This window comes from Microvirga medicaginis (genome assembly GCF_052658925.1).
This window is the reverse complement of the sequence record NZ_JBQWEL010000015.1, coordinates 54,692-109,508: the sequence shown is the minus strand read 5'-3', so window position 1 is coordinate 109,508 and position 54,817 is coordinate 54,692. Positions and strand designations below refer to the sequence as shown.

The 54,817-nt window shown below is 61.9% G+C and carries 56 protein-coding genes and 2 pseudogenes (1 of these 58 only partly in view); 28 read left to right on the top strand and 30 right to left on the bottom strand.

Going from position 1 to position 54,817, the window contains the following annotated elements; translation table 11 throughout:
- Window positions 1–17 precede the first annotated feature (17 nt).
- From ACUXUR_RS18510 to ACUXUR_RS18480, 7 genes and pseudogenes are all read left to right on the top strand, one after another.
- The gene (locus ACUXUR_RS18510) at window positions 18–1,175 is read left to right on the top strand and encodes an acyl-CoA dehydrogenase family protein (protein ID WP_445503815.1); all 1,158 of its coding nucleotides are present in this window, start codon (window positions 18–20) and stop codon (window positions 1,173–1,175) included.
- Window positions 1,176–1,183: 8 nt separating this feature from the next.
- Complete coding sequence (locus ACUXUR_RS18505; protein ID WP_445503846.1) at window positions 1,184–2,098, top strand: SDR family NAD(P)-dependent oxidoreductase; 915 nt, start codon at window positions 1,184–1,186, stop codon at window positions 2,096–2,098.
- A gap of 25 nt (window positions 2,099–2,123) precedes the next feature.
- Window positions 2,124–3,320, top strand: coding sequence for an acetyl-CoA C-acetyltransferase (locus ACUXUR_RS18500; protein WP_445503814.1), 1,197 nt, complete (start codon window positions 2,124–2,126; stop codon window positions 3,318–3,320).
- Between the two features lie 10 nt (window positions 3,321–3,330).
- A complete protein-coding gene (locus ACUXUR_RS18495; RefSeq protein ID WP_445503813.1) occupies window positions 3,331–4,623 on the top strand; it encodes an acetyl-CoA hydrolase/transferase family protein in 1,293 nt (430 codons plus the stop codon).
- Between the two features lie 157 nt (window positions 4,624–4,780).
- Entirely contained in the window at window positions 4,781–5,845 is a 1,065-nt protein-coding gene (locus ACUXUR_RS18490; RefSeq protein WP_445503845.1) for a methyl-accepting chemotaxis protein, read from the top strand.
- A gap of 289 nt (window positions 5,846–6,134) precedes the next feature.
- Window positions 6,135–8,597, top strand: a complete 2,463-nt coding sequence (locus ACUXUR_RS18485; protein ID WP_445503812.1) for a putative bifunctional diguanylate cyclase/phosphodiesterase — start codon at window positions 6,135–6,137, stop codon at window positions 8,595–8,597.
- Window positions 8,598–8,718: 121 nt separating this feature from the next.
- A pseudogene (locus tag ACUXUR_RS18480) lies at window positions 8,719–9,417 on the top strand (IS6 family transposase).
- An 87-nt stretch (window positions 9,418–9,504) separates the two neighbouring features.
- Here ACUXUR_RS18480 and ACUXUR_RS18475 read toward each other — a convergent pair.
- From ACUXUR_RS18475 to ACUXUR_RS18455, 5 genes are all read right to left on the bottom strand, one after another.
- On the bottom strand, window positions 9,505–9,879 hold the full coding sequence (locus ACUXUR_RS18475) for a M67 family metallopeptidase (RefSeq protein ID WP_445503811.1): 375 nt from the start codon (window positions 9,877–9,879) through the stop codon (window positions 9,505–9,507).
- Window positions 9,879–10,865: a hypothetical protein gene (locus ACUXUR_RS18470; protein WP_445503810.1), complete on the bottom strand. Its 987-nt coding sequence runs from the start codon at window positions 10,863–10,865 to the stop codon at window positions 9,879–9,881. The genes ACUXUR_RS18475 and ACUXUR_RS18470 overlap by 1 nt, the downstream gene beginning before the upstream one ends.
- Before the next feature lie 20 nt (window positions 10,866–10,885).
- Window positions 10,886–12,550: a hypothetical protein gene (locus ACUXUR_RS18465; protein WP_445503809.1), complete on the bottom strand. Its 1,665-nt coding sequence runs from the start codon at window positions 12,548–12,550 to the stop codon at window positions 10,886–10,888.
- A 387-nt stretch (window positions 12,551–12,937) separates the two neighbouring features.
- A complete protein-coding gene (locus ACUXUR_RS18460; protein ID WP_445503808.1) occupies window positions 12,938–13,423 on the bottom strand; it encodes a DDE-type integrase/transposase/recombinase in 486 nt (161 codons plus the stop codon).
- A gap of 555 nt (window positions 13,424–13,978) precedes the next feature.
- Window positions 13,979–14,134, bottom strand: coding sequence for a hypothetical protein (locus tag ACUXUR_RS18455; protein ID WP_445503844.1), 156 nt, complete (start codon window positions 14,132–14,134; stop codon window positions 13,979–13,981).
- Between the two features lie 66 nt (window positions 14,135–14,200).
- On the opposite strand from ACUXUR_RS18455, the gene ACUXUR_RS18450 reads away from it, so the two are divergent.
- Window positions 14,201–14,509, top strand: coding sequence for a CBS domain-containing protein (locus tag ACUXUR_RS18450; protein WP_445503848.1), 309 nt, complete (start codon window positions 14,201–14,203; stop codon window positions 14,507–14,509).
- A gap of 196 nt (window positions 14,510–14,705) precedes the next feature.
- Here the strand turns inward: ACUXUR_RS18450 and ACUXUR_RS18445 are convergent, their stop codons facing one another.
- Together ACUXUR_RS18445 and ACUXUR_RS18440 are read right to left on the bottom strand one after the other, a co-directional pair.
- Window positions 14,706–17,270 (bottom strand): cation-translocating P-type ATPase, encoded by a 2,565-nt coding sequence (locus ACUXUR_RS18445; protein WP_445503807.1) that lies wholly within the window; start codon window positions 17,268–17,270, stop codon window positions 14,706–14,708.
- Window positions 17,271–17,303: 33 nt separating this feature from the next.
- On the bottom strand, window positions 17,304–17,462 hold the full coding sequence (locus ACUXUR_RS18440) for a hypothetical protein (RefSeq protein WP_445503806.1): 159 nt from the start codon (window positions 17,460–17,462) through the stop codon (window positions 17,304–17,306).
- Window positions 17,463–17,607: 145 nt separating this feature from the next.
- Between ACUXUR_RS18440 and ACUXUR_RS18435 the strand changes: the two genes are divergently transcribed.
- The 4 genes from ACUXUR_RS18435 to ACUXUR_RS18420 all read left to right on the top strand — a co-directional run bounded on the left by ACUXUR_RS18435 (window position 17,608) and on the right by ACUXUR_RS18420 (window position 21,360).
- Window positions 17,608–19,479, top strand: a complete 1,872-nt coding sequence (locus ACUXUR_RS18435) for a PHA/PHB synthase family protein (RefSeq protein ID WP_445503805.1) — start codon at window positions 17,608–17,610, stop codon at window positions 19,477–19,479.
- A gap of 147 nt (window positions 19,480–19,626) precedes the next feature.
- Window positions 19,627–20,115, top strand: coding sequence for a hypothetical protein (locus ACUXUR_RS18430; protein WP_445503804.1), 489 nt, complete (start codon window positions 19,627–19,629; stop codon window positions 20,113–20,115).
- A 77-nt stretch (window positions 20,116–20,192) separates the two neighbouring features.
- Complete coding sequence (copM, locus tag ACUXUR_RS18425) at window positions 20,193–20,861, top strand: CopM family metallochaperone (protein WP_445503803.1); 669 nt, start codon at window positions 20,193–20,195, stop codon at window positions 20,859–20,861.
- A gap of 10 nt (window positions 20,862–20,871) precedes the next feature.
- Window positions 20,872–21,360, top strand: coding sequence for a DUF411 domain-containing protein (locus ACUXUR_RS18420; protein ID WP_445503802.1), 489 nt, complete (start codon window positions 20,872–20,874; stop codon window positions 21,358–21,360).
- A gap of 369 nt (window positions 21,361–21,729) precedes the next feature.
- Here ACUXUR_RS18420 and ACUXUR_RS18415 read toward each other — a convergent pair whose 3' ends face one another.
- The 3 genes from ACUXUR_RS18415 to ACUXUR_RS18405 all read right to left on the bottom strand — a co-directional run bounded on the left by ACUXUR_RS18415 (window position 21,730) and on the right by ACUXUR_RS18405 (window position 23,014).
- Window positions 21,730–22,050, bottom strand: a complete 321-nt coding sequence (locus ACUXUR_RS18415) for a DUF6455 family protein (RefSeq protein WP_445503801.1) — start codon at window positions 22,048–22,050, stop codon at window positions 21,730–21,732.
- A 166-nt stretch (window positions 22,051–22,216) separates the two neighbouring features.
- Window positions 22,217–22,687, bottom strand: a complete 471-nt coding sequence (locus tag ACUXUR_RS18410) for a hypothetical protein (protein ID WP_445503800.1) — start codon at window positions 22,685–22,687, stop codon at window positions 22,217–22,219.
- 48 nt (window positions 22,688–22,735) lie between these two features.
- Window positions 22,736–23,014 carry a PepSY domain-containing protein gene (locus tag ACUXUR_RS18405; protein ID WP_445503799.1) on the bottom strand — a complete coding sequence of 93 codons (279 nt, stop codon included), beginning with the start codon at window positions 23,012–23,014 and terminating at the stop codon, window positions 22,736–22,738.
- Between the two features lie 129 nt (window positions 23,015–23,143).
- Between ACUXUR_RS18405 and ACUXUR_RS18400 the strand changes: the two genes are divergently transcribed.
- The 3 genes from ACUXUR_RS18400 to ACUXUR_RS18390 are packed head-to-tail and all read left to right on the top strand — an operon-like array spanning window position 23,144 to window position 25,478.
- Window positions 23,144–23,455, top strand: a complete 312-nt coding sequence (locus ACUXUR_RS18400; protein ID WP_445503798.1) for a PepSY domain-containing protein — start codon at window positions 23,144–23,146, stop codon at window positions 23,453–23,455.
- Window positions 23,455–24,123: a response regulator transcription factor gene (locus tag ACUXUR_RS18395; protein WP_445503797.1), complete on the top strand. Its 669-nt coding sequence runs from the start codon at window positions 23,455–23,457 to the stop codon at window positions 24,121–24,123. Before ACUXUR_RS18400 ends, ACUXUR_RS18395 begins: the two co-directional genes overlap by 1 nt.
- Window positions 24,120–25,478 carry a sensor histidine kinase gene (locus ACUXUR_RS18390; protein WP_445503796.1) on the top strand — a complete coding sequence of 453 codons (1,359 nt, stop codon included), beginning with the start codon at window positions 24,120–24,122 and terminating at the stop codon, window positions 25,476–25,478. The genes ACUXUR_RS18395 and ACUXUR_RS18390 overlap by 4 nt, the downstream gene beginning before the upstream one ends.
- An 11-nt stretch (window positions 25,479–25,489) precedes the next feature.
- Here the strand turns inward: ACUXUR_RS18390 and ACUXUR_RS18385 are convergent, their stop codons facing one another.
- Both ACUXUR_RS18385 and ACUXUR_RS18380 read right to left on the bottom strand, forming a co-directional pair.
- On the bottom strand, window positions 25,490–26,056 hold the full coding sequence (locus ACUXUR_RS18385; protein WP_445503843.1) for a cytochrome b/b6 domain-containing protein: 567 nt from the start codon (window positions 26,054–26,056) through the stop codon (window positions 25,490–25,492).
- 22 nt (window positions 26,057–26,078) lie between these two features.
- Window positions 26,079–26,360: a PepSY domain-containing protein gene (locus ACUXUR_RS18380; protein WP_445503795.1), complete on the bottom strand. Its 282-nt coding sequence runs from the start codon at window positions 26,358–26,360 to the stop codon at window positions 26,079–26,081.
- A gap of 277 nt (window positions 26,361–26,637) precedes the next feature.
- On the opposite strand from ACUXUR_RS18380, the gene ACUXUR_RS18375 reads away from it, so the two are divergent.
- Both ACUXUR_RS18375 and ACUXUR_RS18370 read left to right on the top strand, forming a co-directional pair.
- Window positions 26,638–27,144 (top strand): cytochrome b, encoded by a 507-nt coding sequence (locus tag ACUXUR_RS18375; RefSeq protein ID WP_445503794.1) that lies wholly within the window; start codon window positions 26,638–26,640, stop codon window positions 27,142–27,144.
- A 155-nt stretch (window positions 27,145–27,299) separates the two neighbouring features.
- On the top strand, window positions 27,300–27,782 hold the full coding sequence (locus ACUXUR_RS18370; RefSeq protein WP_445503793.1) for an HAD-IC family P-type ATPase: 483 nt from the start codon (window positions 27,300–27,302) through the stop codon (window positions 27,780–27,782).
- Window positions 27,783–27,839: 57 nt separating this feature from the next.
- Here the strand turns inward: ACUXUR_RS18370 and ACUXUR_RS18365 are convergent, their stop codons facing one another.
- A complete protein-coding gene (locus tag ACUXUR_RS18365) occupies window positions 27,840–28,727 on the bottom strand; it encodes an MBL fold metallo-hydrolase (RefSeq protein ID WP_445503792.1) in 888 nt (295 codons plus the stop codon).
- Window positions 28,728–28,851: 124 nt separating this feature from the next.
- On the opposite strand from ACUXUR_RS18365, the gene ACUXUR_RS18360 reads away from it, so the two are divergent.
- The 5 genes from ACUXUR_RS18360 (at window position 28,852) to ACUXUR_RS18340 (ending at window position 32,227) form a co-directional block, all read left to right on the top strand.
- Window positions 28,852–29,397, top strand: coding sequence for a rhodanese family protein (locus ACUXUR_RS18360; RefSeq protein ID WP_445503791.1), 546 nt, complete (start codon window positions 28,852–28,854; stop codon window positions 29,395–29,397).
- Window positions 29,398–29,413: 16 nt separating this feature from the next.
- Window positions 29,414–30,196: a sulfite exporter TauE/SafE family protein gene (locus tag ACUXUR_RS18355; RefSeq protein ID WP_445503790.1), complete on the top strand. Its 783-nt coding sequence runs from the start codon at window positions 29,414–29,416 to the stop codon at window positions 30,194–30,196.
- Between the two features lie 22 nt (window positions 30,197–30,218).
- Window positions 30,219–30,659: a thioredoxin TrxC gene (trxC, locus tag ACUXUR_RS18350; RefSeq protein WP_445503789.1), complete on the top strand. Its 441-nt coding sequence runs from the start codon at window positions 30,219–30,221 to the stop codon at window positions 30,657–30,659.
- 13 nt (window positions 30,660–30,672) lie between these two features.
- Window positions 30,673–31,131 carry a protein tyrosine phosphatase family protein gene (locus tag ACUXUR_RS18345; protein WP_445503788.1) on the top strand — a complete coding sequence of 153 codons (459 nt, stop codon included), beginning with the start codon at window positions 30,673–30,675 and terminating at the stop codon, window positions 31,129–31,131.
- A 529-nt stretch (window positions 31,132–31,660) separates the two neighbouring features.
- Window positions 31,661–32,227 carry a dual specificity protein phosphatase family protein gene (locus ACUXUR_RS18340; protein WP_445503787.1) on the top strand — a complete coding sequence of 189 codons (567 nt, stop codon included), beginning with the start codon at window positions 31,661–31,663 and terminating at the stop codon, window positions 32,225–32,227.
- Between the two features lie 234 nt (window positions 32,228–32,461).
- On the opposite strand, the gene ACUXUR_RS18335 is transcribed toward ACUXUR_RS18340, so the two are convergent.
- From ACUXUR_RS18335 to ACUXUR_RS18325, 3 genes are read right to left on the bottom strand one after another with little or no spacing between them, the layout of a single operon-like run.
- A complete protein-coding gene (locus ACUXUR_RS18335) occupies window positions 32,462–32,920 on the bottom strand; it encodes a DUF6691 family protein (protein WP_445503786.1) in 459 nt (152 codons plus the stop codon).
- 3 nt (window positions 32,921–32,923) lie between these two features.
- Window positions 32,924–33,349: a YeeE/YedE family protein gene (locus ACUXUR_RS18330; RefSeq protein WP_445503785.1), complete on the bottom strand. Its 426-nt coding sequence runs from the start codon at window positions 33,347–33,349 to the stop codon at window positions 32,924–32,926.
- Window positions 33,350–33,361: 12 nt separating this feature from the next.
- The gene (locus ACUXUR_RS18325; protein ID WP_445503784.1) at window positions 33,362–33,697 is read right to left on the bottom strand and encodes an ArsR/SmtB family transcription factor; all 336 of its coding nucleotides are present in this window, start codon (window positions 33,695–33,697) and stop codon (window positions 33,362–33,364) included.
- 138 nt (window positions 33,698–33,835) lie between these two features.
- Here ACUXUR_RS18325 and ACUXUR_RS18320 point away from each other — a divergent pair, with 138 nt between their 5' ends.
- Window positions 33,836–34,294, top strand: a complete 459-nt coding sequence (locus ACUXUR_RS18320) for a hypothetical protein (protein WP_445503783.1) — start codon at window positions 33,836–33,838, stop codon at window positions 34,292–34,294.
- Between the two features lie 13 nt (window positions 34,295–34,307).
- On the opposite strand, the pseudogene ACUXUR_RS18315 reads toward ACUXUR_RS18320, so the two are convergent.
- The 9 genes and pseudogenes from ACUXUR_RS18315 to ACUXUR_RS18275 form a co-directional block, all read right to left on the bottom strand.
- A pseudogene (locus tag ACUXUR_RS18315) lies at window positions 34,308–34,478 on the bottom strand (DUF938 domain-containing protein); the annotation flags it as partial.
- Window positions 34,432–34,749: a DUF938 domain-containing protein gene (locus tag ACUXUR_RS18310; protein WP_445503842.1), complete on the bottom strand. Its 318-nt coding sequence runs from the start codon at window positions 34,747–34,749 to the stop codon at window positions 34,432–34,434. The gene ACUXUR_RS18310 and the pseudogene ACUXUR_RS18315, both read right to left, overlap by 47 nt.
- A 265-nt stretch (window positions 34,750–35,014) precedes the next feature.
- The gene (locus ACUXUR_RS18305; RefSeq protein ID WP_445503782.1) at window positions 35,015–35,845 is read right to left on the bottom strand and encodes an NAD-dependent epimerase/dehydratase family protein; all 831 of its coding nucleotides are present in this window, start codon (window positions 35,843–35,845) and stop codon (window positions 35,015–35,017) included.
- Window positions 35,846–36,025: 180 nt separating this feature from the next.
- Entirely contained in the window at window positions 36,026–37,579 is a 1,554-nt protein-coding gene (gene arfA / locus ACUXUR_RS18300; RefSeq protein ID WP_445503781.1) for an arabinosylfuranosidase ArfA, read from the bottom strand.
- Window positions 37,580–37,644: 65 nt separating this feature from the next.
- On the bottom strand, window positions 37,645–38,493 hold the full coding sequence (locus ACUXUR_RS18295) for an ABC transporter ATP-binding protein (RefSeq protein ID WP_445503780.1): 849 nt from the start codon (window positions 38,491–38,493) through the stop codon (window positions 37,645–37,647).
- 12 nt (window positions 38,494–38,505) lie between these two features.
- Window positions 38,506–39,528 (bottom strand): ABC transporter ATP-binding protein, encoded by a 1,023-nt coding sequence (locus ACUXUR_RS18290; protein ID WP_445503841.1) that lies wholly within the window; start codon window positions 39,526–39,528, stop codon window positions 38,506–38,508.
- A 35-nt stretch (window positions 39,529–39,563) separates the two neighbouring features.
- Window positions 39,564–40,433: an ABC transporter permease gene (locus ACUXUR_RS18285; protein ID WP_445503779.1), complete on the bottom strand. Its 870-nt coding sequence runs from the start codon at window positions 40,431–40,433 to the stop codon at window positions 39,564–39,566.
- On the bottom strand, window positions 40,433–41,437 hold the full coding sequence (locus ACUXUR_RS18280; protein WP_445503778.1) for an ABC transporter permease: 1,005 nt from the start codon (window positions 41,435–41,437) through the stop codon (window positions 40,433–40,435). Before ACUXUR_RS18280 ends, ACUXUR_RS18285 begins: the two co-directional genes overlap by 1 nt.
- Window positions 41,438–41,479: 42 nt before the next feature.
- A complete protein-coding gene (locus ACUXUR_RS18275; RefSeq protein ID WP_445503777.1) occupies window positions 41,480–43,372 on the bottom strand; it encodes an ABC transporter substrate-binding protein in 1,893 nt (630 codons plus the stop codon).
- A gap of 158 nt (window positions 43,373–43,530) precedes the next feature.
- On the opposite strand from ACUXUR_RS18275, the gene ACUXUR_RS18270 reads away from it, so the two are divergent.
- Window positions 43,531–44,481, top strand: coding sequence for an ArsR/SmtB family transcription factor (locus ACUXUR_RS18270; RefSeq protein WP_445503776.1), 951 nt, complete (start codon window positions 43,531–43,533; stop codon window positions 44,479–44,481).
- 60 nt (window positions 44,482–44,541) lie between these two features.
- Here ACUXUR_RS18270 and ACUXUR_RS18265 read toward each other — a convergent pair whose 3' ends face one another.
- Window positions 44,542–44,736, bottom strand: a complete 195-nt coding sequence (locus ACUXUR_RS18265) for a hypothetical protein (protein ID WP_445503847.1) — start codon at window positions 44,734–44,736, stop codon at window positions 44,542–44,544.
- A gap of 562 nt (window positions 44,737–45,298) precedes the next feature.
- Between ACUXUR_RS18265 and ACUXUR_RS18260 the strand changes: the two genes are divergently transcribed.
- The 4 genes from ACUXUR_RS18260 (at window position 45,299) to nadC (ending at window position 49,887) form a co-directional block, all read left to right on the top strand.
- On the top strand, window positions 45,299–46,279 hold the full coding sequence (locus ACUXUR_RS18260) for an NUDIX hydrolase (RefSeq protein WP_445503775.1): 981 nt from the start codon (window positions 45,299–45,301) through the stop codon (window positions 46,277–46,279).
- Window positions 46,280–46,405: 126 nt separating this feature from the next.
- Window positions 46,406–47,404: a quinolinate synthase NadA gene (gene nadA, locus ACUXUR_RS18255; RefSeq protein WP_445503774.1), complete on the top strand. Its 999-nt coding sequence runs from the start codon at window positions 46,406–46,408 to the stop codon at window positions 47,402–47,404.
- 9 nt (window positions 47,405–47,413) lie between these two features.
- Window positions 47,414–49,012: an L-aspartate oxidase gene (locus tag ACUXUR_RS18250; protein WP_445503840.1), complete on the top strand. Its 1,599-nt coding sequence runs from the start codon at window positions 47,414–47,416 to the stop codon at window positions 49,010–49,012.
- A complete protein-coding gene (gene nadC, locus ACUXUR_RS18245; protein WP_445503773.1) occupies window positions 49,009–49,887 on the top strand; it encodes a carboxylating nicotinate-nucleotide diphosphorylase in 879 nt (292 codons plus the stop codon). The genes ACUXUR_RS18250 and nadC overlap by 4 nt, the downstream gene beginning before the upstream one ends.
- Window positions 49,888–50,573: 686 nt before the next feature.
- Here nadC and ACUXUR_RS18240 read toward each other — a convergent pair.
- From ACUXUR_RS18240 to ACUXUR_RS18225, 4 genes are all read right to left on the bottom strand, one after another.
- Window positions 50,574–52,253, bottom strand: a complete 1,680-nt coding sequence (locus tag ACUXUR_RS18240; protein ID WP_445503772.1) for an MFS transporter — start codon at window positions 52,251–52,253, stop codon at window positions 50,574–50,576.
- Between the two features lie 250 nt (window positions 52,254–52,503).
- On the bottom strand, window positions 52,504–52,947 hold the full coding sequence (locus ACUXUR_RS18235; protein ID WP_445503771.1) for a RidA family protein: 444 nt from the start codon (window positions 52,945–52,947) through the stop codon (window positions 52,504–52,506).
- A gap of 93 nt (window positions 52,948–53,040) precedes the next feature.
- Window positions 53,041–54,231, bottom strand: coding sequence for an acyl-CoA dehydrogenase family protein (locus ACUXUR_RS18230; protein ID WP_445503770.1), 1,191 nt, complete (start codon window positions 54,229–54,231; stop codon window positions 53,041–53,043).
- A gap of 1 nt (window position 54,232) precedes the next feature.
- A protein-coding gene (locus ACUXUR_RS18225) for an enoyl-CoA hydratase family protein (RefSeq protein ID WP_445503769.1) crosses the window boundary here: on the bottom strand, window positions 54,233–54,817 show its 3' portion. 252 nt of this gene lie beyond the right edge of the window; the window shows 585 of its 837 coding nt (coding positions 253–837); its start codon lies beyond the right edge, outside the window — the gene reads right to left on this strand; its stop codon occupies window positions 54,233–54,235.

The following is a 54,817-nucleotide window of genomic DNA, read 5'->3' as shown; positions in this document are numbered from 1 at the left end:
AAGGGAGCGAACGCGACATGACTGACCCCGTGGTCGACGACGAAACATTCAGCCAGCTCAAGGACACGGTCCAGCGCTTCGTCACCGAGCGGCTCATACCGAATGAGATGCGTCTTGAGATCGAGGATGAGGTCCCTGAGGAGATCGTTGCCGAGATGCGCGAACTCGGGCTGTTCGGCCTGACGATCCCACCCGAATACGGTGGTATCGGCCTCAATGCGCGGCAGGAGACGCAGTTGGCCATGATTTTTGGCCATACGGCGCTGGCCTTCCGCTCGCTCCTTGCGACCAATATCGGCATCGGCGCGCGCGGGCTGATCTTCGAGGGAACGGAGGAGCAGAAGCAGACCTATCTGCCAAGGCTCGCAAGCGGCGAGCTGATTTCAGCCTTCGCTCTGACTGAACCCGACACCGGTTCCGACCCCGCTAGCCTGACGACACGCGCCGTCCGAGATGGCGACGACTACGTGATCACGGGCACCAAACGCTATATCACAAACGCGCAGCGCGCCGGACTGTTCACGGTCATGGCCCGTACCGAATTCGACAAACCGGGCGCGGACGCCATCACTGCTTTTCTTGTCCCGCGCGATGCACCCGGTCTGACAATCGGTAAGAAGGACCGCAAGATGGGTCAGCGTGGCACGACGACATCCGACGTGATGTTCGACAACGTTCGTGTCCCGGCCAGCGCAATCATCGGCCTCGTGCCGGGGCGCGGCTTCCGTCTCGCCATGCGCGTGCTTGACCGCGGTCGTATCCATATCGCAGCGCTCGCCACCGGCATGTGCGACCGCTTGATCGCCGAAATGGTCGGCTTCGCCCGCGAACGCCGCCAGTTCGGCAAGCCGATTGCCGAGTATCAGCTCATCCAGGCAATGATCGCCGACAGCCACACCGAATACCTCGCCGCCAAGGCACTGGTGGAGCAGACAGCCGCGATTTACGACCGAGAGGGTGCTGCGCGGACCGAGGCCTCCGCCGCGAAGTACTTCGCCACCGAGGCCGTCGGTCGCGTCGCCGACCGTGCTGTCCAGGTGCATGGCGGCGCCGGCTACATGAGCGAATACGCGGTCGAACGCTTTTATCGCGATGTGCGCCTGCTGCGGATCTACGAAGGCACCAGCCAGATTCAGCAACTGCTCATCGCACGCCAGGTTCTGAAGGGGGCATGACGATGACCGTGAAGAAAATGCTCGATGGCAAGGTAATCGTCGTCACAGGCGCTGGCGGGGGCATCGGCCGCGACATCGCTCTGATGGCCGGAGTGAATGGCGCCAAAGTTGTCGTCAACGACATCGGCGCCAGACTTGACGGCCAAGGACACGACGACGGCCCTGCCGAGCGCGTGGTGCAGGAAATCCGCGAGAGCGGCGGGGAGGCCGTCGCCAGCCTCGACAGCGTCGCCGATCCGGTGGGGGCCCAGCGCATCGTACAGGCCGCAATCGATGCGTTTGGCCGCCTCGACGGCGTCGTCAACAACGCCGGCATTCTGCGCGACGCTTTCTTCCATAAGATGACCGAAGAAGAGTGGGACTCCGTCCTCAAGGTGCATCTCTACGGCAGCTTTAACGTCAGTCGGGCCGCTGCCGCAATCTTCAAGGCACAGCAATCGGGTAGCCTGGTCCACATGACCTCGACGTCCGGCCTCATTGGCAATCTGGCCCAGGCGAATTATTCGGCCGCCAAGCTTGGCATCGTCGGATTGTCGAAGTCGATTGCGCTCGACATGCAGCGCTTCGGCGTCCGCTCCAACTGCATCGCGCCCTTTGCGTGGAGCCGGATGATCAGCTCAATCAAAGTGGACTCGCCCGAGCAGGAGGCCCGCGTCACCCGTCTCCAGCAGATGACGCCGGCTAAAGTTGCGCCGCTGGCGGTCTATTTGCTTTCAGACCGAGCGGCGGCGGTCACCGGCCAGATCTTCAGCGTACGCAACAACGAGATCTTCCTGTTCAGCCAGCCGAGACCGATGCGTTCGGTGCAGCGCGAGCAGGGCTGGACCCCGGAGCAGATCGCGGATCACGCAATGCCGGCGCTTTCGGCGAGCTTCCATCGCCTCGACGTGTCGTCGGACGTTTTCACCTGGGATCCGGTTTAAGCCGGTCGCGCAAGGAGTTCTCGCAATGCGTCGCGCAGCGATAGTCAGTCCACTCCGCACCCCCGTCGGCCGCTTCGGCGGAGCCCTGAAGGAGGTGCCGGTCGAGCACCTAGGAGCCACAGTCGTCAAAGCTCTCCTCGACAGGACGGGGCTTGATCCCGATTTGGTCGAAGACGTCGTTTTCGCCCAATCCTACGCCAATTCTGAAACACCCTGTGTCGGGCGCTGGATAGCCCTCGAAGCCGGACTGCCCGTTGGCGTGCCGGGAATGCAGCTCGACCGTCGCTGCGGCGGTGGTCTGCAGTCCATCGCGACGGCGGCGATGATGGTGCAGACTGGGGCCTGCGACGTCGTCATCGCCGGCGGCGTCGAGAGTATGAGCAACATCGAGCATTACACGACTGGCGTCCGCTGGGGAACGCGCTCGGGCTCGCCTGTTCTTTACGATCGTCTGGAGCGGGGCCGTGAGCGCTCTCAGCCCGAACACCGCTTCGGGTACATTTCCGGGATGATCGAGACCGCAGAGAACCTCGCCCGCAAATATGCGATCTCGCGTGAGGCCGCGGATGCCTATGCCGCGCGGAGCCAGCAGCGGGCAGCGGCAGCTTGGGCGGATGGGCGGATGGCCGCTGAAGTCGTGCCCGTCAGCGTACCGCAGAAACGCGGCGATGCCATCGTCGTCGTCCAAGACGAGGGTATTCGCGCCGACACGACCGCGGAGTCGCTTTCCAAGCTGCGCCCCATTCAGCCTGGGGGCACGGTGACGGCAGGCAATGCGGCTCAGCAGAACGATGCCGCGGCTGCCTGCCTCATCGTCGCCGAGGACAAACTGGCTTCGCTCAGACTAACGCCGGACGCATTCTTGGTGGGCTGGGCCGCTGCCGGTTGTGAGCCATCGGAAATGGGAATAGGCCCGGTTCCGGCGACCGAACGACTGATGCGCCGAACTGGCCTGTCGGTGAACGACATGGATCTCATTGAGATCAACGAGGCCTTCGCGTGCCAGGTTCTTTCTGTGCTCCAGTCTTGGCAGGGAATTGATCCAGATCGTGTGAATGTGAACGGTTCGGGCATTTCGCTCGGTCATCCTATTGGTGCGACCGGCGTGCGTATTATGACGACACTGATTCACGAGATGAAGCGCAGCGGCCTTCGCTTCGGGCTTGAGACGATGTGCATTGGCGGCGGTCAGGGCGCCGCAGCGATCTTCGAGCGGGCCTGAGTATTCCCACATGCCGCAGACAATCGCTCTGGATGCGCTTGATTTCACCTCGTTCGTCCGAGCCGGCGATCTGGTTTGTTGGGGGCAGGCATCAGCGGAGCCGCTCGCGCTGACCCGCCGCCTGATGGCCCAACGGGACAGGATCGGCGGGTTCTCGGCATTCATCGGGATCAGCCTCGCCGAAACGAACGATCCAGCTCACGCGGATCGCGTGCGGTTCACTTCCTTCTGCGGGACGGGGACCAACAGACAACTGGCGGCAGCAGGAGCGATCGACATTCTGCCGATCCACTATTCGGACCTGCCGTCAGTGCTGTGTGAAAGGGTCGACGTCTTGCTGCTTCAGGTCGCTGAGCATCCGCAGGGCGGCCGCTTCAGTCTTTCCTGCGCCAGTGACTATGTCGACGCACTTGCCAGTTCGGCGCGGGTGGTCATCGCGGAGGTAAACCGTCAGGCGCCTTTTACATCGGCCGAGATCGAGGGCCACAACATCGACTTCGTCGTTAGGACGGATCGACCCCTTCCAGAAATGACGAAAGGGGCTCCGAGCGCGGTCGAGCGTGCGATCGCCGCTCACGTCGCTTCTCTTGTCGAGGATGGAGCCACATTGCAGCTCGGGCTGGGAGCCTTGCCGGATTGCGTGGCAGACCTGCTAACAGATCGCCGAGATCTCGGACTGCATACGGGCGTTATGGGTGATGGCGCGATGCGGTTGATGCAATCCGGCGCGATCAACAATGCGCGGAAACCCTTCGATGCGGGTCTGTCGGTGACAGGGACACTGCTGGGGAGCAAAGGGTTATTCGATTTTGCCCATTTGAACTCGGCGATCGCATTGCGGCCGATCGCGGTCACGCATGCCCTAAGGACGCTCGCGTCTCTACCCAAATTCACCGCCATTAACTCCGCTCTTGAGGTTGATCTCTCCGGCCAAATGAATACTGAGATCGTCGGCGGCCGATATGTCGGGGCGGTCGGCGGCGCTCTCGATTTCCTGCGAGGAGCCAGGGCGTCGCAGCGCGGCCTACCCATCGTGGCCCTACCTTCGACGGTGGAGGTGAAGGGGCGGCGTTGCAGTCGGATCGTGACAAGGCTGGCAGGCCCGGCAACCATCGGCAGGGCCGATGCGGCGATCATCGTCACCGAACACGGCGTGGCCGATTTACGTGGCCTGTCACTGGCGGAGCGCGCCAGCAGGCTTATTGGGATCGCGGCTCCTGAGTTTCGCGACGAACTACGATTCTGCGTTGACACCGACCTCGACAATCCGCCTGGGGTGCTACCGCCTCGCAGACACAGTTAGAGGGGCACACGCGGAATGCAGCCGAGGATCGCGACCTACATTCCGCACTAGCCGACGGAGCGGAAAGAGGCGGATATCACGGATTTCGACATCACTTAGGCGGTCGAATACTACCGGACCAAATGGACCAGCAGCCGGGCTCGCTTAACAAGTTGCACTGATTGCCACCGTTCAAATCCAGCGTCCGCTCCAATCCCTGCAGCACGTCATGGCGGCACTGGCCGATCACAATCTTGATGTAACGGTTTCTTTCCTGAGGCGCCGGGACGAGATTGGCGCGATGGCCTCATCCATCGCGACTTTCCAGCAAGCCCTGCGCGACAAGCGGTCCAACGATCAGCAGGCCGCAGCCAGTATGGCTGAAAGCGACGAGCGGGGCGCTCGCCTCGAACGCAATGCCGCTGCCTTCGAGCACCGCGTGCGCCAGGTAACCGAGGACCTCGCCCGGGCTGCTGGGCAGATGGACCAGGTTTCCCGCTCCATGAGAGACAATGCGCAGACCACAACGGACCAGGCCATGAGTGTTGCCGTTGGAGCGGAGCATGCTTCGGCCGAGGTCAAGTCAACGGAGCAGGCGACCAAAGCGCTGTCCAATTCAGCCCGCAGCATCGATGAGCAGGTCAAAGGCGCTGTCACGATAGCAACGAGCGCACTTTCCGACCTTTCTAGAACCGACATGACGGCCCGCTCTCTGACCGACGCAACAAACCACATTGGCTCGATCGTCGAACTCATCGCCAACATCGCCGCCCAGACCAATCTCCTGGCCCTCAATGCCACCATCGAAGCCGCCAGGGCCGGTGCCTCAGGCCGCGGATTTGCCGTTGTCGCCCATGAAGTAAAAGAGTTGGCAGGTCAGACAAGCCGAGCGACGGATCAGATCTCTGAGCAGATCCGCACCATTCAGAGCGCAGCGGATGCGACCGTGCAAGCAATTGCCAAAACCGGGCAGACGATCCGGGAAATCAACTCCATCGCGAATGACATTGCAGCCGCAGCGGACGAGCAGCAGAAGGCCGCACAGCAGATCGCCGGGGGCATTGTGGGCGCCGCCTCCGCTACCCATGAGATGGCAAGTGGGATTGCATCGGTGCGAACAGCAGCGGCGTCGAGCAGAGCCACGGCGGAGAAAGTTCTGGAGGTTTCGACCCATCTTGCAGACATCTCGCACAAGCTTGGCAATGAGATAGCCGGGTTCCTGGCCCGTGTGAGAGCTGCATGATCTGTTCCCTGAGATCTCTGACAGTCGAGCAAGTGTTCGTTTGCTGGGATTAACTATCTGAAAGCATAACCCAGCCGATGTCATGGAACTGACACGTAAGGCGTTTAGCCGCCGTAGCGGAAGTTGAATATGGCCGGGCGCTCGCCGGTTTGAGCGGGCAATTCGAAGGGCAGAAATCTTGTTTGGGTTGAGTAAAGGCACAGATCCGTTCGGACTGCCAAGCGACCTTCGGGACACCGTCTCCCAAACCAGAAGTGGATCGGCGCGGCCCTCTCAGCACACGATCTTCGTGGACACCGACGGGGTCGACGGAGCGACAGCCCTGCAGCAGCGCTGGCACGCCCTGCGGACGGTACCTGGAAGCCTACCCTCCTACGAGGACATGGTCCTTGGCGGACTCGGTCGTCACGCCGACAACACCGCCCTCGTCGCCACAAGCGGCTATGAGCCCTTGGCAATTCTCTGGGGAGGCACTCGCTTCGAGCGTTGGCTCGGCCAAGAGATTCAGAGCCTTGAGATTGAGAGGCTACCGGCCGACATCGCGCATGGTGTTCGCGAGATCACTCACAACGCTCTTCAATCACAGATCCCGGCGACGATCCACTGTATTCGCGCCCGCCAGGGCACAATCGAGAGCACCGGCCTTCTTGCACTCCCCCTCGCAAGCCGGCAGGGCGTCCCGTTCGTCCTCCTCTTCATCGAGGGAGTTACTTCGCGCCTTGACCTCGTCGATGCCATCTTCCGCGCCACCAATCAGGGTATGCTGGCCCTCAGTGCCGTTCGCGACTCCCAAGGACAGGTATCTGATTTCACGATCCTGGCGCTGAATGAGGGAGCCGCGCGACTGCTGCAGAGGCCTGTGTCCGACTTGTGCCTGCAGCGTCTGTCGAGCGTCGTTTCTAACCTGTCCGCAACGAACAGCCTGCAGCGCCTCGCTCAAATTCTCGGAGATGGCGGGAGGGGCTCATTTGAGTTCACCTACCCGACGATCAGCGGCAGGCATATCGACTTCAAGGTGGAGGTTGGATGCATCGGCGATCTACTCGCTATAACCCTCGCAGACATCAGCGACGTCAAGGCGCGCGAGGCATCCTCCCGGCTTCTCTTCGAGAGTAATCCTATCCCCATGTGGCTGTTCGATCCGGAGAGCCTGCGTATTCTACGCGTGAATGACGCCGCGGTCGCCCATTATGGATATCAGCGCGAGCGCTTCGAGGAAATGACCCTGTTAGATATCCGACCGAGTGACGAGTGGGAAGCCGTTCGCTCGATGGTCGACCACTTGTCGGATGTGAATGGCCTGAGCAGCCTCTGGCGTCATCTGAAAGCCGATGGCAGCCTCATCGAGGTGAATACCTTCGCCCGAACGATTCTTTTCGAAGGGCGCTCGGCAGTGCTGACGGCGGCGATCGATGTAACCGAGCGCCGCCAAGCCGAAGCCCGCGTGGCCTACATGGCTCACCATGATGCCCTCACGGATCTGCCCAATCGCATTCTATTCCGTGAGCGTCTCGAAGCGGCGCTGGCTCACATCCGGCACCATGGCGGCGAACTGGGGCTATTGTGTCTCGATCTCGACAACCTCAAACTGGTCAACGACACTCTGGGCCATCCCGCTGGCGACGAGTTCCTGCGCGAGGCTGCGAGCCGCCTGCAACACTGCCTGCCGGATGGTGATCTCGTCGCGCGCTTAGGGGGCGATGAGTTCGCCATTCTTCATTTCAACGCGGAGGGCCGCCAGAATATAGTTGCCCTCGCCGACCGCGTGGTCGACGCCTTCAACAAGCCATTTGTGATTCAAAGACAGCAGATCGTGAGCGGAGCGAGTGTGGGGATCGCGATTGCTCCAGCGGACGGCACGACGACAGACGTTCTGTTACGAAACGCTGACATGGCGCTTTACTGCGCGAAGGCCAAGGGGGGACGGACCTACCGCCTGTTCAACGTTGAGATGGACAACCGCCTGCAGGCCAGGCAGGTCATGGAGCAGGACCTTCGCCAGGCTTTCACGGAAGGGCAGCTCGACGTTCATTATCAGCCGATCGTAAGCCTGCAAGAGGGTAGGATCAGTGGGTGCGAAGCCCTGCTGCGCTGGCGCCACCCGGTGCACGGATATGTTTCACCGGCGGAATTCGTCCCGCTGGCCGAAGATATCGGCCTGATCGAGCCCATCGGCGAATGGGTACTCGACCGGGCATGCCGCGAGGCCGCCACGTGGCCCGAACATATCAAAGTCGCCGTCAACCTCTCTCCCGCACAGTTCAACAGCGGGAAACTGGTCGATTGTGTTCGGTCAACGCTCTCCCGCTCGGCTCTCAATCCCGAGCGGCTTGAGCTGGAGATCACCGAGTCGGTCCTGCTCCTCAAGAACGAAACAACTATGTCCGCCCTCCACCAGTTGCGAGCCCTCGGAGTGCGCATTGCCATGGACGACTTTGGCACTGGGTACTCCTCGTTGAGCTATCTGAGAGCCTTTCCCTTCGACAAGATCAAGATTGACCGCTCCTTCGTGCGTGAGCTTGGAGAGAACAAGCACTCAACGGCCATCATTCGCGCCATAAAAGGTCTGGGCAGGAGCCTCGGCAACATGACGGTTGCGGAAGGTATCGAATCGATCGAGCAGCTTCAACTCCTCAAGGCAGATGGATGCGATGAGGTCCAAGGCTACTTACTGAGCCGCCCGGTTCCTGCAGTTGAGCTGCGGCAAACCCTTGCGACCTGGCGACCTTATAACATCGAGATAGCGACCTAGGGGTCCGGCCGGCTAGCAGCACGGCTGTGGCATAGGAACAGCGAAGATCCGCTATGGTCCCGTCGCAAACGGTTCAGTAACTTAGTTTGGCCTGCGCCTCCGGCAAACTTCGGAGGTTCAAATGTTTAAAGGCCGCCATTTTGATCGCTCAGTGATCCTGCTCTGCGTCCGGTGGTATCTGGCTTACAATCTGAGCCTGCCAAATCTTGAGGAGATGATGGCTGAGCGCGGCATCTCGGTCGATCACGCGACCATTCACAGATGGACGGTCCGGTACTCGCCCGAACTTCTGATGCGCTTCAGTGCACTTAAGTGAGCCGTTACCGGCAAGTGGCACGCTGACGAGACATACATCAAGGTCAGAGGTCGCTAGATGTACCTTTACCGGGCCATCGACAGCAATGGTGACTCCGTCGAGTTCTTGTTCAGCGAACGGCGCAATCTACCTGCCGCCAAGCGCTTCTTGCGCAAGGCCCTCAAGCGGCATGGCCGGCCTGAGGGGATTGTCATCGACGGCAGCCAGACTAACCGCGAGGCGATCCTATCGTGTGATGCCGAGGACCGTTTGCAGGAGCGCCCAAGACGTCCTCTGCAACCCATTCGCATCCGACAAAGTGCCTATTTGAATAACCGCATTGAGCAGGATCATCGCCGGATTAAGCAGCGGGTTGGGCCCATGCTCGGCTTTCAGACGGTTAACACTGCTCGCATCATCCTGGGTGGAGTCGAATTGATCCAGATGATGCGCAAACACCAGGCGAAGTATGCCCTTAACCGGCTGCCATCACTTGCCGAGCAGTTCAATCTGCTCGCCGCATGAGCACCTCACGAGCCTCCTTCCACTTTCTCGTCCCTACTGCAGATTTGCGATGGAACCACCTGGTTGCCCCACGATCCTCATGCTCTCCTACTGCGCGAATGTGCGCTGCTGGATGCAATCTCCTTCAATAGCGACAATAACCCAGGGTAGCAGGTCATTTCGAAATGACTGCATGTCATGCTTACTTAGTTCTGGGCTGCCACAAAGATGGGTGTGTACAAATGCCAAAATACGCCACTCGAGTCTATGGGCGATCCCGCGCAAGACCGCCTCATCAGCAGCCACCGTTTCAAACCTACTCGGGTCATATTCATGGTTGTTGAGCGCCAGAAAATGTTGGGCGCCACTTGGATCCTCGGCGCACAACCCGCAAATCTCTCTTCTTCCTGAAGCTCGCTGGCAAGCGGCTATAGCAGCCAGCGCATCATCTGCCAAAGCGAAGGTCTTATCGACATGATTCATCACGGGTTCGTACCGAATGACAGTTTAGATCCAGAAGATCCCGTTCCGCCGTCTTTGGCTTCGCCCCCCCCAGCAATGCCCAAAAGGATATTTCCGATTAACCCGAGAATATAGGAGAGCGTACAAGCACTCTCATCGTTATCTACCTTGCATATAATGTACTGAATTCCTCCAACTACAAGGGCCATTACTGCCACGACAATCACTACGATAATCAGAGGCGCTATACCGCCGGCGCGGGCTGGCGCTCCGCTCTCTGCAGCGTTTCGCGCATGCTGGTACACCCACTCGCGGGCAAATGCGAGGCCGCCGATCGCAGTGTCATAGGCACTAAGAGCATCCGGCTCTTCTGCGGTAGGTGCGAAAAACGGGTTGGCTCCAACGATGAACTGGCTGCTACCCTCCGAGAAAAATGCCGATACGTCCACGCGCAAGCCGTCTTCTGGCCTGATCGACATGGTGGTCACCTGCTCACCTTGGGTGACCGTGACGTCCAGTCGTTCACCAATCGGTTTGATATGGACTCGGATGTCGGCAAGCTGGTCGGTGGCGTTGGTGAGCCATCTCCAATCCTGACCCGGGTAGCGATCACTCAGAATGGAGGCAGCACGCCGGACGAGTTCAGGCAATTCAGTACCATTGACTATCTTAGGTTTTTTGAGCGCAGCGCGTACCGCATCCTGAAGCATTCCAAGATCCTGCAACTCATTGAGGGCATCGACGCCGGCACTCAGCGTGACCCGCGTATGCAGTTCCGCCCGCGCCGCGCGCTCGGCCAATGCAGCATGACCAAGATCCTCAGCGACGGCGCGCAGCGCATCCAAGTGCAGAAAGTACTCGAATGCTGCTTTGCCGGAGCGTCCGAGTCGGAGGGCGGCGTCATCAAGTAGGGCGACGTCAGCAAGTTCAGCGTGAGTGGCTCTACGCTTCGGGGTGGATGGAACGGGGCCTATGACGACATTGCGATCCTGTATTTTGGCCACCATGCTGATCTCCTGATCAAGGTTCACTCGGCGAGCACCAAGATTCGTTTCGAGAATCCCGAGATGCGGCTGTAGAAAACAGTACCGCCGCCTTCGGTAAAGGGACGGCCGAGCCGGCTTGTCGTTCCATACGTGACTTTACGCTGAAATTCGATGATGTCAGCGCTTGCTCCGGTGGGCGACTGCTCTGTCAGCGTCGCAGTCACGTACCAAGGCCTCGACGGCCCCGGTGCAAAGATTGGGTCGTTGGGACCGGCAGGTACTACTTTGGTCCCATCAGCAAGATCGACGCGCTGTGGCACCACCTGCGCGCTGCCGAACATGTGTAGCGCGTCAGTGCGGCTATTCGCATCGTACTTGAGGAACACGTCGTTCAAGGTATCGAGCTTGATATCGGATATTCCGGTGGCCTGCTGTTCACTTCCGTTAACCATCACCTTTATTGGCACTGCCTGCGTGACGGTACGCGGAAAATAGCGGTTTTCCCAACAATACCGCATAAGCATCTCAAATGCCTCTTCACTCCAAAGCACGCCATAGCCCGAGTTTCCGACGAATCTTACCGCTGTCGGGGCGCCGACGTGCCATGCAACGATGCTAGCTCCTATCGAGAGCGGGCATGCGCTTTGCCCGCACGGAAACGCCGCCGGCTTCAGTTGTGAAAGATTATTGACACGCGCCGAGGCTGGGCCGCCGACCAGCGAGATCTCATTGACCAAGGCGACCTGCCCACGCTCACGAATTCGACTGGTCGTCAACGCCACGAGGCCGACCGGGTCGGACGCGGATAGCAGCAATTCGGCATCCTGAGAGAAATCAGAGTACGTGGCATCGCTGGCGCTGATATCTGCCGAGACCCGGATTGTTGCGGAAGCCTGATCGCCGTCAGCACCGAACGGGGCTCCGATCTCTAGGACGGCACCGCCCAGCCAGGCAGCCACGTCGAGCCACTGCCGATTGCCGAGGTCAATACGCTTCGGTAGGAGAGCCTCTGCTTCGGTAGGCAAAAAGAAGTTGTTATCGCCCATCCAGTTCGCTTGCGTGCCGCTCGCCACTCGCATGACCGGCGGTGCCGAATTTTGCGCGGTGGGAGCCATCCGGCCAACAGCTGATTGCTGCAGATCATCACCGATAGCGGATTGGAAAAAATCGCCCGCGACTTGCTCTCGACGACGTAGGACCTCAGTACCGAGGCGCTGTACTGTCTCGCCCAATAACGAATCTTGCACGAGTGGCGGTTCAGAGGGAACCCTGACAAGTTTGCCAAGTAAAATCCGGGCATTGGCACGGATCCGGCAAGCCGTTTGGGAGTCGAAAAGTATGTCTTTCTGGCTGAATAGAATGACGATGTCTGTGCCGGCGCTACTGGCTGGTGCCTGCGGAGCGATGACTGTCTGCAGGGCTGCCGACACGGGCGACCTGCCCGATGCACGCAGCGCTGCGATTGCCTGACCGTCGATCCTACTGGATATCCAGTTGAGCTTAAGAGAACTGAAGGCGACCTCAGCGCAGACAGGGTTGGTGACCTGGAGAAGAAAATCGTAGCCGCCGCTGGCCTCATTCAGGTCTATCAGGTCCAGAACCATCGATAGGGTCGGATCCCGGTCAATTGACGAATTCCATACACCCTTCTTCTGGGGGCGAACCAGCGCATCCGGAATAACGTTTTTGGTAAATGATTCAAGCATGCAACTCTCCTCATTCAAGTCCGTCGTACCATCAGATCGGATAAGAGGCAGAAGTATAGTTCACGCGATGCCTAAATACCTGTCCGCCTATAAAGCAGGACGGAAACTCCAATACAGAAGGTGTTCGTCTTGTACTCCGAATCTGTTCGAAGCTGACGAATAGGCAGAGTTTGCTTTGAGGCTATACTAGCATCGATTTAGAGCGTTCACAACTAATGCTTACCCGCAACAGCGAATCCAAATCATCGGCAATGCGGCCTCACACGTAATTACAGGAGCGCCCCATTTGCACTAGGCTGGAACGAACGGGATTTTGATGCAGCTGTCGCGACCGCGAGCTAAAGAGGGGCCAGCGCAAGATCTGTTCCTGATTATACGTCGGCATTATCAACCAAAGACAGCTCCTTTCGAGACGAGGTCGATCCGGCCTACCTTTGTTCGGCGCATCTCACGTCCAACTGCGGAGCGGAAAACAGCTGGGATCTGCAACGCTGGTGGGACACGTACCCACAGGATCTTGACAATCTGACATCCTTTGCGCGTGCGGCGCGCCGCCTGACCTATGACGACACCCTGCAACAAGCGAAAGCCGATCTCGTTGAAGTAGAGATCCGTCCAGATGCGGGCAAAGCGCCAGAGTTCTGCATCCTGCTTCACGGCATTCGCCGCGACGGGATAAGCGGCATTCTTGTCGACCGTGATAGTCCGCGGATTGACGGTATGTGACTGCTTCAAGGCTTTGCGAAAGAACCGCCGTGCGGAAGACGCATCCCGTTTGGGCGAAAGCAGGAAATCGATGGTCTGCCCGGTCGCATCAACGGCACGGTAGAGACGAACCCATTCGCCCTTTACCCGGATATATGTCTCGTCCACCCTCCATGAGTCACCGGACGCGCTTGTCCTACTCGGGAGCGTAAACTTGGATCCAGCGAAACAAGGTCCTATGGTCGACTTGCACGCCGCGATCAGCCAACATACGTTCGAGATCGCGATAGCTGATTGGAAATTGCAGATACCAGCACAAAGCCTACAGGATGATCTCCGTCGTGAATTGCCGCCCCTTAAACAGATTCTTCTTGTCTGCTCTCACTTAAGAGCCCCTCTCATCACCCTCACCGTCATAGCCCGAGCCAGGGAGCCTTCAAAGCTGCAACAGCACCTCAAAACCAACCTCATCACTCATGCGATCTAAGCTTGGTAACAAGCTCTTTCCGGGTAGTCATGTTATGATTCCTGAACCTGGAGCTGCGTGATCAGCAAACGCCCGTAATCGGTTTATGACAACTTGGTGGCCACTTCCTCAAAGGCTGTGCTGTCAATCCAGCGCTGGCGATAGGCAATCTCCTCCGGCGAAGCGATGAGTTGCCCCTGCCGCGACTGCAGTGTCCTAGCCGTATCGACGCAGGTGGTGGAGGGCAGGGTCGTTCTCTACCTCCCCGGCCCGAGCCACCGGCCGCGCTTATTCATGCAAGATGACATTGAGCAACGAGGCGTGAATTTCAGTCCGCCATCGTACTCGATAAAACCCGCTCTCCGAAACTTGTTCATGAAGAAGCTGACGCGGGCTCGGGTTGTGCCAACAATTTCCGCAAGGGTTTCCTGGCTAACGCGCCGTGTCGACGGCGAGGGCGCGGCATCGCCGTCTACGCCGTGGACGGGACCTTCCTCGGTCTGATCGATCCGCGCTTGGTCGAGGCTGCCGAGGCCGAGAGTGCCGACCTGCCGGTGGTCGCGGCGGAGTTGGTTTACGAGTCGGGGGCCATCGTGACGCCATCGGCGGCACTGGCAGAGGTGCTCGACGTCTTTCGGAGCGATGACCGGGCAACCCTGGCGGTGGTTGGAGCCGAGGATCGCAACCGGATCATCGGCTGCATCCGCACCCGGGATGCCTTCGCACTTGCACCCTCGCTCCTGGATGCCCAGCGACGCGAAGATCTCGGCATCGGAAGCTGGAAGTAACACGGACCGAGGAGATGCATCCGCATTCCATGAATGGTCCTGATGGATGCTCCCTACCCGCGCGATTTTGACATCATGGAGGAAGGTAGCAACCTCTTGGCCAAGATCGTGAGTGGCGCGCGGCGCAGAGCATCTGGTTTGCTGCAGCACCCAGTCCTAGGGAGTCTATGAACTGGCACCCGAGACTGCGTCACACTTAGGTCTCCCGCAACCGCTTGGCCAAACCGAACCACCCCCCAGCCAAGACCCCAACGGCCGCGACGATCAGCAGCCACGGCAGGCTCGGCGGCGAGATCTCCAGGATGCCCGCAAGCAGCGGCACATAGAGCGCCGCGGCGACGATTCCGGCGGCTGCGGCGCCGATCCCCCAGAACGCCAACCTCCTGCTGTCAAAGAAGGACGTCCCCGGCTCAGCCGCATCAGCGAATGCGAGGACCAGGTTGCCGAGCACCAGCGCAACGAAGGCTGCGCCCCGCGCCTGCATCTCAGGGACCCCGGAATTCAGCGCTCCCGCATAAAGGCCGAAGACAGCCCCGAGGATGATGGCCCCTTGCAGGAACCCGAGCATGATCTGTGAGATGCCGAAGAGCGGCTCGGCGGCGGGCCGCGGCGGCTTGTCCATGGCATGCTGCTCGCTGGGCTCCCCCTCGAAGACGAGCGAGCAGACCGGATCGATCACGAGCTCCAACAGGATCACATGCATCGGATACAGAATCGGCGGCAGGCCCATGAGGATGGGCAGCAGGGCCAGCCCGGCAATGGGCACATGGATCGCGGTCACATAGGTGAGCGCCTTGCGCAGGTTCGCGAAGATGCGGCGCCCGAGCCGCACGCCGCCGATGATCGAGACGAAGCGGTCGTCGAGGAGCACGATGTCGGCGGCCTCTCGCGCCACATCGGTGCCGCGCTGCCCCATGGCGATGCCGATATGCGCGGCCTCAAGCGCCGGCGCATCGTTGACACCGTCGCCCGTCATGGCAACGACCTCGCCGTTGGCCTTCAGCGCCTCGACGAGTGCGAGCTTCTGCTCCGGCATGATGCGCGCGAAGACCCGGATCCGACGCACCCGTTCGCGCAGGCCCTCGGGATCGAGTTGGGCCACCTCCTTGCCGGTCAGCACGCCGGCGCTCGTGTCGATCCCGGCTTGGCGGGCGATCTCCAGGGCCGTGGCGGGATAATCGCCCGTGATCATTGCAACGGTGATCCCGGCCCGCTTTGCCTCAGCGACGGCCTGCGGGACATCGACCCGAACCGGATCCGCGAAGCCGATCAGGCCCTCGAAGGTGAAGGCCAGATCCTCGGGAGCGACCGTGCCGTCACGGTCGTTCCGCCGGGACGCCACCCCGAGCACCCGAAGACCGCGACTCGCCAATCCGGCAACGACCCCGTCCATCGCCGTGCGTTGGCCATCATTCATGCGGCAGAGCCGGAAAATGGCTTCTGGCGCTCCCTTCGCAGCATACAGGACGCCATCGTCCTGATCTGTCCACACCTGGATGAAAGCCAGGAGCTCGGGGCGGAGCGGATAGGTGCGCAGCGGCACCGCTGCCTCACCGGACTCGGGCGGCAGCCGGCTATCCAACGCGTGGACGGCGCGGTCCATGGGATCGACAGGCCGCAAGGCCGATGCCCGCATGGCGATCCACAACGTTTGCCTGTCGGGTTCCGAAAGCATGCTCCGATCCGTGAGTTCCCGAACCGCACCGTCCCGCCACATTGTGGTAAGCACCATCCGGTTTTCGGTCAGCGTGCCAGTCTTGTCGACGCACAGGAAGGTGGCCGCCCCGAGCGTCTCGATGACGGCGGCCCGGCGCACCAGCACCTTGTGCCGGGCGAGCCGGAAGGCTCCAAGCGCCATGAAGATCGCCAGCACCATCGGGAATTCCTCCGGCAGCAGCGCGATGGCCAGCGTGATCCCGGACAGCACGCCACCGATCCAGTCCCCGCGCAGCACGCCATAGGCGACGGCAACAAGGCCGCAGAACGCAAGTGCCAGGGCCGCGAGCCTCGCAATGAGCACGCCGGTCGTCTTCTGGAGCAATGTCGGCTCGTCCTCGACGGCAGCCAGCGAGGTGCCGATGCGCCCCAGCCGGGTCGCCGAGCCGGTGCGGATGACATGGGCGATGCCCTGCCCCCGCACATTCAGGGTTCCGCCAAACAGGTACGGCGTGTCGTCTCCTCCCGGCTCGGGATCGCCGGCCTCCGTCACCTGATCGGCCGCTGGACGCTTTACGACCGGCACGGACTCGCCCGTGAGGGCGGACTCGTCCACCGTCAGCGCGTCACCCGCGATCAGGAGACAGTCGGCCGGCAGGCGCTCCCCTTCGCCGACAAGGATGAGATCGCCCGGGACGAGGTCATGGGCCGGGATGCGCCGCTCGGCCCCACCTCGGATCACGCGGGCAAATGGTTCCGCAAGCTCCCGCAGGACGGCCAGCGCCCGCTCGCTCCTGGCCTCCTGCAATACGACCAGCCCGATCGTCACGACGGCGCCGGCCATCATGAACAGGCCCTCGCCGATGTCGCCGAGCACCAGGTAAAGCCCCGCCGCGGTGAGCAGGAGCAGAAACATCGGCTCACGCAGGATTCCGCGGACGATGTCGAGGACGCTGCGGGAGCGCTTTTCCTGAACAGCATTGGGCCCGTATCGAGCAAGACGGCGCTGCACCTCGGCCTCGTCGAGACCTGTCAGCCTTGCTTGCACGGCGGCCGCAGCGCCCGCGTCGATGTCATTCAATGCGGTGTGCGCCTGCATGGGCATGTCCGGCTCCCTGACCGATCGGCACGGTCGGCCTCAATGGGCCACCAGGATCGGGCTTTCCGCAGCGGTGAGCATGTCCAGCGTCGCGCCGCCGAACACCCCATGCTCCAGCCGGATCTCGTCCTCGGGACTTCCGCGAGATGCACCATGATGTCCCTGATCATCGCTCTCTCCCTCCGTGGACGCGGACACAGGTATCCCGCCCCCACATCATCGATCATCATGTGGTCGAAATCGGGGTGGATGCTTTGATCTTGAGCAATGCGCCTGAGGACGGTCCAGATAGCGTCAAGCAATTCACGAGCCTCGACAGACGAGGCAAGCCCTGGAGGCTGCGATGCCGTCCCGTACATCCGGTGCTCTCGCAGATGGCCGTGCGCCCAAGGCGCCGGTCGTCCCGATTCCCGCGCGGGAGGCCGAACTGCCCCCCTCTCCCACCGTGCCCTCGCCCGCCCTCCCGGCCAACCTGCCGGGCGATGCCGAACTCCATCAACTCCGGGACGCTCTCGATCATGCAACCCATGCTGGCTTGGCGCGCCTCACAGGCGGCCTGTCACCAGCGGCGCTTGCTGACGCCTACATGGACTGGGTCGTCCATCTTGCCATCTCGCCGGGCAAGCAGGTCGAGCTCGCCACGAAGGCGGCCCGCAAATGGATCCGGCTGGCGCAGTTTGCCTCTCGCTGCGCCATGGCCGGAGGGACTTGCGAGCCCTGTATCGAGTCGCTGCCCCAGGACCGCCGCTTCGCCGGAAGCGAATGGCAGCGATGGCCGTTCAACATCATCCACCAAGGTTTCTTGCTCCAGCAGCAGTGGTGGCACAATGCCACGACCGACATCGATGGCATCACGAAACAGCATAAAGCGGTGGTCGAATTCGTCTCGCGCCAGATCCTCGACGTGGTGTCGCCGTCGAACTTCATCGCGACTAATCCAGCCGTGCAGAGGCGCATTCTGGAGACGGGCGGCCAGAGCTTGGTGCAGGGCTTTCGCAACTTTCTGGAGGATTGGGAGCGGATCGTTCGCTCCAAGCCGGCAGCCGGCACCGAGGCTTTCCAGGTTGGTCGCGATGTTGCCGTCACACCGGGAAAAGTGGTTTACCGCAATCGCCTGATCGAGCTGATCCAGTACGCGCCGACGACGGAGACGGTCCGGCCGGAGCCGGTCCTGATCGTGCCGGCCTGGATCATGAAGTACTACATCCTCGACCTGTCGCAGGAGAACTCACTCGTCCGGTACCTGACGGATCAGGGGTTCACCGTGTTCATCATCTCCTGGAAGAACCCGACTGAGGAAGATCGGGATCTCGGAATGGACGAATACCGGAGGTTTGGGGTGATGGCCGCGCTCGATGCAGTCAACTCCGTCGCACCGAACCACAAGGTTCATGCGGTCGGCTACTGCCTCGGTGGCACCCTCCTGTCCATCGCTGCAGCCGCCATGGCGCGTGATGGGGACGAGCGCCTGCGGACCGTGTCGCTCCTGGCCGCGCAAGTGGACTTCCGGGAGGCCGGGGAGCTCACGCTCTTCATCAACCAGAGCCAGGTGCACTTCCTCGAAGACCTGATGCGCAGCCAGGGCTATCTCGACACAAGGCAAATGGCTGGCGCCTTCCAGCTCCTGCGCTCGAACGACCTCATCTGGTCGCGGCTCGTCCGCCACTACCTGATGGGCGAGCGCACACCGTTGAATGACCTCATGGCCTGGAACGCCGATGCGACCCGCATGCCCTACCGCATGCATGCGGATTATCTGGAGCAACTCTTTCTCGACAACGACCTCGCCGAGGGCCGCTTCCGTGTCGACGGTCGCCCCGTCACCGTCAGCGACATCCGCGTGCCGATCTTTGCCGTCGGCACGGAGCGCGATCACGTGGCGCCGTGGCGCTCGACGTTCAAGATCCACCTTCTCGCCGACACCGACGTGACCTTTCTCCTCACGACGGGAGGGCACAATGCCGGCATCGTGGCCGAACCGGGGAGGCCGGGAGAGCGCTTCCAGATTCTGACGAAGACCGCTACGGACCGCTACCTGGATCCCGATACCTGGACCAGGATCGCGCCCCGGCAGACGGGCTCGTGGTGGCTGGAATGGACGCACTGGCTGGCCTTGCACTCGGGCGCACCCGGGCGTCCTCCCGCTCTGGGGGCGCCATCCCGGGGCTATCCCGCGCTGTGCGACGCCCCCGGCACATATGTCCTGCAAACCTAACCCGGACGAACCCGTCGGCAGGGCTAGGGCGTGATGGCCACCTTCAGCACGCCGTACCAAGGGACGCATGTTGACCCGCCCCGACATCATATCTCGGACTGTCGGCTGTTACTGGGCCTGCTGGATCGGCTTGGCCGGGATGCTCGCATGGATCGTAATCCGTCCAGGAGCGCTCATCTGACATGGCCGGCTCCTGAGGCCCGGTGGAACGAGGGCCGAGCCAAGGATTTGATCAAGGACTTGATGTGGCGCAATCCCGCGCCGGACGATGGTGGTAAGATCTCGCGTATGACGGCCGCTCTGACCACAGGCTTCTCGATCATCCGCCTCCTCGCGGTGCTGATGATCGTTGCCATGATCGGATCGTTGCCCGTCTCGGCTCATGGCGCCGGGGTCCTGAATGCCACTCACCATGTCCACGCTGCGTCATCCCATGACTGCTGTGACCTGGAGCCCGCCGTGCCGCATGGGCATTGCGGATTGGCCTGTGCTCAGGCTTCCTGCGGGTGGACCCTGTTTGCCGCCATGGCAGGCTGGCCTGCACCCTTGGATCGTCTTCCGGTTCAGTGGAAGACCGCGTCCATCCTCCCGGACGATATCACGCCGGAGACGGCCACTCCTCCTCCTCGAGCCTGAGATGATTCCGTAGTCCGGCCGCGCATTGAGCCGGACGCCATCTTTCAGAAGTTCGAACGTTCTCGAGGAGAACCACCATGAAATCGTCTATTCTCGCCCTCGTCTTTGTCGCCGGCTTGTCAGCACCGGCTCTCGCCCAGCAGGCGACGCCGTCCGACGCCGACCACAACGCACACCACCCCGAGCAGGCCCAGGCGCAAACCACCGCGCCGGCGGGCAGCCCCCAGACCCCAATGGGCGCCACGCCCAGCACGCAAGACGGCTCAGCCGGGCCGAATGGGCAGCGTCCTAGCGGGATGATACCCGGCATGTCGGGTGGGATGATGCAAGAAGGCATGACTAACCAAGTCGGTTCGCGCCCAGGCGGCATGATGTCCGGCATTGGCCAGAACATGATGATGAATTGCCCGATGATGCAGAGCGGTATGGCGGGCATGATGGGTCGGCAGTCCGGCTCCATGCAGATGGGCGGACCGCGTGGCGACCAGAGTGTCGCCTCTCTCGCCATGAACGCGGTCAACGAGCGCATGCACCGCGAGATGGCGATGGAGTACACGGGCAACGCCGATGCCGACTTCGCGACAAACATGATCGCCCATCACCAGGGTGCCATCGACATGGCGAAGATCGCCGTCGCGTTCGGCAAGGACCCGAAGATCCGCGAGCTCGCCCAGAACGTCATCAGTGCGCAAGAGGACGAGATCACCATGTTGAAGTCCTGGCTCGCCACGAGCGCAAAGCAGTGAGGTGTACGCCATGGCATCCAACCTGACGATCAGCCGGCGAGCTCTCCTCGTCGGCCTTGCCGCCGCTTCCATTACCATTGCGGCCTTCCCGGCCTTGGCGGCGGAAGCCCTGCCCGCGATGACGGTCACCAAGGACCCGAGCTGCGGCTGCTGCGGCGCTTGGGTCAATCACATCCGCAAGGCGGGTTTCTCCATCGATGTCGTCGAGTCGCCGGAGGTCAATCGCCTGAAGGTGCGTTTGGGTGTGCCCCAGGCGCTCGCCTCCTGCCACACGGCCGAGATCGGTGGCTATGTCATCGAGGGCCACGTTCCCGCAGAGGCCATCAAGCGCCTTCTCGTGGAGAAACCGCAAGGCAAAGGACTTGCGGTTCCTGCGATGCCCGTCGGCTCACCAGGGATGGAGGTCGAGGGCGTCGAGAACGACACCTATGATGTCATCCTGTTCGGGCCTGCGGGCCGGAGGATCTTTGCCCGATACCGCGGGACGCAGGAGGTCTGATAATCACGGGTCGACGCGGCAGAAGGCGCGTTTGTGAGCCCACTCCTCCTGATCGAAGCGCCCGTGCTGGTCCCCAGTGGCGCGGTGATCTCGTAGCCGTACCTGACGCTTCCTTCCGGAAGCGCTTTGCTGCGGGCAAGATGGAGCGGGATGTGGTGGAGCATCCTCACTTCGCGAATGCAAACGGGCCCTCATGGAAGCTGCATCACGGCAGAGCCTAGAGCATCGGACCAAAAGTGGACTTGCACTTTCGGGATCCGATGCTCCCTTCTCGGAAGAGCGCATCGTTGAATGCGAAAAACCGAGTCCACTTTTCACTGACGTGGCCCTTCGGGTCGCTGACGCGGCCCTTTGGGTCCGCACGATGCGCTAGCCCTGCGTGGCGGGCATATTTCCCGTGTGCGATCTCCGCACGCGGTTGAGAAACACCTCATTCGGACAGAACAGCGGAGGGCAATCGGAGCCGCCGCTTTCAAGCCAGCACTGGCAGTCGGTCGAATGCCGGCAGGCAAGACATCGACGGCACGCAGCCGCGAAGCCACCATCATAGGCTTCCCGAACCGTGGCGCCGGGATCCGCCCCGACCCGCTCCATCATCCGCTCGAACAGGCGTGACTGCCGCTCCACCCACCGGCTCATCGGCCGCACCCGTGTGCGCGGCGTGGACTTCCGAGGCGTTTCCGATCTCATGAACGAAGCCTCCAGAATGAAACCCGGCAGCAGATTACAGCACCTCCCGACCACGCTCTTTGCACCAGGACAAACAGCGGCGGCTCGGGGCGGCAGCAACCCTGGCAATCTGCGGAATGTGCGGCCAGCACTTGGGATCCATGCGGCCGCATCATGGCCTGGTTCGTCAATGCCCCAGCGACTTCCATCCAGAGTGATCGAAGTGGTCGCCATAGGCGTTCAGAGCCTGCACGATAGCGGCGACACCTTGCTCCTGATCGCCCTCCTTCATGGCGTTGATGCCGTCGAGGACTTGCGCCAGTGCCAGATGAAGCTGGATGTCGGCCTCCTCGGGCAGCTTGCAGTTCGCCACCACGTAGTCGACCTGCTCCTGGACCCTGTCGGCGAGCGCAGAGAAGTCGGCTGCGCCGTACCGGTCCGCATGGACCAGCGGCAGGGCGGTGTCGATGGCATCGCGAATCCGGCTCATCCCGGTCCGCAGGGCCTCGTCCGTCTGCCACTTCTGGCCATTGTTGAGCGTCAGCTCCATGGCGTGCCCGTCGGGCCCGTGCGGAGCAGCCGCGGAAATGGCCCCGGAGAGCCCTATTGTCAGGTCGAGTGCGACCAGGGGGGCGGCAAGGGACTTGTTCGTGAACATGACCGGATCTCCTGTTTCATCGTTCTCTTGGCTTCTTTGGGCTTCCGTTCAGCGAAGCCGCGCCCGGACAAGCTCGCCCGTGGCCCGAACATAGACGGCCTTGATCGGGAAGCCGCTGTCGTTCACTGCTCGGATCTCGTAGCAGCCGTGCTCGGCCTCGACGCGGTCTACGCGGTAGCCGAGGTCTTCAAGTCTCCTCCTCACATCGCTTGCGGCAACGACGTGATCGTCTATTCCGGGAGAGCAGCGCTTGTCCCGGCCGTCGGCCATTGCCGGAGCAACGAGGCCAGTCGCGAGAAGGGCTGACGTCATGATGGTCTTGCGCATGTCGGTCTCCTGTCTTTCAGATCCGGACCCATGTTCGGATCGACGGGACGACATTAGCGACGCGTCGCTTGCGGCCGGCTGTTGATCCATGTCAGCGAATTGTCAGCCGCATGGGTGCACCCTCGCACGATGAGCAAGACCCATCGCACCATGATCGTCCTCAGTCTCGCCGCTGCCCTGCTGCCATCCGCCGTTCTGGCGGATCGCGAGCGCGACTACGACCGGGCACGCCGCGCCGTCGAGAAAGGCGAAGCCTTGGCCCTGACCGAGATCCTGACGCGGGTGCACTCCGATCTCGGCGGCGAGGTGGTCGGCGTGGAGTTCGAGCGCAAGCGCGAGCGCTGGGTCTACGAGTTCAAGGTGATCGACCCGGCCGGGCGGCTGTGGGAGGTCTATGTCGACGCCGCCACGGCCGCGGTCCTCAAGCGGGAGGGGCACTGATGCGCATTCTGCTCGTCGAAGACGATCCCCGCATCGCCCGCAAGGTCGCAGCCGTTCTGACGGAGGCGGGCTATGCCGTCGATCATCTCGATGACGGCGAAGAGGCTTGGTTTCGCGGCGACACGGAAGACTACGATCTCGCCGTGCTCGATCTCGGCCTACCGAAAATGGACGGCCTTGCCGTGCTGAAGCGGTGGCGCGCGGCCGGACGCGACTTCCCGGTTCTGATCCTCACCGCGCGCGGCGCCTGGGCGGAGCGGGTCGAGGGTATCGATGCCGGCGCCGATGACTATCTCGCCAAGCCCTTTGCCATGGAGGAACTGCTGGCGCGCGTGCGGGCGCTCCTGCGCCGGGCCGCCGGCCGGTCCATCCCAGTCTTAGTGTCGGGCCCGGTCATGCTCGACACCCGCAAGATGCGCGTTACGGTCGATGACGCGCCGCTCAACCTCTCGCCGCTCGAATACCGTTGCCTGAGCTATCTCATGCACCATGCCGGACGGGTGATTCCTCCTGCGGAGCTGATGGAGCATCTCTACTCCCACGACCATGACCGTGACCCGAACGCGCTCGAGGTGCTCGTCGGCCGCCTGCGCCGGAAGCTCGGCGTCGATCTGATCGAGACCCGGCGCGGCTTCGGCTACCTCGTGCCGGAGCATGCGCCGGCATGAGGCAGGGCTCGCTCAGGCTGCGGCTGCTCGCCGCCGGCGCGGCCTCCACCGTCCTGGCGCTGGCAATTGCCGGCTTCGGTCTGCTGTACCTGTTCGAGCGGCATGTGGAACGGCGCATGGCGGCCGAGCTCGGCTCGCATCTCAACCAGCTCGTGAGCAGCCTCGCTCGGGCGGAGAACGGCCCCCTTGAAGTCAACACCCCTCCGGCCGAACCGCGATTCCTGCAGCCCCTGAGCGGGCTCTACTGGCAGATTGCCGAGGAACCACAGGGAGCGGTGCTGCGCTCCCGCTCGCTCTGGGATGCGACGCTGGACTTGCCTTCCGATACGCTCACCGCTGCGGATGTCCACCAGCATACGATCCCAGGTCCCGGCGGGGCATCGCTGCTGGCTGTCGAACGTCGGATTGCCCTGCCCACGGGCCTCGGGGGCGGAACCGTCCGCGTCGCGGTGGCGCTGGACCGTGCAGAGGTCCATGCCGCCGGCCGCGCCTTCGTCTCTGACCTCATCCCTTCCCTGGCGCTTCTCGCCGCTGTCCTGATTGCTGCGGCGTGGGTTCAGGTCGGGATTGGCCTGCGCCCGCTCGATGCCGTACGCCGGCGGCTGGCGCAGGTCCGTTCGGGCAAGACGGCCCGGCTCGGGACGGCCTTTCCGGACGAGGTTCGACCGCTTGCCGCCGAGGTGGACCACCTGCTGGACGCGCAGGAAAGGGCCATTACCCAGGCCCGAGCACGGGCGGCCGACCTGGCGCATGGGCTGAAGACGCCGCTGATGGTCCTGAGTGCTGATGCGGAAGAGTTGCGGACGCGGGGGGACGCGCACCTTGCCGACGAAATCGAAACGGTCACCGCCGGCATGCGCCGGCATGTCGAGCGTGAGCTGGTGCGAGCGCGGATTGGCCTTCGGGTGCAGTCGGGACCGGTCCAGCCGGTCCTTCCCGTGGTCGAGCAGGTAATCGGTGTGCTCCGGCGAACGCCGCAGGGCCAGGGACTGTCGTGGGAGATCAACGCCCCGGACGACCTCAGGACCCGGATGGATATCCAGGACCTGACCGAAATCCTCGGCAACCTGGCCGAGAACGCGGCTACCTGGGCCGCCGGCACGGTGCGGATCGTGGGCCGGCGCGAAGGTGACGCTGTAGTGCTTCGGGTCGAGGATGACGGTCCGGGCGTGCCGGAGGAGCAGATCGACACCGTGCTGGCCCGCGGTGGGCGGCTGGACGAGACCCGGCCGGGCACCGGGCTGGGTCTCGCCATTGTCGGCGATCTGGTAGAGGCCCATAGCGGCTTGCTTTCCCTGCGGCGCTCGGCGCTCGGCGGCCTTCTGGCGGAGGTCCGGCTACCGAACCCGACGTGAAGGATGAGGACTCAGGACACCCGCTTGCGGCCCGTGATCATCGCCTTCACCAGGTTCTCCCCGTGCTCCAGGCTGGAGAAGACGACGCCCGCCACATGCAGGACGATGAGCCCAAGGGTCGTATAGACGAGAACCTCATGCAGGTCCTCGACCCACTCGGAGCCCCAGAACGCATCCGTCGTCATGGCGAACCCGGTCGATGCGATGCCTGCGATCATGAGGAGTAGGGCCACGACCATGGCGCCACCCGCCGGATTGTGGCCGAGATACCGTGGGGCCTTCCATTGAGCCGCTTGGAGGAGGTACGCCATGGTCGCGCGCGGCGAGTGGACGAAGTCGCTGAACCGGGCATGCGCTGAGCCGACGAAGCCCCACACGATGCGCAGCGCGACCAGAGCCGCGACGGCGTAGCCGATACGGATATGCAGCCACTCGACCTCGTCTCCGGTTACGAATGCAAGGGCGAACAGACCCACGAGGCTCCAGTGGAAGATCCTGACGAAAGGACCCCAGACGCGAACGGTGGAAAGCCTTGGGGAGGCGGTGGCCACCGGTATCACACCGGCGGCACCGTCCATGCTGTTGTGGGCGGTCATGGCGTCAATCCTTGGCAACAATCTCGCCCGAGGTGGGATCGACGAACAGCTCCGTACGGGTGTTGTTCTGGTCGAGCGCGTAGATCTCGCCGCAGGCCTTCTCGATCTTCGCCTTCTGGACCTTGTAGCCCTGGGCTTCGGCCTTGGCCTTGAGGGCATCAAGGGGAAGCCATTGGCTCTGGGGCGCCGTTGTGCAGGGCCGCCCGAGGCTGCTCGCCTGGGCGACGGGCACGCTGCCGACGGCAGCGAGGGCAGCGGTTGCAAGGACGATGGTGATATAGCGCATGATGTCTCTCCTGTTGCGTCCAGCGCCCACCAGGGCCGGCTGGAATGTCCAGGAGGGTTGCGCAAGCCTGCTGACACCGCGCTGTGAAGAGTTGTCAGCAAAATGACAGTCAGGTCGGTTTAGGAGAGCACCTTTGTGGAACGGCCTGGGTGGGTACCTCCCGGGACAAGGGGATCGGGCGGTTTTGATCCAGCGCATCGTTGCGGGAGAGCCTCGGGGCTAGCATCCCCATCTTCGGCATAGAGCCGCCAGGAACCATTTCGGAAGGATGTCACCGATGCCGCGCTATTCGAAAACCCTCATCATTATCCATTGGGGTATGGCCCTATTGATCCTGGCGGCATGGTTCACGGCCGAAGGAGGACGGCAAGTCCGCCTCAACCCGCCCCTGCTGCATTTCTCGCTCGGGCTCGCCGTGCTCCTTCTCATCGTGCCAAGGCTGATTGCCCGGTGGTGGGGAAGTCATCCCCGGATAGAGAATCCGCAGGGCCCCTGGCTCAACCTCGCGGCGAAGATCGGGCATGCTGTGCTGTACCTCTTCATGATCGGTCTCCCGATCACCGGCTGGTACGCCGCCTCGCGGTTGGGTGTCCCGGTATCGTTCTTCGGTCTCCCCCTGCCTGCCATCGCAGCGGCTGTCCAGGGTGCCCCCGGACCCATCGCGGAGATCCACGAGACCGGCGGCACAATCATTCTCGTTCTCGCAGGGCTCCACGCCGTCATCGCCCTGTGGCACCAGTTCGTCCTCCGTGACGGCACGATGGAACGCATGAATCCAGTCTAAGTCTAGAGGAGCTCCAAAGAACATTCGAACGACCCATCGAACTCCATCTCGCCGACGCTTCAAGGGGTCGCCTATGCCATCGCCTTCCGTCTCACACACAGCCAACCGCACCTTGCCGCCAGAGGAACATGCCCTTCACCGCGAGGAGAGCGTGCATGACCATGGAACTCTCCATGACCATCGCCATCCTGGCGGCGACGATCGCCGAGGTCGTCTCCGACATGCTGCCCGAGGACAAGCTCACAAAGGTTCGCGAACTCGTCGCAAACGGTCATGCAGTCGCTATGGTGGGCGACGGCGTGAACGATGCCCCTGCCCTCACAGCCGCCGATCTCGGCATCGCCATGGGATCCGGCACCGACATCGCGAAGGAGAGCGCCGATGTCGTGCTGATCGGCCATGATCTCGGCAAGCTCGTCGAGACCCTGCGCATCGCGCGGCGCACGCGTGCCATCATCTGGCAGAACTTCATCGGCACGATCGGAGTGGACGCGCTCGGCATCGTGCTTGCCGCCTTTGGCTTCCTGAATCCGCTGCTGGCGGCGCTCATCCACGTGGGTTCGGAGCTTGCGTTCATCCTAAACTCGGCGCGACTTCTTCCCATCGGTGGACAATCGGCCACGTCGAACCGCCGGTGACTTCGGTCGTCCCGAGAATGCCGCGAAGTGTCGGTTTGTGCACCCGGCCCGCTGATGCTAAACGACGTCTTCGGACCCGCCCTTCAGCTTCACGGGGATCATCAGGTAGCGGACTCCATTGGCCTCCGCCGGTGGGAACTTGCCTGCCCTGATGTTGGTCTGGATCGACGGCAACAGCAGGCGTGGTGCCGCGAGCTTCCCGTCACGGGCAGTTCGCATGATAACGAACTCCTCCTCGGTGACGCCCTCCTTCACATGCACGTTCCTCTCGCGCTGCTCTGCAACCGTGGTTTCCCAGGCGTACTCGTCGCGGCCTGGAGCCTTGTAGTCGTGGCACATGAATAGCCGCGTCTCGGGTGGGAGTGCCATAAGCCGCTTGATCGAACGATAGAGCTTGTGCGCGTCGCCACCCGGGAAATCGGCGCGGGCTGTGCCGTAGTCCGGCATGAACAACGTGTCGCCCACGAACACCGCGTCCTCGATCTTGTACGAGATATCGGCCGGGGTGTGGCCGGGCGTGTGAAGCACTTCCACGTCGAGCTCACCGATCCTGAAGCATTCGCCGTCCCTGAACAGATGGTCGAAGTCGCTGCCGTCAGGATTGAGGTCGGTGGCGTTGAAGATCGGCCGGAAGATCTTCTGCACGTCCTTGATGTGCTCGCCGATGCCGATCTTCGCTCCGGTCTTGGCCTTGATGTAGGGCGCGCCCGACAGGTGGTCGGCATGGGCGTGGGTCTCTAGCGCCCACTCGACGGTGTAGCCCGCCACCTCCGCCGCCTTCAGCATGGCCTCGACCGAGCGGGTGTCGACCGTGCCCGAGTTGTGGTCGTAGTCGAACACCGGATCGATGATCGCCGCCTTCTTGGTTGCAGGATCCGCGACCAGGTAGCTGACGGTGTTGGTGGGCTCGTCGAAGAACGCCCTGATGATGGGTTGGCCTGACATGGTCTGAACCTCCTCAATGGTTCGTCTGCCGTTGTGGTTGACAATATATAAGCAATAACTAAATAAGCAATATCTAATTAATACAGGACGCCACTGCGGCCGACCCCACATCCGGAGACCCACCATGTCGCTTCCCACCCTCAGCCCTGCCGAAGCCAAGCGCCTGCTCGACCAGGGCGCCCTTCTCGTCGACATCCGCGAGGCCGACGAGCACGCCCGGGAGAACATCCCCGGCGCCCGTCTGATGCCCCTGTCGAAGCTTGATGAAGCTGATCTCGCCCTGCATGAGGACAAGCCGGTGATCTTCCACTGCAAGAGCGGAGCCCGGACCCAGGGCAATGCCGCCCGCCTGTCGGCCAAAGTCGGCAGCGCCTGCAAGGCCTTCATCATTGAGGGCGGGATCGATGCCTGGAAGAAGGCCGGCCTTCCCGTTGCGGTCGACCGGCGTCAGCCGCTTGAACTCCAGCGCCAGGTGCAGATCGGCGCCGGCAGCATGGCCCTCCTCGGCACGTTGCTGGGCTTGCTCGTGTCGTCCTGGTTCTTTGCCGTCCCGGCCTTCGTCGGCGCCGGCCTGACGATGGCTGGTATCACCGGGTACTGCGGCATGGCGCGGATCCTGAAGAAGGCCCCTTGGAACCGGGCCGCCTATGCCCAGCCCCGAACGGCCTGAGGCACAGGAGATAGCAATGATGCTCTCGCTGACCCAAGGCGCCCTCGGGTTGGCCTCCGGCTCGCTCGTCGGCTTCACGCTCGGCTTGGTGGGTGGGGGCGGCTCGATCCTGGCGGTGCCGCTGCTGGTCTATCTGGTCGGTGTGACGAACCCACATGTGGCCATTGGCACGAGCGCGATTGCGGTGGCGACCAACGCCGCGGCCAACCTCGCCAACCACGCTCGCGCCAAGAACGTGAAGTGGCGCTGTGCCCTGGTCTTCGCCGTCGCCGGCATCATCGGTGCCTTCGGCGGCTCGACGCTCGGCAAGATGGTCGACGGCCAGAAACTTCTCGCCCTGTTCGCCATGCTGATGATGATCGTCGGCGCTCTCATGCTGCGAAAGCGCTCCGGCAATGGTGACGAAAACGTCCGTCTCGGCCGAGAAAACGCCCTCAAGCTGGCTGGGGGCGGCCTGGCGACGGGAGCATTGTCGGGCTTCTTCGGCATCGGCGGCGGCTTCCTGATCGTGCCGGGGCTCATTATGGCGACCGGCATGCCGATCCTGTACGCCGTCGGCTCCTCCCTTGTGGCCGTGACCGGCTTCGGTCTCACCACCGCGGCCAACTACGCCTTTTCAGGTTTGGTCGATTGGACCCTGGCGGCATTGTTCATTGGCGGCGGAGTGCTCGGCGGCCTGCTCGGCGCCCGCTTGGCCACGAAGCTCGCCGGCAGGAAAGGCGCGCTCAACACGGTCTTTGCCGGCCTGATCTTCGTCGTTGCGATCTACATGCTGATGCGCAGCCTCGACCTGCTCTGAGGCGGAAAGACAGGAGTGGTCCATGTCGAAGTCGTTTCATGTGGTCTGTCCCCGTTGCGATGCCGTCAACTGCGTTCCGCAGGATCGTCCTGCTTCGCAGGCGGTCTGCGGCAGCTGCAAGGCGAAGCTCTTCGAAGGTCATCCCATCGAACTCAATGGCCAGCGTTTCCAGCGCCATGCCGAGCGCAGCGACATTCCGGTGATCGCCGACTTCTGGGCACCGTGGTGCGGCCCCTGCCGCGCCATGGCGCCGATCTTCGAGCGGGCGGCGAAAGAGCTCGAACCGAAGGCCCGCTTCGTCAAGGTCAATGTGGACAACGAGCCGGAACTGGCCGGGCGGCTCGGCGTTCAGGGCATTCCGGCCCTCTTCGTCCTCAAGAATGGTGCCGTTGTTGCCCGGCAGGCTGGTCTCGCTAATCTGTCCACTCTCCAAAACTGGGTTCGCCAGTTCTCAAATCTTTGAAGGGAGACATCGCATGAAGGTCACCAAGCTGACTCCCAACATCTCGGTCGCGCACCAACTGACCGAGCAGGATCTTGAGGAGGCCGCCACGGCGGGCTTCAAGACCATCATCAACAACCGTCCCGACGGCGAGGCGCCGGATCAGCCCCCGAGCGAGGAGCTCGCGGCTGCCGCGCAACGCCTAGGCCTCGCGTACCATCACATCCCGGCCGTTTCAGGCCAGATTTCCGACGCCCAGGTCGAGGCGTTCCGGGCGGCCCTCGGTGGGGCGGAGAAGCCCGCCCTGGCCTTCTGCCGCACAGGGACGCGCTCAACCACCCTGTGGGCGTTGGCGGCCAGCGACCGCCTCTCGATCAATGAAATCCTGCAGACGACCTCGGAGGCGGGATACAATTTGGAGGCCTTGCGGCCCCAGCTGGAGACTGCCAGCGGCGGATCCGCGACCCGCGCCGATGATCGAGGAGCACGATGAGCCATTACTTGGCCCGGACCGTTTCGAGTCGTTCGATGAGGTGATTACCCACACCGCCGAAGCGCTGAACCAGGAAGGCCTTCAGCATCAGCACGGATGATCGACATTTGGGACACGCTGAAATGCAAGATCGATGTGGACTTTAAGCCTCGAACCCGGCTCTCACCCATCAGGCGTTGCAGATCAAGGACGAGGTTGCCGCAATGCTCGCCTCAATGTCATCGTGCTGGAGCTCGCGCACGGGCGTGTCGAGGTTGCAGCCCCCGGCGAACACGTGCTTCGCTCGAGGAATTCGCCTTCGCCGGTTCCGTGTGTTTCAGCACTCGATCTTGCCCCGGATGGGCTGGAACGGCCCGAGCCTATGCTGCTTCCAGCCGAAGTCGTCGATCCAGCAGGTCTGCCACGATTCACAACGCAATTGCCCTTTACGAAGGGGCAATTACTATGACGTCCGAGAGCAATGGCTGGAAGCAGGACAATGAGTCGGGAACGTCAGAGCCTCGGCAATGCCCCAACCGCATGGAGAGGCATGGTGATCCGTTGGCTGCAACGAGCAGCCGCCAGTTTTGCAGGCTTAAGCCTGGTGTTCGGGGTATTCCTTGGCCATTTCCAACTGAACGGAAACTTTCATCCAGTCGTCATAGGAGAGGTTTACAGATCAGCGCAGCCCACACCTGAAGCCCTGGCAAGATACGTGAAAGAGCAAGGAATCCGTTCGGTCATCAATCTGCGGGGCAACAATGCCGGAGCAGATTGGTATGATGCCGAGGTAGCGTCAGCGCGGGCTCAGGGAGTCGCTCTCTACGATTTTGGGATGTCAGCACGAAAGCAAATCGATCAGCAGCGGGCTCAGCAACTGATCGATTTGATGAACAAGGCGGAGAAGCCGGTCCTGATCCATTGCCAAGGTGGCGCTGATCGAAGCGGACTTGCGTCTGCGCTCTATCTGGCGGCGATAGCAAAGGCTGGGGAAGAAGTCGCGGAAAGTCAGATGTCGCTACGCTACGGCCACATTTCCCTGCCGGTGTTGGCAAGCTATGCCATGGATAAGACATTCGAGGCGCTGGAGCCCTGGCTGGGATTTAACAACTCCTGACGGGCGGATCGACCGAGCGTTCCGATGCAGCTGTACCGGGCGCGAGTAGCGCGAAATGATCGTGCAAGTCCGACCTACGTCCAGCACGCTGCCGGTGCGCTTCTCATAGAAACCCTTTACGACGGGGCGGCCCCGCAGGGACGAAGCCGGGGTCGATATACGGAATGCTCCTCTTGTGGGTGGGCTGCGGGTCTGGTCAGGAAGAGAACGGCTTGGTGACGTTTCCCCGCAGGGTCACCCGTCCACGCGGGTGAGCTCTCGCCGGAAGGTGACCTGCGGCCAGTCGGCAGGCACGAGGCGGAAAATCGCCATGCCGACAATCATCGCGGCTACGAACGCGAACACCTGCCAGGGACCGAAGGTCAGGCCGACGAGCGCCGGACCGGGGCACAGGCCAGCCAGCCCCCAGCCGATGCCGAAGAGGGCTGCCCCGCCGATCAGGCGCGGATCGAGGTCACGCCGGGTTGGGATCTCCAGGTAGGGCGCCAGCACGGGCACGCTGCGGCGCTTTGCGACGAGGTAACCCAGCGCCGACATCGCGACGGCGCCGCCCATGACAAAGGCAAGGCTCGGATCCCAGCTACCAAAGATGTCAAGGAAGCCGAGTACCTTGGCCGGGTTGACCATCTGCGAGACGATCAGCCCGAGCCCGAACAGCAGGCCGGACGCGAAGGCGGAGACGATCAGAGGCATAGCTCACATCCCGATGACATGGCGGGTGATGAATACGGTGGCGATGGCGGTAGCCATGAACACGGCGGTGGCTGCGAGTGAGCGCAGCGAGCCCCGGCCGATGCCGCAGACGCCGTGGCCGCTGGTGCAGCCAGCTCCGAGCCGGGTGCTGAAGCCGACGATCATCCCCGCCACGATCAACAGGGGCAGGGATGCACGAAGCTCGATGGGTGGCAGGGCACCGCCAAAGGCGACATAGACCAGCGGCGCGACAAACAGGCCGGCGAGAAACGCCATGCGCCAGCCGATCTCGCTGCGGTTCGGGTGTAGCAGCCCGCCGAGGATGCCGCTGATGCCAGCGATCCGCCCGTTCAAGACCAGAAACAGGGCGGCGGATGCGCCGATCAGGAGGCCGCCGATGAGGGCGGACACAGGGGTGAAGTTTTCCATGACCGCCTCCAATCAGCCGGACTTACGGGTCTTGGCCTGCTTGCAATACAGATTGTAGAGAATGCCGAAGAGCTGCTCGATGCGTGGGTCGGCAATACGGTACCAGATCGTTTGGCTCTCGCGTCGGGTCGTGACGATGCCCTCATCGCGCATCTTGGCGAGATGCTGCGACAGGGCCGATTGCGACAGCCCGACGGCTTCGGCCAGGGAGGTCACGTTGGCCTCGCCCCACTCCACCAGCTTGCACAGGATCATCAGGCGGCGTTCGTTGGCGAGCGCCCGCAGGATGTCTGCGACTTCTGTCGCCTTCTTTTCAAACGTCTTAATGTCGAGTTCTAAGCCGGGCATACGCATCCCTCATTCTACAAGGGTAAACTAATTTAGCAGTTACTTATAGATATACAAGGGGTCTTACGGACCCTGATCCACCGCTGTGGAACCGACCTGCCAATGCCTCGTTGCCCTGTTGCTGCAGGAAGCCAAGTCATGGTTGCAAGCACTGTCGGACGGGTCCCAAGGCACACGAGCGCCTCCATCAACCGGGAGATGATGCGCGGGATAGCCGAGAGCGTCCGGTGGCACGCGGCTCATCCGGAGGGTATCGACAGCCGGCTGCGCGAGCTGGACCGGGAATGGGATGTCGAGCGGATGCTGGAAGCCAATGCCTCGACACTGGCCTTCACGGGTACGGTCCTCGGCGCGACCGTGGACAAGCGCTGGCTCGCCTTGCCGGCCCTTGTGACCGCCTTCCTGTTTCAGCACGCGGCACAGGGCTGGTGCCCGCCTCTGTCGATTCTGCGGCGGCTGGGCTTTCGCACGGCCCGTGAAATCAATACGGAGCGATACGCCCTGAAGGCGCTTCGGGGCGACTTCGGCCCCATTGGGCCAGGCGCCCACGATCACGACAGCCGTGCCAGCCATGCCCTGCAGGCCGCTCGCCTCTAAAGGCGGCCTGCATTCAGGGGCTGCCTGCTTCAAGCTCCTGCCTCTGGAACACCAGACTGAGATTGTGAGCGGGCATTGGGACGCGCTCGACAAGTTCCAGCCCGTGAGGTCTGGCGAGGTCTGTCACCTCTTTCAGATCACGGACACCCCACTCCGGGTTTCGGTGTCGGAGGTCCCCGTAGAAGGCCTCGTTGCTGGGAGCCGTGTGGGCGCCGTTCTCCTTGTAGGCTCCGTAGAGATAGAGCCCCCTCCAAGCGGGAGTACACGCCCTGCCCCACCATCAGTCCCTGCGTCGCCTGCCAAGGAGAGATGTGGACCATGTTGATGGTCACGACCGCATCGGCCCGCTCTATCGGCCAGTTTGGAGCGGCGGCATCCAGTCTCAACGGTGCAAGGAGATTGGTCAGCCCTGAAACCGCCTCATGGGCGGCAAACCCAGGGTCAGTCCAAACCATTGAGTTCTTGCCTATGAAGGTCAGCTCACGCCGCCAATGCGGAACCTCGGCTAAGGTCCACCCGGTGCCAAAAGAGATCTTCCGGACATACAGAGGGAACTGTGCGGAGGAATTTTGCAAGAAGTCTCTGCCTGAGCCTGCACCGGACTGTAGCCCCGAGATGAGGATCTGCAGGTTCGCCCTTGTCATGGCGGCCCCGACTTATCCCTTCTGGTTTGCAACATCCGGAAGGTATCAGCTACCAGAGCAGTCCATCCCTTCAGTTTCACTTGCTCATCAACCGAGCGATATCGGCAGCAAAGCGCACTTCAGAGTCATCCTGCGGCCGATAGTCGATTACACGACGGGCATTGGTGATGCTCCAGAACGTGCGGGCGTTGTTGGAAACGCCATAGAAGATATGAAATGGCACGCCGTATTCGTCGTCGATCTGAGGCTCCTCAATAGATTTACGGAAGAGCTGCTGCAAATCGCGCTCGCTGATATAGCCTGAGAGTTCCCGCACATACCGAGCGCGCGGCAGATCGGCAAACTTGCTGGCGTCGATCTCCCGGGGAACGACAATCCGCAGTTGGATCACCTCCAGCTTCCGCCCTAGGCTGCCGCAGGCATACAGAAATCCAAGCGACTCGTAAGCGGCCTTGGCCCAACCATAGAAGCTGTCCGGCCGCGGGTAATCCTCCGGGCTGACGCGATCGCGCAGACCAGCGAAGTAGGGTTGCTCGTACCACTTCGCCGCTTGATTGGTGCTGGCTGCCACCACCCGCCGCACGCCGTGGTCCAGAGCCATCTGGTAGATCCGCTGCATCATGTCGATGTTGCGGCGCTCTCCGTCGTACTGGCTTTGCAGGTCAGATCCATCCGGCCGATGGTAGGCCGAATGAACCACCACATCCACTTGAGTGAAGATGGCCTGTAGATCAGTTGAACTCGCCGAGAGCAAATCGAGCACCTCGACGCCGTCAACGGGTTGACCAAGTCCGTTCTCCAGCCGAGTGTCTATGAGCCGCAGATCATAATGTTCACGAAAGACTGGGAGCAACTGGCCCGCGATATATCCGGTTGCACCTGTCAGCAGCACCCGCAATTTTGCCAAGACCGACCTCCTTCACATCTCTTGCTGAGTTTCGACTACCATGCGCGAACAACAGGCTTCCCCTCCGGTCGCACCAAGTCTCCGAAGGCCGTAAAGCGCCAGGAAGGGACAATCCTTCCTGGCAGATAGATCACGAGCTAATTTCTCAGGCGCCCTATTGCGGCAGCCCAGTTCGAGCGCTTAATGCTTCTGAATTTCCAACCGGATGACGTTCCACGAGGCTGGCGCGAGCTTGGCCCGTACCTGCTCTCCCCAAACCTCGACTCCCTCGAGAGAAGAGGGCCTGATCGTATCGGGCGCATCCTTCGTGTTGACGGCCATCAGATCGTCGCTGCGCAGCTGGTGCGCCTCCTTAACCGTGAGACCGTCGAAGCCGCGCACGAGGGCTTCCATCGACAGGCTGTCATCAAGGCTGCGGTTGAGCGCGAAGATGGTGACGCAATCCTCCTCGTGGTTGTGAACCACGGACAGCTTCAGATAGGGCACAGCCGGGAGCGGGAAGCGCAGCTCGGATGTCCCACGTGGATCGTAGTACGTCGTCTCGTAGGTCGGCGAGTCCACCTTCGTCTGCAGCACCGTGCCTCGGCCGAGATTGCTCATGTCCTTGAACGGGTAGAAGATGGTCTGGCGCCAGGCAGGCCCGCCGGTCTCGGTCATAATGGGCGCGATGGCGTTCACCAGCTGCGCAAGGCAGGCCGACTTGATCCGGTCAGCGTGATTGAGCAGCGAGATGCAGGCGCCTCCGAAAGCAAGCGCGTCCTGCATATTATAGATCTCCTCGAGGATCGGCGGCGCGACGGGCCACCCGAGCTTCACCCGACCCTCGTTCTTGCGCCGGGTGCGGTACCACACGTTCCACTCGTCGAAACTCAGCATGATGCGCTTGGGCGACCGACGACGAGCGGCGACCGCGTCCGCAATGGCGACAACCTCTTCGATGAAGCTGTCCATCAGGTCCGGACTTGCGAGAAATGCCTGAGTATCATCCGCATAGTTGTTCAGATAGGTGTGGAGAGAGATGTATTCGACGTGGTCGAACGAGTGCTCAAGCACAGTGTCCTCCCAGCTGCCGAAGGTCGGCATGTTGCGCGAGGACGAGCCGCACGCAGCGAGTTCGATGGTCGGATCGATCCATTTCATGAGCTTGGCGGCCTCGGCCGCGATCCGCCCATATTCCCACGCGGTCTTCGTCTCCATCTGCCATGGGCCATCCATCTCGTTGCCCAGGCACCAGAACTTCACATTGTGCGGCTTCTCCCATCCATGAGCGCGCCGCATATCCGAGAGCTCCGTGCCACCCGGGAAGTTGCAGTATTCCAGGAGGCGCCGGGCATCATCGGGACCCCGCGTGCCGAGATTGACAGCCATCATGGGCTCCACGCCGGCCGCATGGCACCAATCCATGAACTCGTTGGTGCCGAAGGTGTTCGGCTCGGTCGACATCCACGCGAGATCAAGCCGCCGGTGGCGGTTCTCCACCGGGCCAACGCCATCCTCCCAGTTGTATCCGGAGACGAAGTTTCCGCCCGGATAACGGATGATGGTTGGTGCCAGCTCGCGGACGAGATCAAGCACGTCCCGTCGGAATCCACGCTCATCGGCCGTTGGATGGCCCGGCTCGTAGATGCCGCCATAGACACAGCGTCCCAGGTGTTCGACGAAGGCGCCGAACAGACGCGGATCCGTTTCCGCGATCGAGAAATCGCGGTCAATGGTGACTTTGGCTTCTTTCATTGGAAGGCTCCGATCAGTTAAGCAGGCAAGCTCGTTTTCGAGCTGTCGGGGGAATAAGGGATGGATTAATTCGCCATCGCGGGCATGGGGTCCGTGAAGGGATCGTCGAGCCAAGCGCCGTCAACCGACAGAACCGCTTGGCGTAGCTTGATGGAATAGGCATGCTGTGGCGCGGCCAGCACTGTCCGGGCGTCGCCGCCTTCCACCACCCTGCCCTTTTGCATGATGATCAGACGGTCGCTGATGTAATAGGCTGTCGCGAGATCGTGCGTGATGTAGATGATCGAGACCCCGAATTCGTCACGGAGCTTCTTGAACAGGTTGATCACCGTCATGCGCAGTGATGCGTCGATCATCGAGACCGGCTCGTCGGCGATGATCAGGGACGGATTGGACACGAGCGCGCGCGCGATCGCCACACGCTGGAGCTGCCCGCCCGACATTTCGTGCGGATAGCGCCCCCGGACTTCGGCAAGCGACAGGCCGACCTTGCGGAGGGCGTCGTCAACCCGCTCCGCGGCCGCCTCGGGCGTGCGGCATTCCGTGAAGCGCTGGGCCGCACTGAACAGGTAGCGATCGACGCGCTTCAAGGGATTGAATGCATCGAACGGATTCTGGAAGATCGCCTGCACATGACTCATGAACGCGAGCCTGTCCCGGCGGCTGCGGACCTCGCGCAGGTCTCTTCCACGGAACAGGATCCGCCCGCTCGTGGGAACCATGCTGTTCAGGATCATGCCTGCCAGAGTGGTTTTTCCGCTGCCGGACTCACCAATGATGGTGAATACTTCAGGCTTGTCCGCCGCGAGAGAGAAGCTGACATCGTTCACGGCATGGTTGATCCTCCGCGAAACAAGACCGCTCCTTGTGAAGATTTTGTTGACATTTTCCACCTCGAGAAGATTCGGACTCATGCGCTCGCCTCCTTATGCGACCGTCTCGATCCGGGTGGGATCGGCCTGGGCAACGTGGCAGGCCGCCCGGTGCCCAGGCAGGATCTCGACCATGGGCGGAGCCTCGCGGCGGCAGATATCGATGGCGAGAGGACAGCGGGGATGGAAGCGGCATCCTGGAGGAGGGTCAGCGAGGCTCGGGGGTGAGCCTTCAAGGCCCTTTTTCGGCACCTCGTCCCCGATGCGCGGCAGGCTAGAAATCAGATGGGCCGTGTAAGGATGGAGTGGCTTCTTGAACACATCCCGCGTCCTGCCCTCCTCCACCAGCCGGCCGGCGTACATGATGCCTAGACGATCGGTCAGATTGGCGTGAACCGCCATGTCGTGAGTCACGAACAGGATTGAGGACCCGAGCTCCCGCTGGATCTCCCGCAACATGGAGAGCACACTCTTCTGGACGATCACGTCCAGCGCTGTGGTCGGCTCGTCCGCGATGATGAACTCGGGACTGCAGACGGTTGCCAGAGCGATGGTCACCCTCTGCCGCATGCCACCGGACAGCTCGTGCGGGTAGGCCTGGAGGACCGCAGGGTCAAGGTGGACCCGCTTTAGGTGCCGCTCCACGAGGCGGGTAAAGTCTGCCCCCTTCACGGCCACATGCGGCAAAGCGAAATCCGCGAAGGCGTGCTTGACCCGCCGGACCGGGTTCAGCACGCTCATGGAGCCCTGCATGATGTAGGACAGATGGCTCCAGCGGATCGCCGACAGCTCCTGCGGCGAAAGCTTATAGATATCCCGCTCTCCGTCCTTGAAGTTAAACCGCACCGAGCCTTCGACAACCCTGAGCGGGGGGCGGATGGCACCCGCAATGGTCTTGATCAGAGAGCTCTTTCCCGAACTCGACTCGCCGGCAAGGCCGTAGATCTCATTGCGGTTGATCTTGAGGCTTACGTCGTCAACCGCCCTCACCTCGCGGTCGACGCCGAATAGCTGCGTCTTGTAGTAGGCCTTCAGCCGATCCACCGTGAGCAACGGGACAGTCTGCGGCGCCTTCATTTCAACGGACGGGGGTATGGGTCGTAGCTCGGTGATCATGCTTGCCCCCCAAGACGGCTGAGGCGGCTGCGCGGATCGATGTATTCGTTCATCGAGATGGCGAGCAGAAACAGGCCGATGAACAGCATGATGACGAGTGCGACCGGGAACGTGATCCACCACCAGATACCGGATACCAAGGCGGTATGCTGGTTTGCCCAATAGACCATGCCGCCGATCGTGGGAGTGTTGATGTCGGTGAAGCCGAGAACGGAGAGCGTCACCTCAATGCCGATCGACCAGTTGATGTTGTTCATGGTGGTCGAGAACACGATCGGCAGGACGAAAGGCAGGTGCTCCTCAAGAACGATCTTGCTGGTGCTCATGCCTGAGAACACTGCTTGGCGGGTGAATTCGCGGGTCCGCAGGCTCATGGCGATGGACCGGATCAATCGCGCATCATAGGCCCATCCCAGCAGCGCGGTGATGACTGCGAGCATCGCCCAGGTCATCTGGTCCCGCATGATGAAGTAGAACAGCACCAGGATAGGAAAGAGCGGGATGACGACGAAGGTATCGTTGATCGACATCAAGACCCGGTCCACCCAGCCGCCCTTGTAGCCCGAGATCAGCCCGACCAAGAGGGATATGATACGGCTGATGACCGCCACCACGATGCCGAACAGAAGGGTATTCCGGATCGCAAAGGTGAGCTGCCAGAACACGTCCTGCCCTCGCGACGTTGTGCCCAGCGGATATTCCCAGGACGGCGGCACATCGGGAGGCACGACGTACACGTCCATCGGCGGATAGGGTGAGAAGAAGGAGCAGGCAGCGACGGTCAGCACGATAAGGACGAGGATCAACCCGATGGCGAACTCACCATTGTAGCGGAAGAGGTCACGAAGAATCCTGAGGGTATTCATCACCGTGCCTCCACGCGCGGATCGATCAGGGGATAGAGAAGATCGATCAGCAAAACAGTGGCAGAGACCGCCACAATCGAGATTGTGGTGATGCCAAGAACCAGACTGTAGTCGCCAGCGTGGACCGCACTGATCAGCAGGGATCCGACACCCGGGTACCCAAAGACCTGCTCGGTGATGATCGCGCCATTGAAGATGGCACCCAACTGCAGGGCGAGACCTGTGAATTGGGGACCGAGGGCGTTGCGCATCACATAGGACCGCATGATCTTGCTGCGCTTCACGCCAGCGAGCTCCGCATAGACGACGTAGTCCTCGGTCACGATGTTGGACACGAGCGAGCGCATCCCCATGAACCACCCGCCGATGCCGACGGCCATGAGAGACAGAACCGGCAGGATCGAGTGCACCGCCACGTCGATCGCGAAGGCAAACGTGTTGGAGCGGTCCGACGCCATCGTGGCGCCGCCGCTGATCGGCAGAACAGGCCAGAGAAAACCGAAGATGATGAGGAGAACGAAAGCGACAACGTAATACGGGATGGGGTGGAGTCCCATGCTAAGAACCCCGAAGGCCTTGAGGACCCGGCTGTTGCGATAATAGCCGGCGAGACCGCCGAGGAGATTGCCCAAGACCCAAGTCAGAACGGTCGAAACCAGCAGGAGGCCGACGGTCCAGGGAAGGGCTCGCAGGATGAGCTGCGAGACCGGTGTTGGAAATGCCGACAAGGAGGGTCCAAAGTCGCCGACCATGACCCGTTTCCAGAACGTGACGTACTGTTCCAAAGGCGAGCCCTCGAGACCATAGAGCTGGCGCAGCGACTGGCGCATCATCTCGATGGCTTCCGGACTGGTCGCCCCGTAGGACGTCGCGGCCGAGATCGACTGATCGACCGGATTGATCGGGGTCAAGTGCGTCACCAAGTAGGTGATGTTGATCCCGACGAAGACGACGACCGCGAACTGCACCAGCCGCTTGGACAGGTAGGCCAGGTAAGCCCTCATGGACCGCTCCTTGTCTGAGAGGAGTAAGGAGATGTCTGCGCTCTACTGCTGCTTGGGCTTCAGCTTCACCATCATCGAGCGGGAGTTGCCCCAGTTCGGGACAGGATTGGCATAGGGATTCTCCGCAGTCGGGTATCCCGTCCAATACGTCTCATCCATGGCCGTGAAGACATTGTACGCCATCAGCGGGATGATCGGCATTTCGCGAACGACGAGCTTGGCGTATTCACGACCAAGTTCGACCGTCCGCTTGTCATCGAAGGAAATCCGGCGCACCTCCTCGATGATCTTGTCGAGCTCCGGATTGCTCCAGCGCTGCCAGTTGCGAGGCGATTGCGTCTTGCCTGGGGCTGCGACGAACTGCGAGTGCCAGCTGTCGAGGAAAAACGACAGGTCAGGATGGCCGCCGTAGGTCTCGACGCTCCAGGAAATCAGCGTCTCGAAGTCGCCCGCGATGCGTCGGTCGAGCATCGTGGTGCCCTGGGCGACCTCCGTCTTCGCATCGATGCCGAACTGGCGCCATTGCTGGACGATCATGGTTCCGGCGCGGGTCAGGATCGGACGTGAGTCACCTTCGACCATCAGCTTGATCGAGAACGGCTTACCATCCGGCGTGTACCAGCTGTTGCCCTGCTTCCTATAGCCGGCTCGCTCGAGAAGCTCCGCGGCCGCCTGCGGATTGGGCTTCCACCACCCGTAGCCGAACGCCTTCCTGATCTCCTTCGGATCAGTCGGGATCTGCTCCTTCATTGTAGGACGCAGCATGTCGGCGATCTGATCTCCGATGTTCGGATCGTACGGCTTGATCTTGCTTTTGCCAGTGTCGATCTCATAGGACGCAAGCCAATCCTGAAGTGGAATGTGGTAATCGTCCGGATGAGTTCCCGTCGGTGGGATACCAATTGGGGACAGCGTCGCGGCACCACGATAGGCTGCCATGGAGACGGCCTTGATATCGATCAGCAGAGCCAGCGCCCACCGCACATCGCGGTTCTGGAAGGCTGGATTCTGCATGTTGAAAATGACCGACGGCAGAGTCGGATCCGGGTGCGCGAACGGGAAGTTCTTGAACCAGGTCTTCAGGCTCGGGGACTGCTTGGACAATGTGAACATGCCCTCGGGCGCAATGTCATGCACCACGTCCAAGTTGTGGTTGAGCTGCGCGATCACGCGCTTATCCGGCGGGCCCGGGTCGATATAGGCGGCGAATTTTGGACCCGGCTCGCCATAGCGCCCAAGCGTAGTGCGCTGCCAGTCATCGCGTTTTTGCCAGATATACCACTTGCCGTCAGGGTCAAAGCTGTGGAGCTTGTAGGCGCCGAGGGAGACCGGCGGATTGAAATCGAACTTCTGCGGATCAGCCGCCTTTTCGAAGACGTGCTTCGGCATCATCCAGATGCCGTTGAACCGCACCGTAAAAAGCGAGTGAAAGCGTGAATTGGGCCTCTTCAACTTGAACCGAACGACCCAAGGCTCGGGCGATGAGACGCGTTCGACATTCAGCGCCAGCAAGGCGCTCCAGCGCATGCCCGGATTTTTGATTTGGGTCTCGACCGTATAGATGAGATCATCGGCCGTGAACTCGACACCATCGCTCCAGTAGATCCCGGGACGGAGCTTCACCGTCATCTCGGTGAAATCATCATTGTAGATCGGCTTTTCAGACGCGAGCGAGTTTTCCCAAACTCCATCAAGCCCACGCTCTGGGTCGATGTACCAGAGCGTATCAAGGGCAAGTTGATGCAGACCGGTGTACTGGCCGCCAGCGTTGATGGTCCAGATGTTGAACCATCCAGGGTTTTTGATCGTGCCTTCCGGGTTTTCGAGGATGATCGTTTCGTTCCGGGGCACCCCCGGGACAGTCGTTTGGGACAGCGCGGTGGTCGCAGCCAGAGCCAGACCTGTCGCAACAGTAAGCAAGCGCAGAATTCGCATTGGCGTTCCTCCAAGAATCCGATTTATCGTTTTTTCTTATTTAGCCCCGGATTTTCGGGATTGGTCAACATGATCGTTGATATATATCAAACCTTCCGATACATATGCGGGTCCATTGAATGGGTTCCCCTGGTCCAGATTTCGTGCTGAGCGGCTAAATGTCGACATTCAAAAGAAAATTTCTGACGCTTGTTGCTGAGGAAAGCTCCGAGACGCTACGGGCGATCGCCTCGCCGGCCAGGATTCGGATCCTCAAGCTCCTGCGGGAAAGAGGACCACTTAACGTCAATGAGATCAGCGACGCGCTCGGTCTGCCGCAATCGACAATCGCGACACACATTCAGATGCTCGAGCGCTCCGGGCTCATTGAGACAGAGACTCTCAAAGCTTCAAAGGGACAGCAGAAGGTCTGCTCCATTCGCTACGATGAAATCATCATCCGCCTCGATGATCAGAATGCGCTCAAGAGCAAGGACTATGTCGAGGTGTCTATGCCTATCGGCCTCTATACGAGCTGCGATGTGAGCGCCCCTTGCGGACTTTGTTCAACGGAGAGTGTTCTGGGCGTCCTCGACGTTCCGGATTTCTTTCTCGATCCTCACCGCATGAATGCATCGTTGATCTGGTTCAGGCGCGGATTCGTAGAATACAAGTTCCCTAATAACGGCAAGGTTCTCGGAGCCAAGATCGACAGGCTCGAATTCGTCATGGAGCTTTCGTCCGAAGTTCCCGGCACGAGCCTCGACTGGCCTTCCGACATTAGCCTCTGGGTCAACAATGTCAAAGTCGGAAGCTGGATCTCGCCGAGTGACTTCGGAGACAAGCGCGGTCTTTACACACCGCAATGGTGGAAGCTGGAGGGCTCACAATATGGCAAGCTCGTCACCTGGCAGATCTCACGGAGTGGAACATCGGTCAATGATGTCCAGATTTCGGACGTAACACTCGACAAGCTGGAACTCGACAAGCATCACGGGATTCGGTTGAGGATCGGCATTGACGAGACGGCTCGCCACCCTGGTGGAATAAATATCTTTGGTCGCGGTTTCGGAAACTATGATCAAGATATCGTCATGCGTATCTTTCTGAAGGAACAGCCGGGCGCATAGGGTAAGTGGTGAAGCCCGGAGAGCCGGAAGGTCGGCTCTCCCCAGATTGCAGACATTCGGCTACCCCGCGCAATGTGAGTCGAGACTGCCGCGGATTGCCCGAGGTTCGTCTGCTGTATCTTGGGGCAGGTATCCGACATGGCGGCCCAGCGCTTCGTCAGGCCACTGATCGCGGGCGGCCCCATCAAGCCGCGCGGCAAAGTCGCCGCTCGGTTCACCCGTGCCGGTCGCGATAGCTTTGCGGATCTCGTGCATGCACCATGCTCGACTGACGCAACGACTTGCATTTTACGCCGGCACAGTTTTGCACCGGCTCTCCAATTGCACGATTGCCCGTTGGTTCGTTCGCCGCGATGTTTTCGATAGTGCACGGACGATATACATCATCTCCTATGATCTGATGCTTCGTGCCGCCGAGCATCGCCTCGGCCCAGTTGGATTGCACCCTGTGCAGAAAAGGCCGATTGCGAACTGGCTGGGTTTTGCAGGTCCGAAGACGAACTGTTGCCGGTCATCGGGGGCATTCACCCAGACCTGATCATTTTCGGTCGGGGCCTGCCGTCATCTTCCAGGTTTGTCGCTCAGTTCTTCGGGGCTGCATGTTGCCCGCGAGCGTCAACGATGGTGCGTGGCAGCGCTAGATGGACAGCGCCCGTTTCGGGTTCCTGGATGAGACGGGGGCCGTCACAAGGTCAGCTCCCTGTGCACAGAAGCTGCCTGGGAGTGCTGCATCTCAGCCCATTCAAAGTTCGGCTCGACCGCGGGAGCGAAGCGACCTATCTTGTCTCCTCTCGTATCTGCGTGCTTTTGAGTACCCATGGTGTCCTCCCCTTCCGCTCGGCGACCAAAGACTCGCGTGCAGCCTCATGCGGCCCCAACTGTTGATCTCAGCGCCGTTATCATGGCGGCCACACCCGACGAGCCACGGGTCCTCACCGTTCAGGTTGATCAGCTTGACGGCTTACCCTCTGGGCCATTGCAATCCGAGCACCGGACGCTGGAGGTGGGACTGCGGACGTGGGTGGCCGAACAGACCCAGCTGACCTTGGGCTATGTCGAGCAGCTCTACACGTTTGGCGATCGCGACCGAACCGAGGCGGATATCCAGGGAGGCGGCCATGCCCTGTCGATTGCCTATCTCGCTCTGGTACGGGAGGCACGTCCGGCTGGACTGGCGCATGCGGCGTGGCGGAACTGGTATGCCTATCTGCCGTGGGAGGACTGGCGTGAGGGCCGACCTCCGGCGCTTAAGGTCGTCGAACCAGCTCTGAAGGCGTGGGCCCGCGCGGGCGGCAAGGGCTCGAGACAATTCCGCGAAGAGCGCATCGAACTCACGTTCGGGTTCGAATCCGGCACCTGGACCGATGAACGGGTCCTGGAGCGCTATGAACTGCTCTACGAAGCCGGTCTCGTTCCCGAGGCCCTCCGCGATATCCAGTCGCCTGTCTCCCCGAAGGTGCGGCTCGCGCCTGGTCAGCCAATGGCATGGGATCACCGGCGGATCCTGGCCACGGCCATCGGCCGCCTGCGGGGCAAGATCAAGTACCGGCCGGTGATCTTCGAGTTGATGCCCGCCTCCTTCACTCTGCTCGACCTCCAGAGAACGGTCGAGGCCCTGTCCGGCGTGCGCCTGCACAAGCAGAACTTCCGCCGGCTTGTCGAGATGCAGGGCCTCGTCGAGGAAACGGGCGAGGTCACGACCGAGACGGGCGGGCGTCCTGCCCGGCTGGTGCGCTTTCGGCGCGAGGTTCTGATCGAACGGCCCGCGCCCGGCGTGCGACTGCCCCGCCTGAGGTGAGCCCTTCTTCGCGCAGATTGAGGGTTGACGCCGCCTTATACTCTCTTCTAGCATAAGTCATGCGCCGGCTATGCAGCCGGTTTTCTTTTGATCCGCTAATGCTCAGACTGAGCATAGGAGGCCGCAATGTCCGGTGCTGCTCCGCTTGTGCCTGCGTCCCTGCCCTTGCCTGATCTCTACGCCCGCGTCAGGCATCATGTCCCAGCCATCGAGTGGCCAGTCTTTGCCGATGATATCGAGGCGATCCTTGCACTGAAGCGCCGGCACAAGGCGGCCATTCTGGCACACAACTATCAGACGCCCGAGATTTTCCATACGGTGGCTGACATCGTCGGTGACAGCCTGGCCCTGGCACGCGAAGCGGTGAATACGGATGCGGACGTGATCGTGCTCGCAGGCGTGCACTTCATGGCGGAGACCGCCAAACTCCTCAATCCGGACAAGACGGTGCTCATTCCCGATGCCGAGGCCGGCTGTTCGCTCGCCGAGTCGATCACGGCGGAGGACGTGCGCCAGCTGCGGGCGCGCTACCCGGGTGTTCCCGTGGTCACCTATGTGAACACCTCCGCCGCCGTCAAAGCCGAGTCGGATATCTGCTGCACCTCGGGCAATGCCAAGAAGGTCATCGAATCCCTTGGTGTGGATCGTGTGATCATGCTGCCGGACGAGTTCCTGGCCCAGAACACGGCAGCCCAGGTGCCGGGAATCGAGATCATCACCTGGGCAGGCCACTGCGAAGTGCATGAGCGCTTCACCGCCGAGGATATCCGCACCGTGCGCGAGAGCTATCCCGACGTAGTCGTGCTGGCTCATCCTGAGGCTCCTCCCGAAGTGGTGGCTGAGGCCGATTTTGCCGGATCGACCGCCGGAATGGCGGATTTCGTGGGGCAGCACCGCCCGGCCCGTGTCGCGCTCGTGACCGAGTGCTCGATGAGCGACAACGTCGCGTCTCTATATCCGGAGGTCGAGTTCGTGCGGCCCTGCAACCTGTGCCCGCACATGAAGCGGATCACCCTGCCGAAGATCCGAACGGCGCTCGAGCAGCGCCGGCACGAGGTCACGATTGACCCATCCGTGGCCGAGCGGGCGCGGCTGGCCGTTGAGCGCATGCTCGCCGTTCGCTGAGGACTGATGATGACAACAGGCAATCCGCTCGACCGTATCGTGGTCGTCGGTGGCGGCATCGCCGGTCTGGCGACGGCCCTGCACCTGGCGCCGCTGCCGGTGACCCTGGTTGTTGCAGCGCCATTGGGGCAGCAAGCCTCCACGCCCTTGGCACAGGGTGGGATCGCGGCCGCCCTCGCAGCCGACGACCACCCTGCCCTGCATGCGGCCGATACCCTTCACGCAGGCGCTGGCTTGAGCGATCCCGATATTGCCGCACGCATTGCAGCCGCTGCCCCTGCCTGCATCGCATGGCTGACTGCTCAAGGCGTGTCCTTTGATCGGACCGGGTCTGGGGATGAGCTGATCCTGGGACTGGAAGCCGCGCATTCGCGCCGGCGAATTGTTCATGCGGATGGTGATGGAACCGGCAAAAGTGTTCTGGACGCGCTCATTCATGCCGTCAGAAACGTCCCCTCGATTCAGATCCTGGAGAACCATCGAAGCACGGATCTGGTGCGCGACGTGAACGGCGCGGTGGCAGGTGTATTGTGCGCGCCCTGCACATCCGAAGGCAGAGATGAGCCCATCCTGATCCCGGGCCGGGGCGTTGTCCTGGCGACAGGGGGGATCGGAGGTCTTTACGCGCACACCACCAATCCTTTGAGCGCGCTGGGTGGCGGACTGGCGCTGGCAGCCCGTGCGGGGGCCGTCCTGCGGGACATCGAGTTCGTTCAGTTCCATCCCACGGCCATCGGGGCCGGTCTCGATCCGATGCCGCTCGCCACCGAGGCCCTGCGCGGTGAAGGGGCAGCGCTTGCCAATGGCCGGGGTGAGCGGTTCATGCACGACATCCCGGGAGCGGAACTCGCGCCTCGCGATGTGGTGGCGCGGGCAATTTTTGCTCAGATCTGTGCGGGTGAGCGCGTGTTCCTCGATACGCGACATGTGCTGGGTGAACGCATCACTCAAAAATTTCCTGGTGTGACCGCGCTGTGCCGGGCAGCTGGAATCGATCCGATCCGCGATCCCATTCCCGTGCGCCCGGCCGCTCACTACCACATGGGCGGGATCAAGGTGGACGATCAGGGCCGCAGCTCCGTCGACGGGCTCTGGGTCTGTGGTGAAGCTGCATCGACAGGTCTGCACGGGGCGAACCGGCTTGCAAGCAACTCGCTTCTCGAGGCACTGGCCTATGCTGTCTGGATTGCTGATGACATCAGGGGCAAGGCAAGCCCGTTGTCGGCAGCGAAGCCGCTCTCGCCATTCCCTCGTGTTCGCCATGGGCCGATCTCTGCTCGGCCGTCTGCGCATCTGCCGCAGATCCGGCCGGTTATGGATCGACAGGTCGGGGTGCTGCGTGATGCGGCTGGATTGCAGCAGGCCATCCGCCACTTCAGCGCGATGACACATGAGGCGCACGCGACGGGCGAGCGCGATGCAGCGCTAGTCGGCCTGATGATCGCAACAGCAGCCTATTCCCGGCAAGAGAGCCGGGGTGCACATCAGCGGCTGGATTACCCGGATCGAATGCCAGAACAGCATACTGAGATGACCCTCGATCAGGCGCTGCGCATCGCGGCGCAGATCGACAACGGGACAGCCGCGCCTGCCAGGAGAGTTGCATGAGACCGATAGCCGCCCTCACACAAGACGCCTTAGCTCCGCTTCCCCATCTGCTGGTGGAGCCTATTGTGCGCGCGGCGCTGCTCGAGGATCTCGGCCGGGCTGGCGACATCACGACGGACGCCGTCATTCCCGCAGAGGCCAGACTGCGTGGGGCCATTGCGGCGCGCGTGTCCGGTGTGGTCGCGGGCGTCGACGTTGCGCGCCTGGCCTTCACCTTAATCGATCCTGCCGTCATGGTCGCCATTGATCGCCCGGAAGGCAGTCGCGTCGAACGGGGAGAAGCGGTTCTCCGGCTGGAAGGGCCGGCCCGGAGCATTCTCTCGGCGGAGCGCGTTGCCCTTAATCTGCTCTGCAGGCTGTCGGGTATTGCCACAGCCACATCCGCGCTCGTCGAAGCCGTTCGGCCCCACGGGCCTGCGCGGATCGTCTGCACGCGTAAGACCACGCCAGGATTACGCGCTCTTGAGAAGCAGGCCGTGCGGGCCGGAGGGGGAGCCAACCACCGCTTCGGGCTCGATGATGCCGTTCTGATCAAGGACAATCACATCGCTCTTGCCGGAGGCGTCCGGCCGGCGCTGGAGCGGGCGCGCGCAGCCGTTGGCCATCTCGTCAAGATCGAGATCGAGGTCGATACCCTCGATCAGCTGGATGAGGTGTTGGAAATTGGCGCCGATGCCATTCTTCTCGATAACATGAACCCGGATACCCTCTCGGAGGCAGTGAGGCGCGTCAACAGACGGGCTATCACCGAAGCCTCCGGGCGGATCACGGCTGCAACAGCACCAGCAATCGCAGCGACAGGGGTGGATCTGATCTCGACCGGCTGGATCACGCACAGCGCGCCGATTCTTGACCTCGGTCTGGACGTTGCCTAAAGCATCGGGCGTGAAAAGCGGAATCCACTTTTCACGCCCGATGCTTCCTTTCTAGAGCAGCGCATTGTTCAGAGCGGAAAACCGGGTCCACTTTTCACTGACGTGGCCCTTCGGGTCGCTAGCGCGGCCCGCCGGGTCCGCACGATGCGCTAGAGCAAAACTGCGGGACCTCGGAAAGGTGCCTGACAAGAAAAAAGCCGGGCCAAAGGCCCGGCATGAAGTGAGGTCCGACAAATAACAGTCAAAACCTTCCAGAGGGAACGGCCGACACGGCAGCGCCGGGAGGAAGAAAAGCGGTGCCGCGTTGAAATCAGCCAATGCCCATATCGGCTGCATTCGACTTATTTGCAATGCAACATGCCTCATGAAAGGGCTGCGCTGGATGCATGCTTCTGATGTCGCAGTGAACAAGTAGAAGAATTTTCTTCATTGGCTTCATGCGCCAGCACCTTCAGCAGCCGTGGAGGTAGCGCACATACTCATCTCTCACGAAACATAAGGCACCAGAACCCTATTGGCCCCAAATCTCGGCAGCATATCGATGCGCGGGAGTCTTCTCGGGCGCCACGCATGCTGCAGCACCAGCTGCCTCCACCTTGATGAGCCGCCTCCCGCTATACCGGCAAAGTCAATGCAACGGTGTCGGCCACTTCGAGAATCCGCGGCTGCAAGCGCTGCGGGCGGCCTCAGGACGAACGGGTCGGATCGGTGAGCGGGTCGGTGATGTCATGAACCTGCGTGCCCAGATCCGCTGTCGGCCAGCCGGTCTGGCGCTCGATCATGCGCCGGACACGCGGCCTGTCGGGCCCCTGATGCAGCGCCCGCAGCCGTTCACCCACCGCAGCATCAGCTTGTGTGATGCGCTGGTTGTGCCGCACGTATTCCAGCCAGGTGGGGCTGTGATAGCGCTCGACCCAGATTTCCGGGTTTTCCAGGTCCCGCAACAGCGTCCAGTGGCGCGCACCATCCCGGCGGCGGATCCGCCGCCGCTCAGCCATAACAGCCAGGAACGCCACGACATCCGCTTCACGGATCACGTATTCGATTGTGATTACGATCGGACCGCTGCGCTGGCGGATGTCGACGGCGACGTTGGGCTCGGTCCACCGGTTGAGCGGATCAAGGTTCAGCGTCTTCAGCTCCGGCAAGGGAAGCCACAAGCCCAGCACCGCTCCGACCACCAGCACTCCTGCCGAGATCAGCAGAGCGTCCGTGGTCCCGAAACGCTCGGCCGTCCCGCCCCAGATCCAGCTACCGAAGGCCATACCGCCGAAGGTGGCCATCTGGTAGAGTGCGAGAGCGCGGCCGACGACCCAGCGCGGCGACGACAACTGCACGGTCGCATTGAAACCGGAAAGCGCCAGGACCCAGCTCGCCCCACCAAGCGCCATCGCGATGAGGGTCAGGAGCGCCAGGGAGCTCAGCCCGGCAACCGTTGCGCATATCGCGAAGCTGAGGAAGGCAATGCGCACGAGAGCCTCGAGCGACAGCGCCTGCCGCAGACGGGTGCTGAGAAGAGCCCCACCGACAGCGCCAGCGCCGAAGGCTCCGAGCAGGAGACCATAGGTGAGCGGACCACCTTGGATCAGGTCGCGGGCGACAAGCGGCATCAGGGCCTGGACGGCAATGGCTGCCAGGCCGAACACCGCTCCCCGCAGCAGCACCACGCCGAGATTGGGGGACATGGCTACGTAGCGGATCCCTGCCGCCATGGCAGACCCGAGGGCTTCCGGCGGCAAGGCCCTGGGCACCTGAACCGGCTGCCAGCGGGCCAGGACGGTAATCAGCCCGAGATAGCTGATCGCATTCACCGCAAAGGCGGCGAAGGCGCCCACCGTTGCGACGATGAGGCCACCGAGCGCCGGCCCCAGGCTTCGCGCGATGTTGAAGCCCATGCTGTTGAGAGCAATTGCAGCCGGCAGATCCGAACGGGGCACCATCTCACCCACCAGCGACTGCCAGGCCGGTCCGTTGAAGGCAGTGCCGCAGCCGACCAGGAAGGTGAAGGTGAGCAGGAGCCAGGGTGTTACCAGCCCGAAATAGGCGCACAAGGTCAGGGCCACCGAAACCGCGAGCAGGAAGAGCTGCGAGGCGAGCATCAGCTTGCGGCGGTCGAAGTTGTCGGCAATGGCGCCGGCCATGAGCGAGAACAGCATGATCGGGAGCGTCGTCGCGGCCTGCACCAGGGCGATGAGATCCGCCGAGGCACCGATGGAGGTCATCAGCCAGGCCGCCCCGACCGACTGGATCAGCCCGCCGAAGTTCGAGGCGAGGCTTGCGACCCAAACAGCAAGGAAGATGCGATGTCTGAAAGGCGACAAAGACGATCCCGTGCTGGTCGATGCTTCGGTGGTGTCTGTTGGCATGTGGGTCTCGATGGAGCCAAGGACGGCTAGGTAGAGTCTATCAGATGTTCTGCCAGGGCCAGCCAAGCCATCCGAACCGGGGATGGCGCGCAGGGATTCGACCCTAGTTCCGATCTAACTATCAGAGGGACCCGCTCGCCACTCTGCTTTGTCGGTTTCCAGGTCGGCTCGCAGCGCGCCTGCAGCCGGGATCTATCAGACTCCAGCCACGGCGTAAGCGCTTGCGGCTGCCAGACTGGAGAGGCTGTGCTCATTTTTCCGAAGGCACGACAGCCGTCGCCTCGATTTCGAGGAGTGCCTTCTTTTCCACCAGCCGCACGACTTGAACCAGGGCCATAGCCGGGTAATGCGTTCCGAAGACAGTCTGATAGGCGTGACCCAAGTCACGCAGGTTGGCCATGTAATCATCAATGTCGACGACATACCAGGTTAGCCGGACGACATGGTGCGGCTTGGCCCCGCCCTCCGCCAGAATGGTGCAGATATTCTCCAACACCTGGCGCGCCTGCGCGACGAAGCCTTCAGGAAACTCGCCCACCTCGTTCCAGCCCACGATCCCGCCTGTTACGACGATCCGCCCCTCTGCCATCATGCCGTTCGAATAGCCCTTGGGAATCGGCCAATTCTTCGGCTGCAGAACCTCGATGCCACCGTTCAGGACGGGCGTGGCTTGAGAACCTGTAGAGACCGTCATCGGCATTTCTCCTGTAGTGTTCCAAGGCCACGCGCCTTGGAGCAACTCGTTTGCTGCTAACCGACGGGGTTTGCCCGCTTCAGGTCCGATTGCTCAACGAGCCCCGGAATGAGATCGATCTATCATCTTCAGAAGCTCGCGCGCGATCACGACCTTCTGCACTTCCGTTGCACCCTCATAGATGCGCAGCGCACGATTTTCACGGTAGAGTTCCTCGACCTTCACGCCCTTGGTCACTCCGAGACCGCCGAAGATCTGGACCGCCTTGTCGATGACACTTTGGGCGGCCTCGGTAGCGTACATCTTGGCCATCGCAGCCTCTCGCGTCACCCGGAACGCGCCTTGATCCTTCGTCCACGCAGCGCGGTAGACAAGGAGTGCTGCGGTGTCGACGTCTGTCGCCATGTCGGCCAAGGCGGCTTGCGTCATCTGGAGCTCTGCCAAAGGCGCCCCGAAGAGATGCCGGGAGGAGGCATGGCGCAAGGCCTCATCCATGGCCCGGCGGGCAAATCCGAGCGATGCGGCTCCGACAGTCGAGCGAAAGACATCCAGGGTCGCCATGGCGACCTTGAAACCTTCTCCCGGATTACCGATCCGCTTCGTCAACGGGACCCTGCAACCCTCGAAACGCAGGGTTGCAAGCGGGTGCGGCGCGATAACGTCGATGCGGTTTTCAATGACGAGACCGGGCGTGTCGGCATCGACCACATAGGCGGACAATCCCCTCGCGCCTGGAGCCTCGCCGGACCGTGCGAAGACGACATAGTAATCCGCAATTCCGCCGTTGGAGATCCACGTCTTCAGGCCGTCAATCCGCACATGATCAGGACCATCCGGAACTGCGGTCGTGCTCATGGCCGCAACGTCCGATCCAGCCTCAGGCTCGGACAGTGCGAAGGCCGCGATGGCCTCACCGCGGGCCACCTTCGGCAGGTAGTGTTGCTTCACATCTTCAGAACCAAAAAGACTGATCGGGCCGGAGCCGAGACCCTGCATCGCGAAAGCAAAATCCACAAGCCCGTCCTGATAGGCCAGCGTTTCGCGGGACAGGCAAAGCGTTCGAACGTCGAGGGTCGGATAGAGTCCGCCATAAGGTTCCGGTACGGCAGCTCTCAACCATCCATCGTCGCCGAGCTTGCGCACGATGCGGCGGCACGATCCGTCCACATCGCCCTGATCGATAAGACCGTGAGACTCAGTCTCAACCCAGGTCCTCAACGCCTCTGCATACCGAAGGTGACGATCTTCGAAGAAGGGCCACTTCAGGAAGGTGGCATCAATCATGTCAGTCTCCCTGGAAGACCGGCTTCTCTTTCGCCGCAAAGGCCCTGTAAGCGCGGGCGAAATCCTCCGTCGTCATGCACAGGGCCTGAGCGACGGCTTCCGCCTCAATCGCTTCCTCCACAGACATGGCCCATTCCATGGCAAGCATGCGCTTGGTCATCGTATTGGCGTAAGTCGGTCCCGAACCGATCTCCCGCGCCAAGGCCTTTGCCTCGCGAAGGAGTTCCGCCTCGTCGACGAGACGACTGAAGAACCCCCAGCGTTCGCCTTCCTCAGCCTTCATGAAACGGCCCGTGTAAAGGAGTTCCGAGGCTCTCCCCTGACCGATGATGCGTGGCAGGATCGCACAAGCGCCCATATCGCAGCCGGCCAGCCCAACCTTGTTGAACAGGAACGCCACCTTGGCGCTTGGCGCCGCGAGCCGCAGATCGGACGCCATGGCGATGATGGCTCCGGCGCCGGCGCAGATCCCCTCGACGGCCGCGATCACAGGCTGCGGAGCAGCCCGCATGGCTTTCACCAGTTCGCCGGTCATGCGCGTGAAGGCCGTCAGCCCCTTCGTGTCCATCTCGACCAAGGGCCCGAT

What these genes read in the sequence shown, in the direction of transcription:
- ACUXUR_RS18510 (WP_445503815.1), top strand. Translation starts at nt 18, where the DNA reads ATGACTGACCCCGTGGTCGACGACGAAACATTCAGCCAGCTCAAGGAC.
- ACUXUR_RS18500 (WP_445503814.1), top strand. Translation starts at nt 2,124, where the DNA reads ATGCGTCGCGCAGCGATAGTCAGTCCACTCCGCACCCCCGTCGGCCGC.
- ACUXUR_RS18495 (WP_445503813.1), top strand. Translation starts at nt 3,331, where the DNA reads ATGCCGCAGACAATCGCTCTGGATGCGCTTGATTTCACCTCGTTCGTC.
- ACUXUR_RS18475 (WP_445503811.1), bottom strand. Translation starts at nt 9,879, where the DNA reads ATGAATCATGTCGATAAGACCTTCGCTTTGGCAGATGATGCGCTGGCT.
- ACUXUR_RS18470 (WP_445503810.1), bottom strand. Translation starts at nt 10,865, where the DNA reads ATGGTGGCCAAAATACAGGATCGCAATGTCGTCATAGGCCCCGTTCCA.
- ACUXUR_RS18465 (WP_445503809.1), bottom strand. Translation starts at nt 12,550, where the DNA reads ATGCTTGAATCATTTACCAAAAACGTTATTCCGGATGCGCTGGTTCGC.
- ACUXUR_RS18445 (WP_445503807.1), bottom strand. Translation starts at nt 17,270, where the DNA reads ATGCCCATGCAGGCGCACACCGCATTGAATGACATCGACGCGGGCGCT.
- ACUXUR_RS18435 (WP_445503805.1), top strand. Translation starts at nt 17,608, where the DNA reads ATGCCGTCCCGTACATCCGGTGCTCTCGCAGATGGCCGTGCGCCCAAG.
- ACUXUR_RS18430 (WP_445503804.1), top strand. Translation starts at nt 19,627, where the DNA reads ATGGATCGTAATCCGTCCAGGAGCGCTCATCTGACATGGCCGGCTCCT.
- copM (WP_445503803.1), top strand. Translation starts at nt 20,193, where the DNA reads ATGAAATCGTCTATTCTCGCCCTCGTCTTTGTCGCCGGCTTGTCAGCA.
- ACUXUR_RS18420 (WP_445503802.1), top strand. Translation starts at nt 20,872, where the DNA reads ATGGCATCCAACCTGACGATCAGCCGGCGAGCTCTCCTCGTCGGCCTT.
- ACUXUR_RS18415 (WP_445503801.1), bottom strand. Translation starts at nt 22,050, where the DNA reads ATGAGATCGGAAACGCCTCGGAAGTCCACGCCGCGCACACGGGTGCGG.
- ACUXUR_RS18410 (WP_445503800.1), bottom strand. Translation starts at nt 22,687, where the DNA reads ATGTTCACGAACAAGTCCCTTGCCGCCCCCCTGGTCGCACTCGACCTG.
- ACUXUR_RS18405 (WP_445503799.1), bottom strand. Translation starts at nt 23,014, where the DNA reads ATGCGCAAGACCATCATGACGTCAGCCCTTCTCGCGACTGGCCTCGTT.
- ACUXUR_RS18400 (WP_445503798.1), top strand. Translation starts at nt 23,144, where the DNA reads ATGAGCAAGACCCATCGCACCATGATCGTCCTCAGTCTCGCCGCTGCC.
- ACUXUR_RS18395 (WP_445503797.1), top strand. Translation starts at nt 23,455, where the DNA reads ATGCGCATTCTGCTCGTCGAAGACGATCCCCGCATCGCCCGCAAGGTC.
- ACUXUR_RS18390 (WP_445503796.1), top strand. Translation starts at nt 24,120, where the DNA reads ATGAGGCAGGGCTCGCTCAGGCTGCGGCTGCTCGCCGCCGGCGCGGCC.
- ACUXUR_RS18385 (WP_445503843.1), bottom strand. Translation starts at nt 26,056, where the DNA reads ATGGACGGTGCCGCCGGTGTGATACCGGTGGCCACCGCCTCCCCAAGG.
- ACUXUR_RS18380 (WP_445503795.1), bottom strand. Translation starts at nt 26,360, where the DNA reads ATGCGCTATATCACCATCGTCCTTGCAACCGCTGCCCTCGCTGCCGTC.
- ACUXUR_RS18375 (WP_445503794.1), top strand. Translation starts at nt 26,638, where the DNA reads ATGCCGCGCTATTCGAAAACCCTCATCATTATCCATTGGGGTATGGCC.
- ACUXUR_RS18370 (WP_445503793.1), top strand. Translation starts at nt 27,300, where the DNA reads ATGACCATGGAACTCTCCATGACCATCGCCATCCTGGCGGCGACGATC.
- ACUXUR_RS18365 (WP_445503792.1), bottom strand. Translation starts at nt 28,727, where the DNA reads ATGTCAGGCCAACCCATCATCAGGGCGTTCTTCGACGAGCCCACCAAC.
- ACUXUR_RS18360 (WP_445503791.1), top strand. Translation starts at nt 28,852, where the DNA reads ATGTCGCTTCCCACCCTCAGCCCTGCCGAAGCCAAGCGCCTGCTCGAC.
- ACUXUR_RS18355 (WP_445503790.1), top strand. Translation starts at nt 29,414, where the DNA reads ATGATGCTCTCGCTGACCCAAGGCGCCCTCGGGTTGGCCTCCGGCTCG.
- trxC (WP_445503789.1), top strand. Translation starts at nt 30,219, where the DNA reads ATGTCGAAGTCGTTTCATGTGGTCTGTCCCCGTTGCGATGCCGTCAAC.
- ACUXUR_RS18345 (WP_445503788.1), top strand. Translation starts at nt 30,673, where the DNA reads ATGAAGGTCACCAAGCTGACTCCCAACATCTCGGTCGCGCACCAACTG.
- ACUXUR_RS18340 (WP_445503787.1), top strand. Translation starts at nt 31,661, where the DNA reads ATGGTGATCCGTTGGCTGCAACGAGCAGCCGCCAGTTTTGCAGGCTTA.
- ACUXUR_RS18335 (WP_445503786.1), bottom strand. Translation starts at nt 32,920, where the DNA reads ATGCCTCTGATCGTCTCCGCCTTCGCGTCCGGCCTGCTGTTCGGGCTC.
- ACUXUR_RS18330 (WP_445503785.1), bottom strand. Translation starts at nt 33,349, where the DNA reads ATGGAAAACTTCACCCCTGTGTCCGCCCTCATCGGCGGCCTCCTGATC.
- ACUXUR_RS18325 (WP_445503784.1), bottom strand. Translation starts at nt 33,697, where the DNA reads ATGCCCGGCTTAGAACTCGACATTAAGACGTTTGAAAAGAAGGCGACA.
- ACUXUR_RS18320 (WP_445503783.1), top strand. Translation starts at nt 33,836, where the DNA reads ATGGTTGCAAGCACTGTCGGACGGGTCCCAAGGCACACGAGCGCCTCC.
- ACUXUR_RS18310 (WP_445503842.1), bottom strand. Translation starts at nt 34,749, where the DNA reads ATGGTTTGGACTGACCCTGGGTTTGCCGCCCATGAGGCGGTTTCAGGG.
- arfA (WP_445503781.1), bottom strand. Translation starts at nt 37,579, where the DNA reads ATGAAAGAAGCCAAAGTCACCATTGACCGCGATTTCTCGATCGCGGAA.
- ACUXUR_RS18295 (WP_445503780.1), bottom strand. Translation starts at nt 38,493, where the DNA reads ATGAGTCCGAATCTTCTCGAGGTGGAAAATGTCAACAAAATCTTCACA.
- ACUXUR_RS18290 (WP_445503841.1), bottom strand. Translation starts at nt 39,528, where the DNA reads ATGAAGGCGCCGCAGACTGTCCCGTTGCTCACGGTGGATCGGCTGAAG.
- ACUXUR_RS18285 (WP_445503779.1), bottom strand. Translation starts at nt 40,433, where the DNA reads ATGAATACCCTCAGGATTCTTCGTGACCTCTTCCGCTACAATGGTGAG.
- ACUXUR_RS18280 (WP_445503778.1), bottom strand. Translation starts at nt 41,437, where the DNA reads ATGAGGGCTTACCTGGCCTACCTGTCCAAGCGGCTGGTGCAGTTCGCG.
- ACUXUR_RS18275 (WP_445503777.1), bottom strand. Translation starts at nt 43,372, where the DNA reads ATGCGAATTCTGCGCTTGCTTACTGTTGCGACAGGTCTGGCTCTGGCT.
- ACUXUR_RS18270 (WP_445503776.1), top strand. Translation starts at nt 43,531, where the DNA reads ATGTCGACATTCAAAAGAAAATTTCTGACGCTTGTTGCTGAGGAAAGC.
- ACUXUR_RS18265 (WP_445503847.1), bottom strand. Translation starts at nt 44,736, where the DNA reads ATGCACGAGATCCGCAAAGCTATCGCGACCGGCACGGGTGAACCGAGC.
- ACUXUR_RS18260 (WP_445503775.1), top strand. Translation starts at nt 45,299, where the DNA reads ATGGTGTCCTCCCCTTCCGCTCGGCGACCAAAGACTCGCGTGCAGCCT.
- nadA (WP_445503774.1), top strand. Translation starts at nt 46,406, where the DNA reads ATGTCCGGTGCTGCTCCGCTTGTGCCTGCGTCCCTGCCCTTGCCTGAT.
- ACUXUR_RS18250 (WP_445503840.1), top strand. Translation starts at nt 47,414, where the DNA reads ATGACAACAGGCAATCCGCTCGACCGTATCGTGGTCGTCGGTGGCGGC.
- nadC (WP_445503773.1), top strand. Translation starts at nt 49,009, where the DNA reads ATGAGACCGATAGCCGCCCTCACACAAGACGCCTTAGCTCCGCTTCCC.
- ACUXUR_RS18240 (WP_445503772.1), bottom strand. Translation starts at nt 52,253, where the DNA reads ATGCCAACAGACACCACCGAAGCATCGACCAGCACGGGATCGTCTTTG.
- ACUXUR_RS18235 (WP_445503771.1), bottom strand. Translation starts at nt 52,947, where the DNA reads ATGACGGTCTCTACAGGTTCTCAAGCCACGCCCGTCCTGAACGGTGGC.
- ACUXUR_RS18230 (WP_445503770.1), bottom strand. Translation starts at nt 54,231, where the DNA reads ATGATTGATGCCACCTTCCTGAAGTGGCCCTTCTTCGAAGATCGTCAC.